Annotated in this window: 56 protein-coding genes, 1 tRNA gene and 2 pseudogenes; 32 read left to right on the top strand and 27 right to left on the bottom strand. The window is 39.5% G+C overall.

The genetic code is table 11. The features are described from left to right. Nucleotides 1–11: 11 nt before the first annotated feature. Nucleotides 12–995, bottom strand: a complete 984-nt coding sequence (locus ABVT42_RS17400) for a LysR family transcriptional regulator (RefSeq protein ID WP_353895878.1) — start codon at nucleotides 993–995, stop codon at nucleotides 12–14. Nucleotides 996–1,097: 102 nt separating this feature from the next. On the opposite strand from ABVT42_RS17400, the gene ABVT42_RS17395 reads away from it, so the two are divergent. The 4 genes from ABVT42_RS17395 to ABVT42_RS17380 all read left to right on the top strand — a co-directional run bounded on the left by ABVT42_RS17395 (nucleotide 1,098) and on the right by ABVT42_RS17380 (nucleotide 4,578). Beyond that, the gene (locus ABVT42_RS17395; RefSeq protein ID WP_353895877.1) at nucleotides 1,098–2,330 is read left to right on the top strand and encodes a multidrug effflux MFS transporter; all 1,233 of its coding nucleotides are present in this window, start codon (nucleotides 1,098–1,100) and stop codon (nucleotides 2,328–2,330) included. Nucleotides 2,331–2,544: 214 nt separating this feature from the next. Then, nucleotides 2,545–3,408 (top strand): thiol:disulfide interchange protein DsbA/DsbL, encoded by an 864-nt coding sequence (locus ABVT42_RS17390; RefSeq protein ID WP_353895876.1) that lies wholly within the window; start codon nucleotides 2,545–2,547, stop codon nucleotides 3,406–3,408. A 121-nt stretch (nucleotides 3,409–3,529) separates the two neighbouring features. Then, on the top strand, nucleotides 3,530–4,222 hold the full coding sequence (locus ABVT42_RS17385; protein WP_353895875.1) for a DNA-3-methyladenine glycosylase I: 693 nt from the start codon (nucleotides 3,530–3,532) through the stop codon (nucleotides 4,220–4,222). Nucleotides 4,223–4,242: 20 nt separating this feature from the next. Then, nucleotides 4,243–4,578, top strand: a complete 336-nt coding sequence (locus ABVT42_RS17380; protein WP_353895874.1) for a PilZ domain-containing protein — start codon at nucleotides 4,243–4,245, stop codon at nucleotides 4,576–4,578. A gap of 70 nt (nucleotides 4,579–4,648) precedes the next feature. Here the strand turns inward: ABVT42_RS17380 and ABVT42_RS17375 are convergent, their stop codons facing one another. The 3 genes from ABVT42_RS17375 to ABVT42_RS17365 all read right to left on the bottom strand — a co-directional run bounded on the left by ABVT42_RS17375 (nucleotide 4,649) and on the right by ABVT42_RS17365 (nucleotide 6,132). Continuing rightward, nucleotides 4,649–5,221, bottom strand: a complete 573-nt coding sequence (locus tag ABVT42_RS17375) for a GNAT family N-acetyltransferase (RefSeq protein WP_353895873.1) — start codon at nucleotides 5,219–5,221, stop codon at nucleotides 4,649–4,651. An 88-nt stretch (nucleotides 5,222–5,309) separates the two neighbouring features. Next, nucleotides 5,310–5,825, bottom strand: coding sequence for an SRPBCC family protein (locus ABVT42_RS17370; RefSeq protein WP_353895872.1), 516 nt, complete (start codon nucleotides 5,823–5,825; stop codon nucleotides 5,310–5,312). A gap of 169 nt (nucleotides 5,826–5,994) precedes the next feature. Further along, entirely contained in the window at nucleotides 5,995–6,132 is a 138-nt protein-coding gene (locus ABVT42_RS17365; protein WP_353895871.1) for a hypothetical protein, read from the bottom strand. 300 nt (nucleotides 6,133–6,432) lie between these two features. On the opposite strand from ABVT42_RS17365, the gene ABVT42_RS17360 reads away from it, so the two are divergent. Then, nucleotides 6,433–7,794 carry a Na+/H+ antiporter NhaC family protein gene (locus ABVT42_RS17360; protein WP_353895870.1) on the top strand — a complete coding sequence of 454 codons (1,362 nt, stop codon included), beginning with the start codon at nucleotides 6,433–6,435 and terminating at the stop codon, nucleotides 7,792–7,794. A gap of 33 nt (nucleotides 7,795–7,827) precedes the next feature. Here ABVT42_RS17360 and bluB read toward each other — a convergent pair whose 3' ends face one another. Beyond that, nucleotides 7,828–8,475: a 5,6-dimethylbenzimidazole synthase gene (gene bluB / locus ABVT42_RS17355; RefSeq protein ID WP_353895869.1), complete on the bottom strand. Its 648-nt coding sequence runs from the start codon at nucleotides 8,473–8,475 to the stop codon at nucleotides 7,828–7,830. Nucleotides 8,476–8,756: 281 nt separating this feature from the next. On the opposite strand from bluB, the gene purE reads away from it, so the two are divergent. The 8 genes from purE (at nucleotide 8,757) to ABVT42_RS17315 (ending at nucleotide 15,230) form a co-directional block, all read left to right on the top strand. Then, nucleotides 8,757–9,263, top strand: a complete 507-nt coding sequence (purE, locus tag ABVT42_RS17350) for a 5-(carboxyamino)imidazole ribonucleotide mutase (protein ID WP_353895868.1) — start codon at nucleotides 8,757–8,759, stop codon at nucleotides 9,261–9,263. Nucleotides 9,264–9,321: 58 nt separating this feature from the next. Continuing rightward, nucleotides 9,322–9,888, top strand: a complete 567-nt coding sequence (gene tsaC / locus ABVT42_RS17345) for an L-threonylcarbamoyladenylate synthase type 1 TsaC (RefSeq protein WP_353895867.1) — start codon at nucleotides 9,322–9,324, stop codon at nucleotides 9,886–9,888. A gap of 115 nt (nucleotides 9,889–10,003) precedes the next feature. Beyond that, the gene (gene hemF / locus ABVT42_RS17340; protein WP_417281488.1) at nucleotides 10,004–10,933 is read left to right on the top strand and encodes an oxygen-dependent coproporphyrinogen oxidase; all 930 of its coding nucleotides are present in this window, start codon (nucleotides 10,004–10,006) and stop codon (nucleotides 10,931–10,933) included. A gap of 34 nt (nucleotides 10,934–10,967) precedes the next feature. After that, on the top strand, nucleotides 10,968–11,981 hold the full coding sequence (hemB, locus tag ABVT42_RS17335) for a porphobilinogen synthase (RefSeq protein ID WP_353895866.1): 1,014 nt from the start codon (nucleotides 10,968–10,970) through the stop codon (nucleotides 11,979–11,981). 122 nt (nucleotides 11,982–12,103) lie between these two features. Then, the gene (sseA, locus tag ABVT42_RS17330; RefSeq protein ID WP_353895865.1) at nucleotides 12,104–12,955 is read left to right on the top strand and encodes a 3-mercaptopyruvate sulfurtransferase; all 852 of its coding nucleotides are present in this window, start codon (nucleotides 12,104–12,106) and stop codon (nucleotides 12,953–12,955) included. Between the two features lie 157 nt (nucleotides 12,956–13,112). After that, nucleotides 13,113–13,706: a carboxymuconolactone decarboxylase family protein gene (locus ABVT42_RS17325; RefSeq protein WP_353895864.1), complete on the top strand. Its 594-nt coding sequence runs from the start codon at nucleotides 13,113–13,115 to the stop codon at nucleotides 13,704–13,706. A 115-nt stretch (nucleotides 13,707–13,821) separates the two neighbouring features. After that, on the top strand, nucleotides 13,822–14,904 hold the full coding sequence (locus ABVT42_RS17320) for a TRAP transporter substrate-binding protein (protein WP_353895863.1): 1,083 nt from the start codon (nucleotides 13,822–13,824) through the stop codon (nucleotides 14,902–14,904). Between the two features lie 77 nt (nucleotides 14,905–14,981). Then, a complete protein-coding gene (locus ABVT42_RS17315) occupies nucleotides 14,982–15,230 on the top strand; it encodes a hypothetical protein (protein ID WP_353895862.1) in 249 nt (82 codons plus the stop codon). 64 nt (nucleotides 15,231–15,294) lie between these two features. Here ABVT42_RS17315 and plsB read toward each other — a convergent pair whose 3' ends face one another. The 3 genes from plsB to ABVT42_RS17300 form a co-directional block, all read right to left on the bottom strand. Next, on the bottom strand, nucleotides 15,295–17,772 hold the full coding sequence (plsB, locus tag ABVT42_RS17310; RefSeq protein ID WP_353895861.1) for a glycerol-3-phosphate 1-O-acyltransferase PlsB: 2,478 nt from the start codon (nucleotides 17,770–17,772) through the stop codon (nucleotides 15,295–15,297). Nucleotides 17,773–18,080: 308 nt separating this feature from the next. Beyond that, the gene (locus ABVT42_RS17305) at nucleotides 18,081–19,400 is read right to left on the bottom strand and encodes a pyridoxal-dependent decarboxylase, exosortase A system-associated (protein ID WP_353895860.1); all 1,320 of its coding nucleotides are present in this window, start codon (nucleotides 19,398–19,400) and stop codon (nucleotides 18,081–18,083) included. A 1-nt stretch (nucleotide 19,401) separates the two neighbouring features. After that, on the bottom strand, nucleotides 19,402–21,048 hold the full coding sequence (locus ABVT42_RS17300; protein ID WP_353895859.1) for an acyl-CoA ligase (AMP-forming), exosortase A system-associated: 1,647 nt from the start codon (nucleotides 21,046–21,048) through the stop codon (nucleotides 19,402–19,404). 216 nt (nucleotides 21,049–21,264) lie between these two features. Here ABVT42_RS17300 and ABVT42_RS17295 point away from each other — a divergent pair, with 216 nt between their 5' ends. The 6 genes from ABVT42_RS17295 (at nucleotide 21,265) to ABVT42_RS17270 (ending at nucleotide 27,853) form a co-directional block, all read left to right on the top strand. Further along, nucleotides 21,265–21,930: a Dph6-related ATP pyrophosphatase gene (locus ABVT42_RS17295; RefSeq protein WP_353895858.1), complete on the top strand. Its 666-nt coding sequence runs from the start codon at nucleotides 21,265–21,267 to the stop codon at nucleotides 21,928–21,930. Nucleotides 21,931–22,241: 311 nt separating this feature from the next. After that, complete coding sequence (gene tpx / locus ABVT42_RS17290; RefSeq protein WP_353895857.1) at nucleotides 22,242–22,745, top strand: thiol peroxidase; 504 nt, start codon at nucleotides 22,242–22,244, stop codon at nucleotides 22,743–22,745. 338 nt (nucleotides 22,746–23,083) lie between these two features. Beyond that, nucleotides 23,084–25,729, top strand: a complete 2,646-nt coding sequence (locus ABVT42_RS17285) for a CHASE domain-containing protein (RefSeq protein ID WP_353895856.1) — start codon at nucleotides 23,084–23,086, stop codon at nucleotides 25,727–25,729. 127 nt (nucleotides 25,730–25,856) lie between these two features. After that, the gene (locus ABVT42_RS17280) at nucleotides 25,857–26,324 is read left to right on the top strand and encodes an OsmC family protein (RefSeq protein ID WP_353895855.1); all 468 of its coding nucleotides are present in this window, start codon (nucleotides 25,857–25,859) and stop codon (nucleotides 26,322–26,324) included. A 65-nt stretch (nucleotides 26,325–26,389) separates the two neighbouring features. Beyond that, nucleotides 26,390–27,187 (top strand): trypsin-like serine protease, encoded by a 798-nt coding sequence (locus tag ABVT42_RS17275; protein ID WP_353895854.1) that lies wholly within the window; start codon nucleotides 26,390–26,392, stop codon nucleotides 27,185–27,187. A 399-nt stretch (nucleotides 27,188–27,586) separates the two neighbouring features. Beyond that, nucleotides 27,587–27,853, top strand: a complete 267-nt coding sequence (locus ABVT42_RS17270) for a hypothetical protein (RefSeq protein WP_353895853.1) — start codon at nucleotides 27,587–27,589, stop codon at nucleotides 27,851–27,853. Nucleotides 27,854–27,969: 116 nt separating this feature from the next. Here the strand turns inward: ABVT42_RS17270 and ABVT42_RS17265 are convergent, their stop codons facing one another. The 5 genes from ABVT42_RS17265 to ABVT42_RS17245 all read right to left on the bottom strand — a co-directional run bounded on the left by ABVT42_RS17265 (nucleotide 27,970) and on the right by ABVT42_RS17245 (nucleotide 30,367). After that, nucleotides 27,970–28,485, bottom strand: coding sequence for an antirestriction protein ArdA (locus ABVT42_RS17265; protein ID WP_353895852.1), 516 nt, complete (start codon nucleotides 28,483–28,485; stop codon nucleotides 27,970–27,972). A 366-nt stretch (nucleotides 28,486–28,851) separates the two neighbouring features. Next, nucleotides 28,852–28,995, bottom strand: a complete 144-nt coding sequence (locus ABVT42_RS17260) for a hypothetical protein (RefSeq protein WP_353895851.1) — start codon at nucleotides 28,993–28,995, stop codon at nucleotides 28,852–28,854. Continuing rightward, complete coding sequence (locus ABVT42_RS17255; RefSeq protein WP_353895850.1) at nucleotides 28,985–29,197, bottom strand: hypothetical protein; 213 nt, start codon at nucleotides 29,195–29,197, stop codon at nucleotides 28,985–28,987. Before ABVT42_RS17255 ends, ABVT42_RS17260 begins: the two co-directional genes overlap by 11 nt. Beyond that, on the bottom strand, nucleotides 29,197–29,718 hold the full coding sequence (locus ABVT42_RS17250; RefSeq protein WP_353895849.1) for a hypothetical protein: 522 nt from the start codon (nucleotides 29,716–29,718) through the stop codon (nucleotides 29,197–29,199). The genes ABVT42_RS17255 and ABVT42_RS17250 overlap by 1 nt, the downstream gene beginning before the upstream one ends. Before the next feature lie 169 nt (nucleotides 29,719–29,887). Further along, nucleotides 29,888–30,367, bottom strand: coding sequence for a hypothetical protein (locus ABVT42_RS17245; RefSeq protein WP_367024151.1), 480 nt, complete (start codon nucleotides 30,365–30,367; stop codon nucleotides 29,888–29,890). A 35-nt stretch (nucleotides 30,368–30,402) separates the two neighbouring features. On the opposite strand from ABVT42_RS17245, the gene ABVT42_RS17240 reads away from it, so the two are divergent. The 3 genes from ABVT42_RS17240 to ABVT42_RS17230 are packed head-to-tail and all read left to right on the top strand — an operon-like array spanning nucleotide 30,403 to nucleotide 32,677. Next, nucleotides 30,403–30,969 carry a hypothetical protein gene (locus ABVT42_RS17240; protein WP_353895847.1) on the top strand — a complete coding sequence of 189 codons (567 nt, stop codon included), beginning with the start codon at nucleotides 30,403–30,405 and terminating at the stop codon, nucleotides 30,967–30,969. After that, nucleotides 30,938–31,783: a hypothetical protein gene (locus ABVT42_RS17235; protein WP_353895846.1), complete on the top strand. Its 846-nt coding sequence runs from the start codon at nucleotides 30,938–30,940 to the stop codon at nucleotides 31,781–31,783. The genes ABVT42_RS17240 and ABVT42_RS17235 overlap by 32 nt, the downstream gene beginning before the upstream one ends. Next, complete coding sequence (locus ABVT42_RS17230; protein WP_353895845.1) at nucleotides 31,784–32,677, top strand: type IV secretory system conjugative DNA transfer family protein; 894 nt, start codon at nucleotides 31,784–31,786, stop codon at nucleotides 32,675–32,677. 23 nt (nucleotides 32,678–32,700) lie between these two features. Here the strand turns inward: ABVT42_RS17230 and ABVT42_RS17225 are convergent, their stop codons facing one another. Then, entirely contained in the window at nucleotides 32,701–33,018 is a 318-nt protein-coding gene (locus ABVT42_RS17225; protein WP_353895844.1) for a hypothetical protein, read from the bottom strand. 75 nt (nucleotides 33,019–33,093) lie between these two features. On the opposite strand from ABVT42_RS17225, the gene ABVT42_RS17220 reads away from it, so the two are divergent. Next, nucleotides 33,094–33,513, top strand: a complete 420-nt coding sequence (locus tag ABVT42_RS17220) for a hypothetical protein (RefSeq protein ID WP_353895843.1) — start codon at nucleotides 33,094–33,096, stop codon at nucleotides 33,511–33,513. A 106-nt stretch (nucleotides 33,514–33,619) separates the two neighbouring features. Here the strand turns inward: ABVT42_RS17220 and ABVT42_RS17215 are convergent. The 3 genes from ABVT42_RS17215 to ABVT42_RS17205 form a co-directional block, all read right to left on the bottom strand. After that, nucleotides 33,620–33,706 (bottom strand) — tRNA-Leu (locus tag ABVT42_RS17215). A gap of 220 nt (nucleotides 33,707–33,926) precedes the next feature. Beyond that, on the bottom strand, nucleotides 33,927–34,493 hold the full coding sequence (locus ABVT42_RS17210; RefSeq protein WP_353895842.1) for a LysR substrate-binding domain-containing protein: 567 nt from the start codon (nucleotides 34,491–34,493) through the stop codon (nucleotides 33,927–33,929). Next, nucleotides 34,456–34,824 carry a LysR family transcriptional regulator gene (locus tag ABVT42_RS17205; RefSeq protein ID WP_353895841.1) on the bottom strand — a complete coding sequence of 123 codons (369 nt, stop codon included), beginning with the start codon at nucleotides 34,822–34,824 and terminating at the stop codon, nucleotides 34,456–34,458. Before ABVT42_RS17205 ends, ABVT42_RS17210 begins: the two co-directional genes overlap by 38 nt. A 550-nt stretch (nucleotides 34,825–35,374) precedes the next feature. Between ABVT42_RS17205 and ABVT42_RS17200 the strand changes: the two genes are divergently transcribed. Together ABVT42_RS17200 and ABVT42_RS17195 are read left to right on the top strand one after the other, a co-directional pair. Next, a complete protein-coding gene (locus ABVT42_RS17200) occupies nucleotides 35,375–36,505 on the top strand; it encodes a PQQ-dependent sugar dehydrogenase (protein WP_353895840.1) in 1,131 nt (376 codons plus the stop codon). Between the two features lie 204 nt (nucleotides 36,506–36,709). Continuing rightward, the gene (locus ABVT42_RS17195) at nucleotides 36,710–38,677 is read left to right on the top strand and encodes a S9 family peptidase (RefSeq protein ID WP_353895839.1); all 1,968 of its coding nucleotides are present in this window, start codon (nucleotides 36,710–36,712) and stop codon (nucleotides 38,675–38,677) included. A 111-nt stretch (nucleotides 38,678–38,788) separates the two neighbouring features. Here ABVT42_RS17195 and yhbY read toward each other — a convergent pair whose 3' ends face one another. Continuing rightward, nucleotides 38,789–39,085: a ribosome assembly RNA-binding protein YhbY gene (gene yhbY, locus ABVT42_RS17190; RefSeq protein ID WP_353895838.1), complete on the bottom strand. Its 297-nt coding sequence runs from the start codon at nucleotides 39,083–39,085 to the stop codon at nucleotides 38,789–38,791. Between the two features lie 176 nt (nucleotides 39,086–39,261). Here yhbY and rlmE point away from each other — a divergent pair, with 176 nt between their 5' ends. From rlmE to ABVT42_RS17165, 5 genes are all read left to right on the top strand, one after another. Further along, nucleotides 39,262–39,882 carry a 23S rRNA (uridine(2552)-2'-O)-methyltransferase RlmE gene (rlmE, locus tag ABVT42_RS17185; protein WP_353895837.1) on the top strand — a complete coding sequence of 207 codons (621 nt, stop codon included), beginning with the start codon at nucleotides 39,262–39,264 and terminating at the stop codon, nucleotides 39,880–39,882. A gap of 238 nt (nucleotides 39,883–40,120) precedes the next feature. Then, the gene (gene ftsH / locus ABVT42_RS17180; RefSeq protein ID WP_353895836.1) at nucleotides 40,121–42,034 is read left to right on the top strand and encodes an ATP-dependent zinc metalloprotease FtsH; all 1,914 of its coding nucleotides are present in this window, start codon (nucleotides 40,121–40,123) and stop codon (nucleotides 42,032–42,034) included. Nucleotides 42,035–42,105: 71 nt separating this feature from the next. After that, nucleotides 42,106–42,741 carry a pyridoxamine 5'-phosphate oxidase gene (pdxH, locus tag ABVT42_RS17175; RefSeq protein WP_353895835.1) on the top strand — a complete coding sequence of 212 codons (636 nt, stop codon included), beginning with the start codon at nucleotides 42,106–42,108 and terminating at the stop codon, nucleotides 42,739–42,741. Nucleotides 42,742–43,057: 316 nt separating this feature from the next. Beyond that, complete coding sequence (locus ABVT42_RS17170) at nucleotides 43,058–43,729, top strand: TIGR00153 family protein (RefSeq protein WP_353895834.1); 672 nt, start codon at nucleotides 43,058–43,060, stop codon at nucleotides 43,727–43,729. A gap of 41 nt (nucleotides 43,730–43,770) precedes the next feature. Next, nucleotides 43,771–45,042, top strand: coding sequence for an inorganic phosphate transporter (locus ABVT42_RS17165; RefSeq protein ID WP_353895833.1), 1,272 nt, complete (start codon nucleotides 43,771–43,773; stop codon nucleotides 45,040–45,042). Between the two features lie 71 nt (nucleotides 45,043–45,113). Here ABVT42_RS17165 and ABVT42_RS17160 read toward each other — a convergent pair. The 9 genes and pseudogenes from ABVT42_RS17160 to ABVT42_RS17120 all read right to left on the bottom strand — a co-directional run. Next, nucleotides 45,114–45,821: pseudogene (locus ABVT42_RS17160) on the bottom strand (M12 family metallopeptidase); the annotation flags it as partial. Nucleotides 45,822–45,836: 15 nt separating this feature from the next. Then, a pseudogene (locus tag ABVT42_RS17155) lies at nucleotides 45,837–46,291 on the bottom strand (IS630 family transposase). 67 nt (nucleotides 46,292–46,358) lie between these two features. Next, the gene (locus ABVT42_RS17150; protein WP_353895832.1) at nucleotides 46,359–46,676 is read right to left on the bottom strand and encodes an IS630 transposase-related protein; all 318 of its coding nucleotides are present in this window, start codon (nucleotides 46,674–46,676) and stop codon (nucleotides 46,359–46,361) included. Nucleotides 46,677–46,700: 24 nt separating this feature from the next. Then, nucleotides 46,701–47,057 carry a ligand-binding sensor domain-containing protein gene (locus ABVT42_RS17145; RefSeq protein ID WP_353895902.1) on the bottom strand — a complete coding sequence of 119 codons (357 nt, stop codon included), beginning with the start codon at nucleotides 47,055–47,057 and terminating at the stop codon, nucleotides 46,701–46,703. 408 nt (nucleotides 47,058–47,465) lie between these two features. After that, nucleotides 47,466–48,791, bottom strand: a complete 1,326-nt coding sequence (gene hslU, locus ABVT42_RS17140) for an ATP-dependent protease ATPase subunit HslU (protein WP_353895831.1) — start codon at nucleotides 48,789–48,791, stop codon at nucleotides 47,466–47,468. 19 nt (nucleotides 48,792–48,810) lie between these two features. After that, nucleotides 48,811–49,353, bottom strand: coding sequence for an ATP-dependent protease subunit HslV (hslV, locus tag ABVT42_RS17135; RefSeq protein WP_353895830.1), 543 nt, complete (start codon nucleotides 49,351–49,353; stop codon nucleotides 48,811–48,813). Between the two features lie 113 nt (nucleotides 49,354–49,466). Further along, the gene (locus tag ABVT42_RS17130) at nucleotides 49,467–50,069 is read right to left on the bottom strand and encodes an SPOR domain-containing protein (protein WP_353895829.1); all 603 of its coding nucleotides are present in this window, start codon (nucleotides 50,067–50,069) and stop codon (nucleotides 49,467–49,469) included. Between the two features lie 71 nt (nucleotides 50,070–50,140). Then, nucleotides 50,141–51,826, bottom strand: coding sequence for an arginine--tRNA ligase (gene argS / locus ABVT42_RS17125; RefSeq protein ID WP_353895828.1), 1,686 nt, complete (start codon nucleotides 51,824–51,826; stop codon nucleotides 50,141–50,143). Between the two features lie 131 nt (nucleotides 51,827–51,957). Continuing rightward, the gene (locus ABVT42_RS17120; RefSeq protein ID WP_353895827.1) at nucleotides 51,958–52,197 is read right to left on the bottom strand and encodes a GrxA family glutaredoxin; all 240 of its coding nucleotides are present in this window, start codon (nucleotides 52,195–52,197) and stop codon (nucleotides 51,958–51,960) included. A gap of 298 nt (nucleotides 52,198–52,495) precedes the next feature. On the opposite strand from ABVT42_RS17120, the gene ABVT42_RS17115 reads away from it, so the two are divergent. Next, a complete protein-coding gene (locus tag ABVT42_RS17115) occupies nucleotides 52,496–57,058 on the top strand; it encodes an EAL domain-containing protein (protein ID WP_353895826.1) in 4,563 nt (1,520 codons plus the stop codon). Between the two features lie 254 nt (nucleotides 57,059–57,312). Further along, nucleotides 57,313–57,671, top strand: a 359-nt coding sequence (locus ABVT42_RS17110) for a hypothetical protein (protein WP_367024144.1), incomplete at its 3' end; no start/stop codon positions are given.

Below are 57,671 nucleotides of genomic sequence, written 5' to 3'. Positions count from 1 at the left end.
CCCGTTCGCTGTTACATAGCGGGCTGTATTTCATCTAGCGTTGGATCAAGCAAATTGTTTCGAATCCATTGATGAAGTGGCTCGTTATGTTGACGCTCATGCCAATATAAATAAATCGTCAATTTTTGTGATTTAAAAGGTAGAGGCAATATTTTGATAGGAAAATGATCAGATAAGTACATTGCAAAACTCAGCGGTACAGAGAATAGTAAATTGGGATCGGATAAAAAAGGGGGAATCTGCAAAAATGTTGGTATTGAAACACTGATATCCCGCTGATAACCCAGCTGATCTAAAGCAATATCAATTTTTCCTCGCATTGGCTCGGCAAACGAAAAGATACCATGCTGTTGAGCCAAGTAGTTGTCCAAATTCATTGTACTCGCACACAGCGGATTTTGGGGGCCTGCAATAACAACAAATCCTTCTTGTGAAATTGGTTTACGGTAAACCCCGGCCCGCTCATCATCGAGTGCGGTTAATGCAAGATCAATTTGGGCTGCAATTAAGTCATCAATAATGTGGCGGCTGCTATGCCGAAAGTTAAGTTTTAAGCGTGGTGCACGTTGCCTGATATGATTAATTCGTTTACTGATAAAAATAATGTCCATATCGGTTCCTGATATGGTTACGTTTTGAGCGATTTCTGTGAGTACCAACTCTTCGCTTTTGGAGAGGTTTTCTAACTGTGGCAGAAGTTGGTTGAGTTGTTGCAGAATAATTTGTGCTTTAGGGGTTAATTGATAGCGATTACCGGCTCTCACCATTAAAGGATCATTAAAATCTGACTTTAGGCGAGAAAAAATGCGGCTCATTGCTGGTTGGGACAAAAGCATCCTATCGGCTGCACGAGAAATATTCTTTTCGGTGAGCAGCACTTTTAAGGCAGGTAATAAAGCCAGATCGTAAGGCAGAGTCATTTGTTGGCACTTCTCATTACTAAGGATGTATGCATAGATGTAATAGTTGGTATTTGATTTATGTTGTTTACGCATAGTTTAGCTCGTTTTATACTAATTGCCTATTGGTTATTTCTCTACATCGAACCGGTTATGCAGGGCACTGTACGATGTTCGATGTGTTCGCAGGTATCTAAAATGCGTATTCTTGCTTTATTTGCTGCCATTTTTGCCATTACCCCATTGGCGATTGATATGTATTTACCCGCTTTACCACTATTGGCGGTGAGCTTCGAATCACCTATCGAAATCGTACAAAACTCCTTAAGTGTGTTTTTGGCTGGTTTTGGATTTGGTATGTTTATTTTTGGACCTCTGGCTGATCATTTTGGACGCCGTCCGCTGCTAATCGGTGGTCTTTTAGGTTCATCCCTTTGCTCATTTGCCTTGGCCTGGGTAAGTAATATTGAGCTGTTTTTAGTTTTACGCTTTTTACAGGCATTTTTAGGTGGTGCTGCAACGGTAGTTATTCCCGGGGCGATCCGCGAAATCTATGAAAAAGATACAGCGAAAGGATTATCCTATGTGTCGATGATTATGATGATTGCCCCGATGATTGCTCCAGCAATTGGCGGTTATATTCTGACATTTGCCCAATGGCCGCTTATTTTTGAGGTTTTGGGGGTTTATAGTGCAGTCATGCTGGTTTTAGCTATATTGTTTTTCCCACAGCCTAAAAAAGCAAACATTGAAATTGAAGAGCAAAATGAGGCCAATCATTCTACTGCAACACAAAAGCCGCTCAGTTTTATCAGACGATATCATCGTGTCTTGTCGGCTCGTCACTGTCACGGATTTTTAGTGATTAGCATGACACTTGCAGTCATGTTTTTCACCTATATTACTTCCGTCTCTTTTTTGTATTTGGAGATTTTTGAATTTTCGGAACAACAATTTAGTTTACTATTTGCACTAAATGTTGGGGGGCTGATGTTAGGCAATTGGATTAACACTCGCCTGGTACCTGTTTGGGGCTCGCCTCGAATCCTTAAATTGGCGGGCTGGTTACTTTTAGTCGCCAGTATTTTATTTTTGCTATTAATGGTAAATGAAGCTAATCCTTACGCAATTATTGCCGTGTTTATGACAATCATTGCGGTTGTCGCCATTATGTCAACTAATACTGATGCCATCATATTGCAGCAGTTTAAAGAACATGCCGGCACTGCAACCGCTGTGATTGGTACATTTCGGTATGGTTGCGGAGCCCTCGCTGGACCTATTTTAGCATTTGCTTTTGATGGTACGGGTAATCCAATCGCTTATTTATTGTTGACCGGTACGTTAATTGTTTTTATTACCGTTCAATTCAATGTCGGTATAAAGTCCAGCCTAACCAATGACGAATCTTCCAAGTTAAATCAATGCTAATACGCCGTATGGATTATTTTCTTTAGCGGCTAAGCGCTTAGCAAATGGTGAATGCTTATTGTGTTGATCGATATGTTGACCGATTTTGCGTAAATATCTTCAAATATAGTAATTATTAACAATGTTGACCGGTGGTCACTTTGCCTTTTGCTGCAATATTGATATGATGCCTTGCAAATAATAGATAGGGTCAAGAACCATTTTGGGAGTGATTGTGAAATATTTAGTGAGCCTTTTGTTGGCAATAACCCTGTTGTCTGCTTGTCAACAGGAAGATAATAAATCTAAAGAAACCACGCCTGCGGCTGTCGCATCTCCAGCAACTGATGCTTCAAGTTCGGCTGAGAAAAACAAGTCAGAGGATGCTGCTCAGGCAAAGTCACAGGCAGCAAAACAAGCTGAAACCGAGGAAACTGCCAATCATGCAGAACATGACGCTCACCAAGGACATGATGCTCATGAAGGTCAAGACAGCCATGCGGGACACGATCACGGTAGCGCAAAATCTGGTGACTTGTTAAAAGTCGAAGGACCTTTCCGAGAAGTAGAGCCGCAATTTACTTGCGAACAACCCGTAGTGATGGAGTTTTATGCTTACCAATGTCCACATTGTTATGACCTGGAACCTTTTGCTCAGGCTTGGCGTGAAAAAAATAAAGGAAAAGTTCAATTTATTTCGGTGCCGACCCATTTAGGACGACAAGAGTTTGGTTCTTTGCTATTAGTGCATCATGCGGCGATTAAATTGGGCATATTAGATAAAGTCCAACATGCCCTATTTGAGCGTGTACATAAAGAAAAGAAATTATTTGGTAATGCCGAAGAAGCCGCTAAATTTTTAGCAGATCATGGCGCGGATGAAGCCAAAGCCCTCGAAGCACTAAATGATCAAAAAGGAATCAGCGAAGCCATTAGTAAAGACTTTGAATATTTAACCAAATATAAAATTGCTCATGTTCCGCAGATCATGGTTAATCATCGATATTTAACCGATATTTCTTCGGCTGGTGGCAGAGAAAAGGTTTTTGAGCTGGTCGATGAGCTGTTGCAAAAAGAGCACAGTTGTCGCGCCAAATAATCGAATAAGGGTTATACACTTAATCATTTTCTTATTAGACTCAGTCAGTTTTATTTATCATTGACAGGTTAACTGACTGAGTTTTCCATTTTACCTCAAAGCAAAATAACGTTGAAAAATTATGGAAAAATTTTCACAAATATATGAACGGGCAGCGTTACGTAAAGGTGGTAAAAAAGCATTAGAAAGTCTAATGCCAAAAACGCTGACACCTGATCAAATCAGTCAGCTTTCTGATACGGTTTGCATGGCCGAAATGACTAAAAAAATCTTTCAGTCGGGATTTGTTTGGCGAGTCATTGAAAATAAATGGCCCGGGTTTGAAGAAGTTTTTTGGGGATTTTCACCTGAAAAACTGGCATTAGCCAGTGATGAACAAATAGAAAGAATGGCCACTGATAAACGTATTGTTCGCCACCTTACCAAGGTTAAAGCCGTACGTGAAAATGCATATTTTATTAAAATCGAATCAAAAAAACATGGTGGATTTGCTAAGCTTATTGCCGATTGGCCGGAAGCAGAAATTACTCAGCTTTGGCTTTATTTAAAAAAGAATGGTTGTCGACTTGGCGGTAATATTGGCCCTTATTTTTTACGTGCGATTGGTAAGTCTACTTTTGTGATATCACGTGATGTTTCTGCCTATTTAATCGCACATAAAATTGTCGATAAACATCCAACGTCGCAGCGAGATATTAAGTTGACGCAGCAGGCGTTTAACCTCTGGCAGCAGGAAAGCGGGCGTAGTTTGGCTGATATTAGTAAAATAATATCCATGTCGGTTGGTGATAATGATATTCAGGCGGCAACTTAAGAGTAACTCTTTGTCACAAAGTGAAAAATCTAAATTTTTGGACTATGCTCAAAGTTGGTTATTTGAACAATGGTCTATCAATGAGTTCAGGCGAAGAAAAACGTAAACATAAGCGTATTCCAATTCGAACCAATGTTTTTGTTTCTGGGGAAGACATCACTCGTTTTAAAACACAAACTGTCGATTTTTCCGATGGAGGATTGTTTGTCGAAGGTAAAGTTCTGGCAGAATTGTCAATCGGAACAATCATTAATGTCCAGTCAGCTGAAGGTTTTGAAAATCCGCCCTTGTTAACCGCGAGAGTGGCATGGACTAACCGTTATGGCGCGGGTATTCAATATTTAATTGATGAGTGATATTGATAAAGCTTCAATAGCAAATATTATTGGCTTTTGGTTAGCGGTTGGTTAATAGCGGTTTCTCTGGTTAATTTGAATGGGTTAGCGTGTCAAAACTCATCGGATAACTAATAATACCGTGTCGTTGGTCTGTTTGACCATGCCAGTGAAATCCCAATTTTTGATAAAATCCTAGCGCATACTTTGATGAGTTGACTGTGATATTCCTGGGTTTATCTAACGTTGTTAAATTCAATTGAGCAAGATAGTGTTGCCAAAGTCTGGTGGCAATTTGCCGATGATGTAAGTCTTCATCAACAAACAAATGATACAAATGCATATTGTCTTTTATACCGATTACGCCATAAAGCGTGTCAGTAGAATGGGTTGATTCAGCTTGAACTTCTGATTGAGTTGGCAGGTCAAACGTGGGCGCTGGCCAAGGTCGCGCCAAAAAATAACAAAATCCATCTTCAATATTTTCATAGATTTGTTGCGGACAAACAGAATTAAGCATCGTTACTTGTGCTTTAGCTGTTAAGTCTGGACAAATAAATTTTTTAACCAATGGCGTGATCAACCTTGAAATGAATAGGCCATCATTTTTTTGAGCAGTACAAATCAAAATGTCAGATTGATTTTGCTGGCTTGGCTTGTTCATAAACAATAGAGAATTAACAATTAAGGCAAGTCAAAATGATTGATTTGCTAGAGGATTAGCCTCTAGCTCGTCACAAATTGGCATAAAGTTATTTTTCAGCGAGCGCTTTTAATTTGTTGAGTCCCGACGCAAAACTTTCTCCAACAAAAGTATCCATTAACTGAGCAAAGTAATTACCGATAACGATTGGTTGCATTTCACCTTGCATGTACCATACAACTCGAGTTTTATCACCTTCAGGATAGTAGCGCATGCCAGCTTGATAGACCGTCGGGTCACCATCAAAGACTAAATCATAAACAACACCTGTTTCGGGGGATGATTGAGTAAAAGTGAGTTTTCCTGAGCCACTTTCACCAACCCATGATTGAGAAGCGCCAACACCTTGGCTAATAGCACCAACGGTTGTTTTGATGCTAGGGTCCATGTCTATCCAGGGTGTCCAGCTGGGCCATTGGTTTAAATCATTAACCAGTTGATGAATTTTTTGCGGCGGCGCATTGATTTTAACTTCTCGACTGACGTTAACCTGATTATCGAGAATGAGACCTACAATGACAAAAATCAGCATAAAAACGCCAAATATTTTTAAGAATGTACGCATAGCTTCCCCCGCATTATTATTTTCTATTGGGTCTAAAAAGTTGAAAAAAAGCAATATAACATTGAATCATGAAAAAGATAACACGAAAAAGGTTGAACCGGATTTAGTCATCTATGCCATGAGCGATGAGAACCGATAAGAGCATAAACCAAACCTGAGAACTAGTGTGCTAGGGGAGTGTATTGGTATCACTTTTCTGATTATCTGCCAGCCATTTTTTTACCTGTCGACAAATCAATTGGTATAGATGTCGCCAAAATTGATGGAAAGTGGCACCTAAAATAATACCGATAATTAGTTCAAACATGTTTTTCTCCTGCGAATTGGTTAATCTTTGTTATATTCGATGAATTCAAATGCTACAATTCACCGCTTAAGCCATCTATTCATATTAGCTGCTGATAATGATAAAAATTCTCGACTTATGATTGATGGCTAGTCGATGATTAGCTAAAAGCAAGTATTAGGCCAAAAAATAATTATCTGATTTTAAACAAAATTTTATTTTGGTATGGCACGAATACCATGTAGATGAAGTCGAATTATTCAATAAATGGTCAAAATTACCAGACGCGTCATAATAATCAATATTAAGGAGAACCGTATTTTGCATTGGCTAACGCTGCTGCCTCCCTTACTGGCAATCATTGTTGCGATTTGGAAAAAAGAGGTCATTTTATCATTGCTTGCGGCATTGCTGACGGCTGAATTTTTGTTAAGTAATTTCAACCCTGCACTTGGATTTTTAGCTGTGTTTGATCGGATAACCCAAGTCTTTGCCAGTGGTGGTAATACTCGAATCTTAGTATTTAGTTTGTTGATTGGCGCATTACTTTATTTAATTAAACAGTCGGGTGGTGTGGCTGCGTTTGTCAATTGGGTCTCGCATAAAGGGCTAGCCAATTCAAAACGAAAAATAGCTGCAATGCCTGCACTTTTAGGTGTGCTCATATTTATCGAAACCAATTTAAGTATTCTAACGGCTGGTTTTATTGCTCGAGATCTATTCGATAAAGTAAAAATGAGCCGTGCTCGACTGGCTTATATTATTGATTCCACTTGCGCGCCCATTTGTGTGATTATTTTATTTAATGCCTGGGGCGCATACCTGTTAGGTTTACTAGAAAATTTTCAGCTGACTAATCCCGTTGAAAAGTTGATTTATTCGATTCCTTATAATATCTATTCGTGGCTGACTTTAATATTGGTTTTTTATACGGTTTGGAGTGGCAGAGTGATTGGGCCAATGAAAGCTTCCGAAACGTCACAGCAAGTTGTACAAGCCAGCAAACAAGACACTGTTAAGGCGACTCATGCGGGATTTATGTTAATACCGTTATTGGTGATGATTGGCAGTATTTTATTTTTTATGTGGTACACCGGAGATGGGGAGATTTTAAAAGGTTCGGGATCGAAGTCTGTTTTATGGGCTGTTGGTCTGGCTTGTCTGGTTATTTTTACAATGATTCGATTTTCATCGCATTCGCAGAAATCATCAACGCTGATTAAATGGAGTTTTACCGGCATGGGACAACTATTACCGTTAGTTACAACGGTTTTACTGGCATTGGCATTGGGCAATGCAATGAAAGATTTGGGAACTGGTGAATTTGTCTCATCAATGGTTAGTCAGAATTTACCACTTTGGAGTATTCCTGCGATTATCTTTATCAGTGCTTCGGTTATTTCATTGACGACAGGTACTTCGTGGGGAACATTCGGCATACTGGTACCAATTGGTGTTCCCATTGCGTTAGGAACCGGCTTGCCATTAGAAATTGTGCTGGCGGCGATTATTGGTGGTGGCGTGTTTGGCGATCATTGCTCGCCGATTTCGGATACGACGATTGTTTCATCATTGGCAGCCGGTTGCGATCATCTCGAACATGTTAAAACCCAGTTACCTTACGCTTTAATTGCAGGAGGTTTGAGTATTATTGGCTTTATTATACTTGGCTTTACTCACTAATTATTCAGTACAACGATTGCTGCTTCGTTAAAGTCAGGAATAGCTTTCAAAAAATATACTGTCTTTAATCGGTTTACGAGTTTCCCAGTTTAATTGCTCAAGCTCGGGCTGTTCTAAAAACTCGTTAACATAGCCCAGACATAGATAGGCGATAAATTCGGCATCATCTGGTGCATCAAAAATAGATTTCATTTCTGCTGGTTCTAAAATGCTGACCCAGCCAAGACCAATATTCATAGCCCGAGCATACAACCACATATTCTGAATCGCACAAACAACACTGTAACGCCCAGTTTCTAGCATCGAAGATTGTCCTAATACGGGTAATTTTGAGGGGCGGTAAAAAACAGCGATATTAACTGGCGCTTCTTGAATACCTTCCAGTTTTAGCTGGGCATAGACCCGTTGCTTTTCAGTGGAAAACTGATTTTTAGCAGTTGAATTAACGCGATTAAAACTATCGATAACCTGTTGCTTACGTTCTTGATCATTGACGATGACAAACTCCCACGGTTGCGAGTAGCCGACTGATGGCGCCCAACTGGCAGCGGTAAGAATTTTTCCAATATCAGTTTGGGCAATGGGCGTGTTTAAAAAGCGATTGCCTCTTACATCACGCCTGGCAAGCATAATTTGCTGGAGAATATCTTGTTCTAATGGAGTAAATTGTCGATTTTTCATTGATAGGACGGGATACAATAGCGCTTAAGTTAAGGCTGAGCAGTTTATCCAAGTTGACGACGAATCGCGACTATTTATCTCGCAATATGGGCAAAAATAAGGGCAGAGATTTTAAGTTGAATCAAATAGCCTTAATATTTTTGTGTGATAGATTTTGTCAATAATAGGTCAGAATCGACGCTTTAAGACCCAAAAGAAGTTCACTTTTAGAATCACCTTTTGCTAGAATAGCTCACTCATTTTTGATTGAAAATTAAACAATTTATCTAAAGGTATTGCACATGAGTAATGCGTTTGTCGCTATTTTAATGGGTTCTGATTCAGACTGGCCAGTTATGGAAAATACGCTCAATGTTCTTAAAGATCTAGGTATTAAAGCAGAAGTGAAAGTAACATCTGCTCATCGTACCCCAGCTGCAACTCACGCCTATGTGAAAGATGCCGAAACCCGTGGCTGTGAAGTTTTCATTTGTGCTGCCGGTCTGGCTGCTCACCTGGCAGGTGCTGTTGCAGGTTTAACCACCAAGCCCGTGATTGGTGTACCTATGGACGGTGGCCCTTTGAATGGTCAGGATGCATTGTTATCTACAGTTATGATGCCTGCCGGTGTTCCTGTTGCAACAGTTGCAATTGGTAAAGCGGGTGCAAAAAATGCTGGTTATTTGGCCGCTCAAATGCTGGGAATTGCTCATGCTGATGTTGCACAACGCGTTGCTGAAGATCGTCAAGCGAATGCTGAAGCTGTAATTGCAAAAGATGCGGCGTTACAGCAAAAATTAAACGGTTAACCGATATAAACTGCAATTAATATTATTGCGTAATAGCAAACCGTTGCGGGATCTAACAATGCAAAACCGTCAGTGGCGGCTGGCATATGCGGCACAGACTGTTTTAGCCGGTGGGGTAATTGCTTACCCCACTGAGTCTGTTTTTGGGCTTGGCTGTGATCCCGATTGTTCTTCGGCACTCGAACAAATACTGCAAATCAAAAATCGTCCTGCGAAAAAGGGATTGATTATTTTAGTTAGTGATTTATCTCAGGCGCTTCCTTATCTGAAGCCGCTTAAACCTTCACAAATTGCCTTGATTGAACAAACCTTTGCACAGCAAATGCGGGCAACAACCTGGCTCATACCCTGTTTACCTGAAGTAACACCTTTATTGCGCGGTCAATATGATTGTTTAGCAGTGCGTATCACGCAACATCCTGTTGCCAGAATGATTTGTCAGCACATGCAAAAACCGCTGGTTTCAACTAGCTGCAATATTGCGGGTAAATCCGAGATGACGCAGGTAACACGTGTGCGTAACCAAATGTACACACAAGTTGAGCAAGTGGTGAGTGGTCGGTGTGGTGGACAGTCACCTTCGACAATAATCGATATGACAAGTCGTCGAGTTATTCGCCAATAAGTAGTAAAATACCCCACTAGTCGATAAACCTTTTTGTTTTTGCAAACAATCTGCGTAGCGCGATTTTTATGCAAAAATACAAATAAAATCAAAAAATTCAGGATGATCACCAGCCATGAATGATATTCAACATAGAACTGCCGAAATAAAGGCGTATCTCATCAATCTACAAGACCAAATTTGTGACGGACTCGCTAAGGCAGATGGTAAGGCCGAATTTATCAATGATGAATGGCAACGCGATGAAGGTGGCGGTGGTCGTAGTCGTGTCATCAGTGATGGGGGAATTTTTGAAAAAGGTGGGGTCAACTTTTCGCATGTAATGGGGGCAGGCTTACCTGCTTCTGCAACCGCTGCCAGACCTGAATTAGCCGGTCGTAGTTTTCAGGCAATGGGTGTTTCGCTGGTGATGCACCCAAATAATCCTTATATTCCAACTTCACACATGAATGTTAGATTTTTTATCGCCGAAAAGCCTGGTGAAAAACCGGTCTGGTGGTTTGGTGGCGGTTTTGACCTTACGCCTTATTATGGATTTGATGAAGACTGCATTCACTGGCATCGCGTTGCTAAAAATGCCTGTGATTGTTTGGGTGATGAAGCTTATCCAAAATATAAGCAATGGTGTGATGATTATTTTTATATCAAACATCGTCAGGAGCCTCGCGGAATTGGCGGCTTGTTTTTTGATGATTTAAATGAACCAGGATTTGATCTTTCATTTGAGTTTATGCGCAGTGTTGGTGATGCTTATTTAGCAGCTTATTTACCAATCATTGAGAAACGACGTTCAATGAGTTTTGGTGAACATGAAAAGTCTTTCCAAAAAATTCGGCGGGGGCGCTATGTCGAGTTTAACCTAGTTTATGATCGAGGAACTCTTTTCGGTTTGCAAACTGGTGGTCGTACTGAGTCTATTTTAATGTCCTTACCTGCCGAAGTAAGCTGGCAATATAACTGGCAACCGCAAGCCGGAACTGAAGAAGCGAAATTAACTGACTATTATTTACAATCTCGTGACTGGCTTGGCTGTGAGCAAGGTTAATCATTTCAACATATAGAAAAACAAAGGAAATATTATGGCTGAATACATAACTCAAGCAGGCTTTCCCATTAAACGCCCGCGTCGTATGCGGACTGATGATTTTGCGCGGCGTTTGATGGCTGAAAATCAAATAACTGTTGATGATTTAATTTATCCGGTATTTGTTTTAGATGGTAATAATAAGATAGAGGCGATTCCCTCTATGCCTGGCATTACACGTAAAACTATCGACCAATTGCTACTCGAACTTGAAGAAGTGACGCAACTTAATATTCCAGCTATTGCTCTTTTTCCTGTCGTCGAGGCAGCTAAAAAATCACTGGGTGCAGAAGAAGCCTTTAATCCTGAGGGGTTAGTGCAGCGTGCAGTAAAGGCAATTAAAGAGAAATTTCCTCAACTCGGGGTCATTACCGATGTCGCGCTCGATCCTTATACAGTGCATGGACAAGATGGGATTATTGATGATAAAGGCTATGTATTAAATGACCAGACAATTGCGGTTTTAATTCAGCAGGCGTTAAGTCATGCAAAAGCTGGCGCAGACATTGTCGCGCCTTCTGATATGATGGATGGTCGCATTGGTGCAATTAGAAATGCACTTGAGCAAGGCCAATATATTAACACCAAGATTTTGGCTTATTCAGCTAAATATGCATCAGCCTTTTATGGACCCTTTCGTGATGCCGTCAGTTCTGCGGCGAATCTCGGCAAAGCAGACAAGAAAACTTATCAGATGGATCCTGCCAACGGTGATGAAGCATTTCATGAGGTGGCACTGGATCTTCAGGAAGGCGCTGATATGGTCATGGTTAAACCGGGGATGCCTTATCTTGATGTTATTTATCGGGTTAAACAAAACTTTAAAGTCCCCGTCATGGCGTATCATGTGAGTGGTGAATATGCGATGTTAAAAGCTGCCTCAGCCAATGGTTGGATTGACGAGAAAAAATGTGTGTTAGAAGCAATGGTTAGCTTTAAGCGGGCAGGCACAGATGCCATTTTAACCTATTATGCAAAAGAGGTTGCACATTGGCTGAATAAATATTGAGCGTCAGTCAGAATGGTGTCGGTCAGAACAATGTCAGTTAGAACAGTAGTCAACATTTCTATTTGAACAATATTTTATTAAATAATTGTAAATAAATTCACCACGAAACAGGAAAAATGAAAATGGGTAAATTATCCTCAAACTTCGTATCGGTTGACTGGTTGAGTCAGCAAATCAGTGAGAAACAAACTCAGAACTTGGTGATATTAGATGCAACTTTAAAGAAACTGCCAAATGGTAAGCCTGTCGAGCAATCCAACGTTTATCTGCCTGGTGCGCAAGAATTTAATTTTGATACGCGTATTTGTGATTTAAATACCGATTTACCACATATGCTGCCCTCGCCTGAATTATTTGAAACGGCAGCCCGTGAATTAGGGATTAACGGTGACACTTTAGTTGTTGTCTACGATGCAATGGGGATTTTTTCCTCTCCCAGAGCCTGGTGGATGTTTAAAATTATGGGACATGAAAATGTTGTTGTACTCGATGGTGGATTACCCGCTTGGCAAGCCAAAGATCTACCAACACAGTCCCAGTTTTCCCCGCCACAGTCGAATGGAAATTTTAGCGCTCATTTTCGCCCTGAAATGGTATTTAATGCAGAACAGGTTTTACAGGCGATTGATAACGCTACGATTCAAATTGTTGATGCTCGCTCGATGGGCCGATTTAAAGGAGAGGAGCCAGAACCGCGTCAAGGTCTGGTGGGAGGACATATTCCAGGCTCTAGTTGTATCCCTTTTACTGAATTACTGGCTAATGGTCTTTTTAAATCGAAAGTCGAACTCGAGCAGGCATTTAACAAAGTCCGAGGTGCAGCAACTAAACAGTGGGTCTTTAGCTGTGGCTCGGGAGTGACTGCCAGCGTTTTGGCAATTGCTGCAGCTGAGTGTGGACTGGAAAATCTTGCGGTATATGATGGGTCTTGGAGTGAGTGGGGAGCTCGCGCTGATTTACCGGTAGAAAAGTGATAGTGCCTGAGTACTTGCAATACTGACAAAATTGAAGATTAAAAATTAAACGCGATAGATAAAATAATTAACTTGATATATGTTGCATTTGCAATAAAATATTGCCCGGTTACCTATTTTACTAAACAATTTACTTTATTCAATTGGAGTCTCTCTTATGGCACATATGCAGCCGTTAGCTAAATCTGCAACACCTGAACTGGCAGAAGACTTTGCCATTTTTGAAAAAATACTGGGGTTTGTTCCTAATAGCTTGCTCACCATGCAGCGAAAACCTGAAATGGTTAAAGCTTTTGGCGTACTAACTAAAGCCGTGATGTCCCTTGAGGGTGAGGTAGACTTGGGTTTTATGCGATTGATAGCGCATTTTTGCAGTCGGGCTGCTGGCTGTCAGTATTGCGAAGCGCACTCACTGGTTGCTGCCAATATTCACGGTGTTTCTCAAGAAAAATTAGATGCTATATGGGAATACAAAACTAGTCCACTCTATTCAGAAGCTGAGCGAGTTGCGTTAGACTACGCGCTGGCTGCGGGGTCGGTGCCGAATGGCGTGACAGAAGAGTTGATGACGCAAATGCGTCAATACTGGACAGACATGCAAATTGTTGAAATTTTAGGAGCTGTTTGTTTATATGGATTTTTAAATCGCTGGAATGATTCGATGGCGACGGATTTGGAAACATCACCTGTTGAAATGGCTAAACGGGTATTGGCAAAAGGTGGTTGGGATGGCGGTAAGCATTTAAAATAATCCTGACTTTTATCTTCAGACAGCTGGTGATGTAAGTCTGAAAATGATGTTCCTGTATGTGATCCAGAATGTTATAGCGATAAAGCGTATAAAATATCTGTTTGGAGATAAAAAAATGAAAAGAAGGCAGTTTGTTGCCGTTGCGGGTAGTGCGGGTTTATTGGCGGCGTGCGGCCAAAAACAAGATTGTGATAACCGTATCGAGGGTAATACGAGTCAACCTGAAAAGGTTATCGAGTGGAATATGGTTACCACTTGGCCACCAGGCTTTCAAGGTCTTGGTACTGGAGCCGAGCATTTAGCTGAACTGATTGGCAAATTAAGTAATGGCCGATTAAAAGTTAAAGTATACGGTGCTGGTGAGTTGGTTCCTCCACTACAAGTGTTTGACGCGGTTTCATCAGGCAGTGTCGAAATGGGACACGGTGCATCGTATTATTGGAAAGGTAAATTGCCTGCTGCATCATTTTTTAGCTCAGTACCTTTTGGCTTAAATTCACAGGAAATGAATGGTTGGCTACTCAAAGGTGGTGGTTTGCAATTATGGCAGGAGCTTTATGCGCCTTTTAACCTGATCCCTATGCCAGCGGGCAATTCCGATATGCAAATGGCTGGCTGGTTTAATAAAGAAATTAACAGCATTGAAGATTTAAAAGGACTAAAAATGCGGATCCCTGGGTTGGGGGGAGAGGTGCTTAAGCGAGCTGGAGGAAATCCTGAATTAATTGCTGGCGGTGAAATTTTTTCGGCGCTTGAAATGGGACGCATTGATGCTGCTGAATTTGTTGGTCCTTATAATGATCTTGCTTTTGGTTTTTATAAAGCAGCAAAATACTATTATTACCCGGGCTGGCAAGAACCAGGCACGACGCTAGAAGCATTAATTAATCAGCAAGCTTACGCGGCACTCCCTGAAGATTTGCAACAAATTGTCAAGTCAGCCTGTTTGATTGCTAATGAAGATATTCTGGCTGAGTTTACTGAAAAAAATTCTGATGCACTAAAAACTTTGGTAGAAAAACATGGTGTGCAAGTCAAACGTTTACCGCAAGCTGTACTGGATCATTTAGAGCAAATCTCAGAAAAACTGGTTGAGGAACAAGCGCAGGCGAATGAGCTTTCACGTCGAATTTATGATTCTTATTTAAACTTTAAAAATAAATCAAAAGTCTGGAAAACGATGAAACAAGGATTTTAGCCAAATCATGAATATTGCATCGACAAACTAATAGTACGATAAAAGCTAAGCAATCATTTAACTATCAGGAGACGGTTATGCAGATTTACCTTATGCTGTTTTTCTTTTTACTGACTGTATTGGGTTATTGGCATGTTTATAAAACGGAAAAACAAGATCAATTTTTCAAAAAGAAAAGTCAGTTAATCAAGCTCTGTCGAGGCAATATTGCCAAAGCAAAACGATTGGTAAGTGAAGAGTTTCAGCGCAAACCAGGGATCAGTATGGGGGCTGCGCTTGATAATGCTATCTTATTGTTATCACTTAGCACTCAAACTAAAAACTAGTCATTGTCTTCTATCTTTGAGGCAATGGCAAAGTGAAAATCAATCGATAAAAATTGATTCGATTTTAATGATTGCTCTCCCAAAATTGATCAGCCCAATTAGCTGTTTTTTGAAGCATTTGTCTTGCATGAATATTAATATTGTTGAGTATTAAATGGTGTAACTGATTTAAATCGCCGCTGACACTAAAACTGTTGTTATCTTCTACTTGAATTAAATCATTGTCTTTTAATACGCTTACCATATTACGAAACAATGATTTATCAAATGCTTCGGGGGCATTTAAACTGTATAACCCCGCAATTCTTTGTGCTAATTGTTGGCTGCGACTTTCCAAAACCTGACGCTGAATATTGCCTTTGCCAGCATGGGTCGATAGCAAAGTCAAAATAATACCATAGCGTAGAAGCGTTGGACTGGCTATTTCAGCGAGATTCAGTAATTTAGTAAACTCAGTTTGGTTATTATTAGCCTTAATGATCTGTTCGTCTTGACGCAGTAGTAATCCGCAATCGATCATAGCTTCAATATGTTGTTCAATATGCGCTTTAAAGCCCAAATCATTCCAGTGTAAAAATAGTTCTTTTTTCAAAAAAGGATATAACAACTGCAAGTTTTCAACTAAATGCTTTTGGTGAATGGTTTGTTGATTTAAAAAATGACTGGCAATAAGTGCTGGTGTGATAAACAAGTGCAAGATATTATTGCGATAATAAGTCAATAAAATTGCCGTTTTTTCATCGGTTGAAACGATTTCACCCATGGGATTTTTAACCGGATAAATAATACCGGCTTTTTGCGCGCGATTAATTAATTGTGCAGGCGATTCTTTGGGAAGTAATGTTTGTTTGCTATAACGTGCTTTGTTACCCAAAAATAATAGCAGCTCTAACTGGTTTTCCAGCTCTTTTTTATCAATAGCAATACGCTCGGTTGATAATAATATTAATGCCACTAGGTTTACAGAACAAAGCGTTGCTGATGCATTGATTCTTTCTAAAAGCTCATTAGCAAGACAGGTTACTTCTGGCGTGAGCCAACCAGGTTTTGCATTTACTTCGCCTTTATGTTTGTGCCAATCAGGTCGTTTTTCATCGAGGTACTCATTGAGTATCACTGGCGTGGCAAAATTCAAATAAACTTTACCAAAGGATTTTTTGATGGTTTTGCGAATACTGAGTAATTGACCAAAGGATTCTTTCTGTTTTTCTCCGCCGCGTAGTTCTCGTAAATAACTTTTGCCTTCAAAGATTCGCTCATAACCAATATACACAGGAATAATAGCGACAGGTTTACGTAGTCCTCTTAAACAGGCTTGCACACTCATTGCAAGTAACCCTGTTTTAGGATGGAGCAATCGACCGGTTCGGCTGCGCCCACCTTCAGGAAAAAATTTTATAGGCGTGTTGCGATCCATTAATTGAAAAATATATTCATTAAATACTGCTGTATAAAGTTTATTTCCACCAAAACTACGGCGTAGAAAAAATGCACCGCAACGCCTTAAAATTGGACCTATTGGCCAAAAATTCAGGTTAATGCCTGCGGCAATATGCGGTGGAACCAAACCTTCATGGTAAAGTGTGTAAGATAATAATAAATAATCGATATGACTGCGATGGCAGGGAAGATAAATCACTTCATGGGTGGCGGCTAACTGCCTGACCATTTCGGCATTGTGAACTTCAACACCATCATAAATTTTATTCCAGAAATGCGTTAATAGTGACTCCGAAATACGAATCATTTTGTAAGAATAATCCGAGGCAATTTCTTTAGCATATTTTTCTGCACGCAACTTTACTTTTGTTGCGGGCGTATTTTTAGCTCTGGCTTCTCGTTCAATGGCATTCTTGACTATATCACTGTTAACAATACTTGAAATAACATGGCGGCGCTCTGTGAGCAGTGGTCCCATTGCCGCCCTTCTATATCGTTGAAAATGTACCCGCAAGGTTCGCGTTAATTTGGTAGCGGTTGATTGATTGCTGTTGGTATTGTTGGTAAGTGTTTGCAGATTAACTGGTTTGGCAATTCGTACAAATGAATTTCGACCTTGGAATAAAAATAGAAAAAACTTACGTAACACGGTCGCGCTTTCGGTATCAGTGAACAGTAATCGTAATAGCGATTTTTCTTTCCCTGGGTTTCTACCCCAGTAAATTGATACGGGAATTAATTGATGATTCACATCATGCTGATGTTGTTGCTCATGAATCAGTTTTTCTAAAAGTTGTTGATATTTTTTAACCGGTTTGCCACCTAAACCAAACATCGCTTTACTTTGCAGAAAAAATACGGTGCCATTTTCTATTTTTTCGGTATTTCGAGGCATAATTTGCGGGGTGGGCAAGTTGAGTTTTTTGGCTGCCTGCTGCAGCATTAAAAAACTGCTAGTAGAGCGACGCTGTAATACATAATAAATGGGTGACTGAGTGTCAATGGCTAACTCATCGATAGGATTGTCAGGTATGATTTTACTACTGACTAAAAACTTTAGTGGTAATGAGACAAGTTTTTGGTACAACTGATTAAGAAACATAAGTCACTCAATTGATTTATTTTGTGATTAGTTAAATCGGTATCGATCAACGGTAATCGTTTAGTAGTGAAATCATCTCAATTTATTTGAGTCATTGTTTAAGGGTTTCGCTAAATGAATATCGAATTGATTAAACATGAAAATATTTTGATTTGAAACTAAAAAACTTCAATTCCTAAGCTTTATTGTAATAATTTATTTGGTGCAAAGCTAAAAAAATATTAAACGTAATAAAGATGCTGTCAGTATCTTGTCATTATCGGTAACTAATATGACCGAACAATAGCCTTTTTGTTGCGAATTGGCCGTTAAATTAACAATTCCACTGGTTGCGGATGACTCAGAAAATCTCGAGGGCTTGCGGTAAAACCATAAGCGCCAGACTGATAAACAACAACCAAGTCACCTATTTCAACAGCTGGTAATTCATATTTATCCGCTAGCAGATCGAGTGGCGTACATAGTGGACCAACAATTTGAACAGGGTACAGTTGCTCGGCTGATACTTTTTCTTGAGAGACTGATTGATCCAACCGTGTATTATTTTGTGCTATATCACTACTCTGTTTTTTTGAAATCATTTTATTGCCAATAGCTACCGGGTAATTTTTGCGTATAACCTGTCCAAAATTGCCTGATGCCGAAAGGTGGTGATGTAGACCGCCGTTAACAATCGCAAATCTTGTGCCGCGACTTTCTTTTATGTCCACAACTTCACACACATAAATTCCCGCCTCTCCCACAATATAACGCCCGAGTTCCATCGCGACTTCAACGTTGGGATGAGCAGCTTGCAAGTTGTCAATTAACTCGGCGAGGGCTTGACCTATGGGCGCAATGTCTAATGGCATTTCACCCGGAAAATAAGGGATCCCTAAGCCGCCGCCAATATTGAGCGTGAGTAATTCAAGGTTAGTTGAACGTTGTAATCTACTGGCTAACTCAAATATTTGCCGATGAGTTTGCATGATGGCATGTTGATTCAGATTTTGTGAGCCTGAAAAAATATGCAAACCCTGATAATCAAGTCCCAGCGCTTCTATTTGCAAAAGGGCTTTAGGGACTTGTTCTGCATCGATTCCAAATTGCTGCGGGCCGCCGCCCATTTTCATACCCGATGATTTTAATTCAAAATCGGGATTCACTCTGACGGCGACTTTGGCAGAAATGCCTGTGGCATCACTGATGCGGGCAATGTTCGATAGTTCGTTGAACGACTCAACATTAATGGTAACTGAAGAGGCAATCGCCATGGTGAGTTCTTGAGATTGTTTACCTGGCCCTGCAAAACTGATTTGATGACCTGCAATGCCGCTATTGAGTGCGACTAAGAGCTCATTACCGCTGGCAACATCAATACCGTCTACCTGACTGTTTAAAAAACTGACAACCGCCGGCATTGGATTTGCCTTCATGGCGTAATGTAACTTAAGCGATTGCGGCATATATTGGCGAAGTTGCGCTATTTTATGTGAAATAACACTTCGATCATAAGCATAAAATGGTGTTTGTCCAGCGCGAAGTTTGACTCGCTCCAGTGAAACACCATTGACCATTAGCCAATTATTGTGAACCTTAAACTGATCCATTGGGGCGTGTTGGGGTTTGGCTTTTGTGGTTAAGTTCAACTTAATTTTCTCCGCTCGATTGAAAAACGTCGGCATACTCTGTCATCAGTTGCTGACGATTTATTTTACCGTTGGGGTTTCGCGGCAATTGTGTTTGCTCAAAGATAGCTTGCGGATGCATAAAGTTAGGCAGCTCTTTTTGACAGTATTTTAACAAGTCTTGTTGTACCAATTGCTGAGAACTTTCGCTAACCACCACAACGACCACCGCTTGCCCAAGACGAGGGTGGGCGATGCCAATTGCAGCGACTTCTGCAATGCCTGGAAATTGATAAATGCATTCTTCAATTTCTGAAGGGCTAATGCGATAGCCTGATGATTTGATCATATCATCACGGCGTCCGACAAAGTATAAATAGCCTTCTTCATCTTTGACTACCGTGTCACCTGACCAGACGGCTATCTCTGGAACTAACCCCAGACTGAGTGTTTGTGGCAGCGGTTTAAAGCGAATGGCAGTTTTTTCGGGGGAATCCCAATAACCCATAGCGACATGTGGACCACGATGTACCAGCTCACCTTCCTCGCCTGGTTGACATGGTTGGCCGTGTTGATTGATAACCAGAATCTCGGCATCGGGAATCGCTTTGCCAATAGAACCGGGGCGATTTTCAATTTGTGTGGGCTCAAGATAGGTGCTGCGAAATGCCTCGGTTAAACCATACATTAAAAAGGGGCTGGTTTTGGGCAGTTTTTGCATTAACTTCTTTAACGTTGTTTGCGGCATCGCGCCCCCTGAATTGGTAAAGTAGCGCAAATGTTGGTGTACAGAGTCTGGCCAGTCAAGCTCGACAAGTTGTAACCAAAGTGGCGGTACTGCTGCTAATCCCGTTATTTTGTAGCGAGCAACCGCGCGAATGACATCTCTGGGTAGGAGATATTCCATCAAGGTTACGCAGCCTCCGACCAAAAATGCAGTAGTTAACTGTGACAGTCCATAATCAAAACTAAACGGCAGAACTGCCAGTAGATTATCACTTGCAGTATTATGCAGATATTGAGAGACACTACGCGCGCCTGCTAGCAGATTTTGATGTGAAATAACAACGCCTTTCGGGTTGCCGGTACTGCCCGATGTATAAAGAATCGCAGCCATATCACGGCTGATGCGACTGGGCAGCTTGGCTTGAATGGTTGCTAATTGTGCCATGTACGCATTTAAGTTTGTTGTTGAATCTAAGTCTTCTTTTGACTCTGCTGTTTTGTTGATAGTTTGCCAGTTAAGACAGTTTGCCGGTGTTTTATCGGGGGGGCAGTCAGTTAAGATAACACTGGTGACAGTGCTCGGCAGTGTTTGAGCGTGGGTTAATTGTTGGTAGCGGCTCAGTGAAGTAATGAGAATATTCACTTGGCAGTCAGTTAACACATAGTGTACCTGTTTACTTTTTAATAAAGGGTTAACTGGAACAAATGCTCCTCCTGCTAATGAGATTGCAAAGTAACTGATGACTGATTCAAATTGTTTGGGCAAATAAACAGCAACGCGGGCATTAGGGGTTAATCCACTATTTTGCAGTTGAGCTGCCAATAAATGCGCCTGCTGGTTAACATCAAGATAAGATAATGCTTGTTCTTTATGCTGAAGCGCTACCGCCGATGGCGTTTTTAAAGCAGACTGTGTTAGTAAATGGTGGAATAATTGCGGCATAATCACGATGACATTTTTTAGCTGCCGAGGGCAGCCTGAATATTAAATAGGGTATTTTAACTGACTTAACAGCTTTCGTCAGTTTTGGATTAGTAAAATCACTGCCACATTTACATACAGTTATTGACGTTTAATGGTTAAATCAGGGGTGTTTCACTTTTTCTGCCGTTATTTTGCCAAAAAAGATGAGATTAATTTGAATAAGGTAAATTTAATTTGAATAAAGTTAAAGTCGTTGTTAGTTGGTCGTCTGGAAAAGATTCAGCACTGACATTACTGAAATTATTGAATGATGAAAATTATGAGGTTGTCGGGCTATTTACTACTTATTATACCGATTATGTGCCTTTTCAAGGAACACCGTTGCCGATTTTAATGGCACAAGCTCAAAAGATTAATTTGCCATTAATTACTCAGTCGCTACCCAAAATATTTCCTGATAATCCAACTTATCAACAACGAGTAATTGAAGCCTTGAAAAAGGCGCCTATCGCATTTGATGCAGTGGCCTTTGGCGATATGTTTTATAACGGTATTGTTGAATATCGTCAAAGTTATATTGAGCCTGCCGGATGGCAATGTGTTTTTCCATTACTGGGTATCAGCCCACAAAAACTGGCATCGGAAATAATCGAACAGCAAATAAAGGCATTTGTTTGTACGGTCGACAGCTCGCAATGCAATACCCGTTATCTTGGTCAGGAATATACTCACCAATTCGTACAATCTCTACCAGAGAATGTTGATCCTTGTGGAGAAAATGGTGAGTTTCATACGCTGGTTTATGACGCCCCATTTTTTAATGCTAAACTTGGTATTATTAAAACTCAGCAAGAAAACGATGGTCGTTTTTTCTTTCAACGCTATAGACTCGAAAGCTGAAATACAGTTGGCTAACTGGGCTATTTCTATCTTTGGGATACTTAGCAACAGGTGGGAGGCAATATCATTTATTTGCTATAGCTATTTAGAGATATTTTGCTAAAGAAAAGACGGATAACTATTAAAAGCCAAATATCTGCTATAGAATTTTGCGCATCGAATAATTGATGGGTTTTATGGGGCTTGGTGCTTTGGGGTTGCTGTCATTAACCCTATTTTAAAAGTGATTAACTAACCATCGAGTAACATGCCAATATTAACCTGTCTGAAACCAAACCCTTTCAATTCAATACTGAATAAGGAATTTATCTATGGCATCTTTAACATTTAAAAACAATCCAATTGAAACAGTTGGAAATTTTCCTGAAGTTGGTCAAAAGGCTCCTGATTTTAAATTGGTTAAGAGTGATTTGTCTGAAATATCACTTTCAGAGTTGGCAGGCAAAAAAGTCATCTTCAATATTTTTCCCAGTATCGATACGCCGGTTTGTGCAGCTCAGTTGAAAAAGTTTAACGAAGCCGTTGCTAATATTGATAATACCGTTTTATTGTTTGCTTCGCTCGACCTTCCTTTTGCATTTGCTCGCTTTTGCGGCGCTGAGGGCATTGAAAATGCAGTCACTACCTCTGATTTCAGATATCGTTCTTTAGCTGAAAGCTATGGGATTCAAATGAAAGGTGGACCACTGGATGGCTTATATGCCAGGGCTGTATTAGTATTGAATGAAAATCAAGAAGTCATTTATAGTGAGCTGGTTAATGAAGTCACTAACGAGCCTGATTATGATGCTGCATTAGCAACAGTTAGTGAGTAATTAAAGTATTGAGATAACATTTTTGCAAAGCTTTAATGGCGAGTCTGATCGCTATTAAAGCTTTGCTATTATTCTGTGGTTTTATCAGCCTATACCGTCTCCTCTTTATAGACCGCACACTTAAATCTTATTTAATTTAAATCTCAAAATGAAATTTAATCGATAGATGGTTATCGGTAATCGTTCCCTTGTGGCTTTCGATTACACTTTTTTTCTTCATTGAATTCTATCTGAAAAGACGTTTAAAACTGACTACACTTAATGTGGGCTAAAAATTTTTGTTGACTAATCTGTTGATTATTAAATCATTCTTATACATCTAAAACATTAAAATAAATATGAATAGCCATGCAGTCATCACAACTCGATTTTCAACTACTGCAATTATTCTGGTATTGAGTCTAGGCTACGCCATTATTGGTCGATTAGCGTTGCTGCTGGCTATACCGCCGGGTTATGCGACCGCTATTTTCCCTCCGGCAGGCATTGCTCTGGCAGCACTGCTTTTGTGGGGGAATCGGGTCTGGGCCGGGATTTTTCTGGGTTCGCTCACCTTGAATTTATGGATTGGACTAGAGCAGGCACCATTATCGCTGCCGAGCTTTGCAGTATCGGTGTGTGCTGCCACAGGGGCGGTGATGCAAGCACTAGTTGGTAGCTGGTTGATTCGGCGATTTGTTGGCGAAGTTTATCCATTGGCAAAAGAACAAGCTATTTTTTTAACGCTGGTTATAGGTGGGCCGATTGCTTGTTTAATCAATGCCAGTTTTGGGACCACTGGGTTATGGTTATCTGGGATTATTCCAACAGCACACTTTGCTTTTAGCTGGTTTATCTGGTGGGTTGGTGATGCCATTGGGGTATTGATCACCTTACCAATTATATTTATTTTCTTTTCGCAACCACGACAACTATGGTGGAAACGCCGATACTCGCTTGGTGTACCTATGGTTATTATGGTTACCGTCATTTTGTTTTTATTTATATTACTTAGTCGAATTGAACAAGCCCAGGCCCGTCTTGAATTTCGTGAAGTTGCGCAAGCGGCATCTGAAAAGCTAAGCGTCCAATTCAGCCGCTATCTCGAAGTGGTCGAGTCAATTGAACGATTTTTTGTAAGCTCTGTCGAGGTAACCCAAGATGAATTTCGTTCATTTGTTGCTAATAGTTTGGTAACGAAAGCGGGATTTCAAGGGTTAGGCTGGAATCCAATTGTCACTCTAGAAAATCGTGATCAATTCGTCGCTGATGTAAGAGCAAGTGGATTAGCTGATTTTAATATTATGCAACGCGATAGTGGTGGTAACTTAGTGGTGGCAGATGCTCGCGAAGCGTATGTTGTTGTGCGCTATCTTGAACCCTTTTTAGGTAATCAAAAGGCATTTGGATTCGATGTGGCTTCAAACCCAAAGCGTAAAGTGGCATTAGAAAAGGCAAGAGATACAGGAAAACCTGTCGCTACTGAAAAAATCATTTTGGTGCAGGAAAATGAAGAGCAAGCTGGGTTTTTATTATTTTATCCAGTGTATAAAGGTATTCAATTGTCGGTTGAGGATCGTCGTAAAAACATTGTTGGCTTTGCCGTAGGTGTCTTTAAAGTCAGTAATATTGTTGAACAAGTGATTTCAAGTGAGTTGCGAGAAAATTTTATTTTACGAATTTATGATCGACACACAAAGCCCGCGCAACAGTTTTATGGGCCGCCAGATGCCGAGCAAGATTCGCCACTAAAGTGGGAAAATAATATTAAAATCGGTGGTCGTGAATGGTATTTAAAATTTGAACCTTCTGCTAAATATCTAACAACCCACCAAACCTGGCGATCGTGGTCAATATTAGCCGTAGGACTTTTTATCAGTAGCGTGTTTGGCGGATTTTTATTGGCGATGACTGGGCGCTCTTATCAAACAGAAAAAATTGTTGAACGCCGAACGGCCGAATTGCGCGGTATTTTATCGACAGTTCTTGAAACAATTATTACCACTGATGAAGAGGGAAATATCGAATCAATCAATGCCGCTGGTGAAGTTTTATTTGGCTATCGCTTTGAGCATGTCATTGGTAAGTCAATTATATTAATTATTCCTGATTTCTTTTCACAAGATAGTGAAAACATACATGCCTCTCCATTGGGTCGTATTACTGAAAGTCGAAGAGACCTAACAGCAATTAGTTATTCGCAAAAAGAAATACCAATTGAGCTAGCGGTTAGCCGCCTAGTGCTGGAAGACAAAACACTTTATACCTTGGTCATTCACGATTTGACAGAAAGAACTAAAATTAATCGAATGAAAGATGAGTTTATTTCGACTGTCAGTCACGAATTACGTACTCCTTTGACATCTATTAAAGGAACCTTGGGGCTGGTCACTGGTGGTATTTTGGGTGAAGTGTCGGAGAAAATTGAAAATGTCTTAAAAATTGCTTATCAAAATAGTGAACGATTGGAATCCTTAATTAATGAATTGTTAGATATTAACAAAATTCATTCGACAGATTTATCACTTAGTTTAGAGTTAATCGACCTGAATGACTTGGTCAATAAGTCTATCTCGGCTAACCAAGGATTTGCGGATAAATATGAAGTATTATTTCAATGGCAATATTTACCTGATAATCGGATTATTGTGAAAGGTGATGAAATGCGCTTAAATCAGGTATTATCTAATCTGTTTTCAAATGCGATTAAATATTCTCCTCAAAAAGCGTCAGTTATTGTTGCACTAGAAAAAATAAACGATAAAGTCAGAGTCTCCATTACCGACCAAGGTCCAGGTATCCCATTAGAATTTCAAAGCCGAGTTTTTGATAAATTTACTCAAGCAGACTCTTCTGATACTCGGCGTGTTGGTGGAACGGGTCTTGGGTTAGCAATTACCAAAACAATTGTTGAAAAACATAATGGTAAGATTGGATTTGTTAGTAAGCCAGGAAAGGGAGCGACCTTTTATTTTGAATTAAATATTTGTAAAGACTTTGATTGATTCACCATCAATTAGAAAATAATTGTTGATAAAGACTAAAAAGTAACATGACTAATTGCTCCTTATTACTTGGCATGATAAATTTTGGCATCTCTTAATAAAAGCTAAGTAATTGAAAGGCGTTAGAATGTCAGAATATTTTGCCAAAGTAGCTTGGGCAAGAAGCCCTGATGAAAATTATATCGATAATCAATATAGTCGAGGTCATCAATGGTTTTTTGATGGTGGGGCGGTTATTCAGGCATCATCTTCTCCGCATGTTGTTCCTTTACCTTTTTCTATACCCCAAAATATTGATCCTGAAGAGGCTTTTATTGCATCATTATCAAGCTGTCATATGTTATTCTTTTTATCAATAGCAGCGAAAAAAAAGTTTGTCGTTGATAAATATGAAGATAATGCAGTCGGTATTATGGAAAAAAACAAGGAGGGTAAAATTGTAATGACCAAAGTTATACTTAAACCATATGTTAAATTTTCAGGTGAAAATCAGCCAACGTTGGCTTTGCTTGAAAAAATCCATCATCAAGCACACGAACAATGCTTTATAGCTAATTCAGTAAAAACAAAAGTGATTACTGAAATAGTACTATAAAAAGATATTTATGTTTTTACTATGAATAATTATTACCAACACAATTATGATATGAGCTGTAATCAATGAAAAAATTAATATGTCTTTTGTTTAGTATGTTTGTGCTTGCCACTCAAGCTGTGGTCAAACGACATGATATTTCTGCTGAATCTTATGCATTGAAATCTCCTCCTGATTTTCTCATAGATATGCCACATGAGGGCTCGGCAGTTCTTATCTCTCCGCAATGGTTATTAAGCGCGGGTCATGTGATTTATTACGATGGTTATGAAGGGAAACAAATATCGATACAAGGCGTTGATAATCAAATTGAAAAAGTCATTTTTCACCCCGACTTTAAAAAGCAACCCGAAAAAGCATTTACCGGAGATGCTAAACCATTAATGAATTTTTTGTATGGCCGTATTGATCTAGTATTAATTAAATTGAGCAAGCCTGTAAAACATTTAAAACCGATCGCTCGTTATTATGCTCATCAAGAGCAAGGAAAAATTACAACCACTTATGGTAAAGGCGCAACAGGAACAGGTATTATCGGTGAACAGATTGAAACGAAAATGCACCGCCCGCTTAACTTTTTTAATAATCAAATTGAAACCGTCACTAAACATCACTTAACCATGCGATTTGAAGAACCTGAAAAAGGATTACCGCTAGAAGGGATTCATGGATCTGGAGACAGTGGTGGGCCAACTATTATTGAAGAGCATGGCAAGCAATATCTGATTGGTATTCAAAGTTTTAGAGATTATCAAGGTGATTTAAAAAACTTTAAAGGTGGCGTTTATAACAGTGTTTCAGTGCTCTGCCGAGTTTCAGCTTTTAACTCGTGGATTGATGAGGTCATCGCGGGTGATGGATAGTTTTATGGCGCAGCACTTACACAAGCTTAATTTTTTCGCCGTAGATTAAAAATAGACAGGTGAGAGTTTTCATCTAGGCAAATTAGTTGAAATAGTATGGACTATTGAAGGGCGTATATTCAATTAGAATACTGAGTTGGAAAATAAACATCTTTAAAACAATGCGCTGCACATTGAATTATGGTGCCCGGTTCGGGAGATGTCTCGAACCAGAGAGGCGGCATTTTAGGGGATAGTTACAATTTTTGCGTAACAAAAAACAGCCAATAGAACGATAGCCAGTTCACATTATTTTGGCTCCTAGCAGAAATATGTTACTCAGTGAGTATATTGGACTACTTGAAAAAGTCGCTATACACTGCAAGAAATCGTTTAAGAAAAAAGCATAAGGCGGTAAATATGCGTGAATTTAATACCGATATAAATGAACAACATTTCAATTTGATATGGCATTCTCTTGCCTCTCGGGAAAAAGAGCTACTAAAAATAATCTCAGATAATGAAGACGACGATGATAGTGAAGTCGGGCCGATTGCAAGTAATGATTTGATGTATCTAAGACTGTATCAGAAATCCTTGAGAGAAAAAGCAGAAAAGGCGGCCTTTGATAAAGGGGTATTTAGTCTTAGTGATGAAATTATCGACTTGGCTGATATGGAAAAATAATAACTGTCTGGGGCGTTTCGCTTATCGCCGCCGAAACGCCTTACTTCGGCAGCAAATTTTTTGCAGCCATAAAAGAAAGCCACCGGAAAATCTCGGCGGCTTATCTTGTTTTTGTTTTAATAATTACTAAAAACATGAACCTCATCATGACCCGTTTCGATGGTAAAAATATCGCCACTCATATCCCAATCCCGTCCCATTTTTTTATAGTCGATATAAAACTCTAACGACTTTGGAACACTCATAGAGCTTTCAGTAAATTCCTGCGCATAATCTGCCAGTGATGAATAACAACCGTGATAACATTCTTCAATTAATCGCCTTGCTTCATCAAAATCACCGCCAGTATGATTAAGAAGTTCCGCGCCGATATCCTCATGCTCTTCAATAAAACACGCCACTTCATGCGCCGTTTCTAATCCCTCATATTCTTCTAACCGATAGGCTCCAAATCCTTCGTAATCATGGATTGCGTACTCCTCGGCATCCTCTACCGGACTATCTTTTAACATCTGTTGAACCTGTTCTTGAATGTCTTCTAATGCGCCACACGCATCAATCCAAACACCGTGTAAATATCCGTTGTTATACGCCGCTAAACAGGTCACATAAATTCTAATTTCTTCACTCATTTTTTCGCTCCTCGCTCTTAAAATTGACATCCCCCGGAGGGTTGAAAACCCGATTGATGAGCGAGGCACGAGCGATGGGCATGTTCTGAAATGAGCCTGTAAAAACTTACCGTCATGGCGCGGGCAGGAACAAAAGTAACAACACGGGACGGTCAGTTTTTATGGGTGAGGTATAGGTTATGCGTTAAAATGAGGCGCAGCCTCCGGGGGTAATAACAAATAAAAATGCTTTTGAAAAAACAGCCTTCAAGAAAAGGGCGTTACGGGGATTTCTCCGTTAGAATGGGGTATCGGAAAATATTGGGCTTTTGAAATATTTGTAGCAGGGGAAAAACCTTTCCCCACAGAAGAATAACTATCAGCGTGTTATTTTTTCTTTCTAGTCTTTTTAATATCAGCCAGCGCTCTGGATGCCGCTTGATTGGCAACCCCTAATGCTCGCTCTGGAGGCGTTTCATTTGGTAAAACAGTAAACTGCTTTTCTTTATCTGTAAGTGGTCTATTGTTCATCGTCAAAATCCTCTTCCAAATCAATAATCATATTTCCGTCTTTATCAGTCGCGCCTGATGCCAAGCCTTCTGGCTCTTCTGTCTTATTCTGTTCCATTTCTTGAGCAAGCTTTTTCAGCATTGCCTCTGCTCTCTCTTCTTTTGAAAGCTTTTTAAGTTTTTCATCAAAAGCCGCATCAAAATCTTTAATCTTGTCGGTCATTAAATAATCCTCCGAATGCAGCTATCACTTTTAGGGTCATACTTAAAACCTTTTTGCTCGTAATAATCTCGAATATCACTATTGATGGGGTGCATGATTTTAATGTGTGTAGCCCCTAATAGCGTAGCATAGGCATATAAGGCAAGATAGGTTAAATCCAAGTGCGGTTCGCTGGCAACAGGTGATTTTTCGATATAGTCCAGTCGCAACCCTGTTGCTCTATATGTCGGTCTTCCCATCGCAAAACCGATTAATTCATCACCTTTCCACGTTGCACACTCAAATCGCTTGGGGTAATTGAGTTTCCAGCTATGCCATGATATAGGCCAATCCCAATTAACTTTCCTATTTGGATGATGTTGCCAACGCTGGAAAGCTGCATAGGATGAATTGTTGACTAAAGACAATCTGACATTCGGCAATCTCAAGGTTTGATTTGCCATACGGATGGATTGCTCCCGAAGTGCGTTATATCGGCGCTCTAACTCATCGCGCATCCTTAACCTGTAACCATTGCTCATAAAATATTCCTTTATCGCGGGTGGAACGATTAAAATACTCGCAATGTTACTATTCCAGTTTTTTATCATGTGAGCCATGTCTTATTTAGAGATGTGAGTTTAAAATTTAGACCACTAAACGGTCTTAAATCTCATGGGATAATTAATCAGCAAATTTAGATATTTAGCTTTAGGCTTCCACTCCATGTAAAAAATAGTTGTTTCTTCGCTGTTCACCTTCACTACTAACCGTGTTAAAAAATCCTCTACATAAATCATCGGAGATATCGATGAGTTCCTTTAAGGAGTCAAGTGTATTTTTTTGAATATTCGTTAATTCCGACTTATCGATTGTCAATTGTTCATCACTTACATTTTTTAAATAGGTAAAATACTTCCCTAAAAAGCCTGCAACAACATCGGATATTTGTACGGCCTTGCAATCATTAGATTTAACAAATTCACAATTCTGAATAGGGATACCGTTTTCGGTCCAATCAAACTCTTTAATTTCATCTTGAATGCTTTTTTCCTCATCAAAGATGTGCCGAGAATTCTTAAACAGATAGAGATTTCTCAGATAAAAAGCCATAAAACTGGAAATTAATTCTTTACCATGAAATCCTGATATGAACGGAAGTTCTTTAATTTTGAGAGATTCTTTAACCAAACTCTCAATGACATTCGCCCGAAGCATTATTACTTATGATCGCTTCGGCCTGTATGAGCGCGATTGCTTTTCATAAAGGCATGAGATCTTTTTCAGACCCCCATTTGAATTACGGCATTTATGCAAAAAATATTGAAGATGCAGAAGATGCGTTGCTTGATTTTCAGGAAGAAATTTTTAAAAAAATAGAAGATGTTTTTGACGATGCAGCGGATGTTTACAGAAGCACCCAGAAGCGATCAAACAAGGTCATCCTTCAATACAATGAAACAGTAGAAGCTTGCCGTGCAGCTTATCGTGATCTGAATAAAGTTGCTTCTGATGCCAAGGCTAAATTGAAGACTGATGCAACGCGCATCATAGAGTCTTATCAAGAGACGGGAGGAAAAATGGATAACAGTTTTGACCTCGATGCTTTTTGTCGTTTTCCTGAAATTGATCAAATCAAATTGCCTGACTTTCATAATATTCCAGATACTGAACCAATTTTACAAGACTTCAACGCTCAAAAAGCAAATTGTTTATCAGCTTTAGAAGATGTTTTTAACGTCGAAAAACAGGAGAACTCCAATGAAAAGACGAATGAAAAAGCAATTGCCTAAAATAGCAACTATGGGATGCGCGCTTGTTTTTTGTGTCGCAGGCACCGGATATTTATTGTGGGAATCTATGGGCAAGATAACCGCAGACTCATATGGTTGCTTTAGTCATGTTTATGCGCCACAAACAATTGTGTTGGTCGATGCCAGTGAGCCGCGTTGGAATGAAACGCAGGCCAGAGCATTGCACACTTATTTCGAAAATCTTTATCAGCAATTGGGATTTAATGAGCGGTTATCTGTCTTCACAACGGAAGGCGATCAGATTTCAAGTGTTCCTGCACCGAGATTTCATATTTGTGGTCAAGCCAGAAATGCAAATGAACTTTCAGACATTGGAGCGCCGGATGCGAGTGAAGGTTATTTAAGAAAACAAAAGCAGCGGCTCTTTAAGAATGTTTTTAAGCCACAGCTTGACGCTTTATTGGCTTTCTTACCGGATGAATCTCGCCGCCAAACAAGCCAGTCTCCGATACTTGAATTTATTCGTTCGGTTTCGCGTTTAACTAAGCCGGAACAAGGTGACTCCCTCGTTGTTATATCCGATGCGATTCAAAATAGCGAAAGCCTTAAATTTTGTCGTGTTAAAGATGATATGCCGACTTTCAACAAAATTAAACAGCGCCGCATTTATCAAGAGCGCTTAAAACCTGAAACGCTATCAGGGGTGAATGTCAGTTTCTTAATGTTGATGCGCGGTGGCTATGGTCAGCAAGGGCTTGAGTATTGTTATAGCGAGGAAGAATTGCGCGGCGTATGGAGAGATTACTTTATTGATAATGGCGTTAGCACGCCAGAATTTATTCGCATTCGATAGGTGCTTACGTACCGAATAATCAACGGAGATGAAGACTATTTGGAATACCTGTCTGACCCAGATAAAAAAGTCGGGATTTATTACGTGTTGCGCGGTGGTAGCGGTAAAATCATGGCAAGCCTTTCCCGTATGGTGGTTGGCATTGCCATGCTGCATTGTATGCGCAATGTTAGAGGCGCACGTTCGACTTTTTATCTTGAGGAAGCTGCGACACTCGGACGTGCCGAGTTCATCAAACAAGCGGTGAGTGAATGCCGAAAGTACTTCCACACTATTTTAATTTATCAAAGCCCTAGCCAACTCATCCATTTGTTTGGCAAGGCTGGTGCGGAAGAAATTCTCGATAGCTGCGGTCAACAAATCTACCTTGGCGGAGGCATTCGGAATATTAATTCCGCAACATCTATTGCTGATGCCATTGGTAAAACTTCGATTCTTGTGGATGATCCGATGGCGCAGGCCGACAGGGAATTTATGGCTGAAAAAGCATGGCGCGATGCCATGCTGCGTGGCGAGGATGTATTGGAAGCTTCGGAAAGTTATCACCACCAACATACCCAAAGTCATCAAGGGCGATATACCGGACGATATTTGATTGACCCCGCAGAAATCATGCGTCTTAAAAATGAAGTGATAATTTTATCACCTGGCGCAGGGTTACCACCCATTCTTGCACAAAAGCTGCCGAACTATTGGCAAAATCCTGCTATGGCAGGACGGTATGCACCAGATCCTCTCTTCCCGCCGTTAGACAGCATAAAAATAAAACGAAAATATTTCTGGGGGAGTAAAACTCGAAAATTTATTCGGATGCAAGTACCGGAAAAATTCGCTCATTGGCCTAATCATGTCAACGGCGAAATTGCCTATGTGCAAGGCTATAGAACATGGTGAGTGTTATGAAGTTGAAAACGAGATCACCAAAATCTATTAGCAATTCCTTTTTCGTCTTGCAGGCGTCTGCAATAGCCATTGTAAATATAATAGAGGAAACCTTCATAGAAAATTTCACTAAAACCGCAGTTTTCTTCTTTGCGCTTCATTTGCGCATGTTCAAGACAAAACTCTGTGATGCTGGTGACTGTCGCAGCGGAGGACTTGACATGGTTGTCCAAATTTTTCCAGTACCAAAGCGGCATCGAAATGAGTGGTGTTACGCCATTAATTTCTGGTAAGGCGCGGGTTTCAAATTCAACATGAGACCATTTTTTCCGGTATTTTTGATGATAATTCATAGCATCACTATGCCCGAAACACTGCAAAATTTGCAAGAAAATTAAACCAACTGCCCAAATGGGTAAGGACGATATATGGCATCTGAAAATGATGATTTCATGCCCACAGGCATGGGCAAATCCAAAAATGAAGTTTCACAGGAATTTAGTGAAACGGCACAGGACAGCATACAGGAAGTAAGTCAGGATAAAAGTAATGAGGTCGTTGAGGTAGAAGTCCCCGATATGATTAAAGAGGATAACCCTCACCCTCAACTACGGCCTGGTTATGATACTAGCGATGTGGATGCTGAGCATTTTGAAATAAAAGAACAAAGAGATAGAGAAAAATACTCACAACAACAAGATGCTTTTGATCAAATCGATGAGCAACTAGGACGCGATACAGAAAAAGAAAAAACATACGACAAGGATTTAGATTCTTTCGAAAAAATTGACAAAGAAAGCTCTTTATCCGAAAGGTTTAACTCACGTTCACAAGGATGGGAACTATGATTCATTGATAGAGATGAAAAAAAGAAACGAATATAGGGGTATGCGAAATAGGATAAAACTTATTGCAACAAGTGGATATTTTCAGATAAGTGTTCTTGTTATCAAATGGTGCCCAGGAGAGGACTTGAACCTCCACGGCCCGAAGGCCACCAGCACCTGAAGCTGGCGTGTCTACCAATTCCACCACCTGGGCAAATCTTTAGCTATGCGCTGCGGCGAACTATACTAAACAGAATTCAGCTAAGTCAATAATTAGTTCAATATTGATCAAAAAGTTCTTCAGATGCTGCTATTTTGAACACTTTTTAGTTGGGAAAGTACGGCGTTTGCCCTGAAATGAAGACACTCAGGGCAGTAAGCGAGCAATCGCCAACTTAGTCTTGCTGGATGCAAAGAAGAGATGGGGAGTATCATTAAAGTGGTGTGTGGTTTTCCAAAAAGTTTTGCTTAAAAAAATCAAGAAAATCCAGACAGATTTTGGCGGGGCGTCTGTTTTCAATATGAATAGCGCATAAATCAAAATATAGTGCTGGTTGAAATCCCTTAAATTTAATTGGACCTGCGCCCTCTGAGCGGGCAGTGTATTCATCAACAACAGATATTCCACCACCAAATGCTACCAAGTTTCTGGCAACAAAATAAGTTTGCGCAACTAAAGAGACATCAATCCCAATACTTTCATCGCCAGTGTAACTGGAAAGAATATGACTGAGTGGTCCGCTGTCTTCGATACTAATGTAGGGTAATTCATTGAGTTGTGAAAGATGCAAGCGCTCGATAGTATCGCTAAATTCGCCTTTGGCATAGGCACATACAAATTCACTTTTGGCTAATGGAATTTTGGTCATATAAGCTGAATCGAATGGGCTCATTACAATACCGATGTCTTTATTATGTTCGACTAATGCATCGATCACATTATCATATTGCAAAACTTGGACTTCAAATTGAACGTCTTGGTGAATTTTTTTTAAATTCAATAATAGCCTTAGGCAATAATTCTATGCCAATTGCCGGAACCGTCGCAATTTTAATACATCCCATTTCAGGGCGACTTAAATTGCGCGAAGTTCTTTTTAAAGAGGAAATCTGTTTATAAATATTTCTAGTTTCGCTAAAGAGTACTTTGGCTTCTTCTGTTGGCACAAGACGGCCCTTAATACGCTCAAAAAGTAGAAAGCCTAATTGTGATTCGGCATGTTTAAGTATTTTGCTGGCCGTTGGTTGAGTTATGTTTAGCATTTTTGCTGCACTGCTGACTGAGCCTGTGGTATAAACTGCATTAAAAATTTCAATATGACATAAACGCATGATGTTCTACTTTATATTCCTGACCAATTAATCTAAAACAATTAAACTGGATATTAAGTATTAATTGTTATTATCGTTGTTGAGTAGAATGCTATCACAATAAACGATGGATACCATCGCTTTTATCACCATTTTTATGACCAAAAAAAATTTTTTGTAAGACTCGATTAAAGTTGGAGGTTTGAGTAACTAGTTAGTTTTTTAAGTGAAATGAAGGTAACTATTTAAAATTATAGATAAATTGAATAATTTAAGCTAACCATGCCTTTGCGCTATTATTTTTGATTTTGGGTATGTTAAAGTTAAACAAAATGACTGCTTTTGTTGAATGCTAATTAAAGTGGTTTTCAATGTTTAGTGTATTCAAAAAAGCGAAGTGTAAGTTTTTGAAAGCCAAGTATAGAACGCTAGTATAGAACAGTAGTGTAGAACAGTAGTATAGAACAGTAGTGTAGAACTGTAGCAAGTCGTGAAATTTAACTGCGATTGTAACAATGTATGATAGCCTGACAATATAATTTTTAGTACTTAACCATTTGGGTGTTTGCTGATGAAATTTTTTAAAATAATGACGCTGCTTATCATTGCTATTAATGGGGGTATCGCTTTTGAAGGTCGTACATTATCTATCGGTGAGACGATAGAGCGTAATGGCTATAAGCTAATGCTGATTGCTAAAGATATTGAAATACCTTGGGGATTGACTCAGTTACCTAATGGCGATTTTATTGCGACTAGTCGTCCAGGAAAATTATTTTATATTACCAGCGATAAGTTGCTTAAACACCAAATTTCAGGGTTACCTCCTGTGCATGATTTTGGTCAGGGTGGTTTGCTTGATATTCAGCTTCATCCAAATTTTAAAGATAACGGTTGGATTTATTTTTCGTATTCGCATCCCGATGAGAAAAGAACGTTGAGTAATACTGCCATTATGCGAGCAAAGCTCAAAGATAAAAAACAACTCATCGATGTTCAGCAAATTTATGTTGCCCAACCTTATACCAGTAAAAGACAACATTTTGGCAGTCGAATGGTATTTGACAGTGATGGCTACTTATATTTTTCGATTGGTGATCGTGGAGATAGAAAGACAAATCCACAAAGTATTCAATTAGATGCCGGTAAGATTTATCGTATACATGATGATGGAAAAATTCCTACAGACAATCCTTTTGTGAAAATACCAGATGCCAAGCCCGCTATTTATTCATACGGGCATCGTAACCCACAAGGAATGGCATTGCACCCTCAAACCAGTCAAGTTTGGGTGCACGAACATGGTCCTAAAGGTGGTGATGAAATCAATATAATTGAAGGTGGGAAAAACTATGGCTGGCCTATTGTCAGTTATGGTGTAAATTATGATGGTAGTCAATTTACTGAGTTAACAGAAAAAAAAGGAATGGAACAGCCTGTTTGGTATTGGGATCCTTCAATTGCGCCATCAGGCATGACATTTGTCGTTGGTGATTATTATCCAAAATGGAAAGGGCACTTAATTGTAGGCTCGTTAAAATTTGGTAAAGTCATTTTGTGTCAATTAAAAGGTAACAAGGTTGTTGCGCAAAAGACCATACTGTCTGATTTAATTCGCGTACGAAATGTTACTCAATTAAATGATGGTTATATTTATCTGGCGACCGATGAGGGAAATATTTACCGAGTTTTGCCAGAATAGAACTTGCTGGCAGTTGAATGATAACGAATAGTTTGAATTCAATTTAAACGTGATAAAGGCAGACTTGAACAACATGGAGATGGCTTAATCAACTAAAAAAAACATCGTGTCGATTGGAATCTTGCAATAGACAATAATGTCGACTGTTGGTTAAGGTTAAATTGAACAATAGTCAATGTGATAAGGGTTAACGCGAGAGAATGTATGAATAATACTAACGATAAAATAAAAGTAAGATTATGTGCTCTATTATTGCTTGGGGGGGTAAGTGCCTGTAACAACGAAAAAGAGGCGGTTACTCAACAGACATCAGAAACATCGGCACAATCGGTCAGCAAACAGGACAATTTGAAAAAAATAGCGACATCGCATCAGCAATATTCGGCTGAAGAGTTTTTTAAAACTGTCTCCTTATCTGGTTCCTCGATTAACCATGATGGCTCTGCGATTTTAGTGAGTAGTGATGTCAGTGGTGTCTTTAATGTTTATCGTTATCCAATGAACGGCGGTGAGTCAACACAACTTACCCACTCGACTTCTGATGCAACCTTTGGGGTTAGCTGGTTTCCGCAAGATGATCGCATTTTGTATGTTGCAGATAATGGTGGTAATGAACTAACGCACATTTATGTACGCGAGCTTGATGGCAAAACAACAGATATCACGCCAGGTAAAAATTTGCGCGCAGCATTTGCAGGTTGGCATAAAGATAAAAAGGCGTTTTATGTAACGACTAACGAGCGCAATCCTAAAATTACCGATTTATATCGGTATTCGGTAGAAGGCTATCAACGAGAGTTGCTTTATCAAAATGATAATAACTTTAATATTGGCGTGGTAAGCCCTGATGGTCGCTGGTTGAGTTTGACTGAAACTATTACCAATGCTAACTCAAATTTATATTTGGTGGACTTGCAGGCTGAAAATCAGCCAGCAAAGTTGTTAACTCCTCATGATGGCGATATCAGTTACGCCAGTTTTACATTCACTCCCGATAGTCGCTATTTGATTTATTCGACAAATGAACATGGTGAATATGCTCAAGCGTGGCAATATGAATTGGCAACCGATAAGCAGTCACTTTTTTATCAAGCGAATTGGGATGTGTCATTTGTTCAATTTTCAGATGATGGTAAATATCGAGTAGTGGGTGTTAACCAGGATGCACAAACCCAGTTAGATATGGCTGAAGTTGCCAGTGGTAAACAGATTGCTATGCCTGAATTACCCGCAGGTGACTTACGCGGCGTAAATTTTTCGGCTAACAGTAAAAAGATGGCCTTTTATATAAATTCAGATACGTCTCCTTCAAACCTGTTTAGTTATGTTATTGGTGAAAACAAAGCGAAGCGCTTGACTCGCTCCTTACCTAGCAGTATTGATGAAGCGCATCTTGTTATGAGCGAAGTTAAACGTTTTAAAAGTTTTGATGGTTTAACCGTACCTGGACTTCTATATCGCCCCAAAACTGCTTCAGCCAGCCAAAAGGTACCCGCATTAATTTGGGTGCATGGTGGACCTGGAGGCCAGTCGCGTAAAGGGTATCGGGCAGCAATTCAGCATTTGGTTAATCAAGGTTATGCGATTTTTGCCGTCAACAATCGCGGATCTTCGGGATACGGTAAAACGTTTTATCATCTGGATGACAAAAAGCATGGTCAGGATGATTTGCAAGATATTGTCTACGGAAAAAAATACTTGCAAACCCTCAACTGGATTGATCAGGACCGAATTGGTGTGATGGGCGGGAGTTATGGCGGCTATATGACTATGGCTGCAATGGCGTTTACTCAAGAATTTAAAGTTGGCATTAATATTTTCGGTGTGACTAACTGGGTGAGAACACTAGAGAGTATTCCGCCGTGGTGGGAGAGCTTTAAGAAATATTTTTATAATGAAATGGGAGATCCAGCAACTGATCAGGATAGATTAAGAGCAATATCGCCACTTTTTCATGCTGAAAACATCACTAACCCGGTTTTAATTGTACAAGGAGCAAATGACCCGCGGGTTTTACAAATTGAAAGTGATGAAATGGTTGCGGCTATTCGTAAAAACAATGTGCCTGTTGAGTATGTGCTGTTTGATGATGAAGGACACGGATTTCGTAAAAAATCTAATCGTATCACTGCATCTAATGCTTACCTGAAATTTCTGCAAAAACACCTGTAAATCAATTAACCGTTGAACCAATAAGTCCGTTTAAGTCTTATTGGTTCTTTGTTTGGTTGTTATGCTTTGGAATGATTCAAGGGAAAAATTCAATTCTCGAATGATCGCAGGTTATTTAGGCAAGGCTATTTTAGCTTCTTTATTCCGCTTGAACAGGGTAACAATATGGCCAACGCGCTGGATATAGCTTGCGCCAGTTTTTTTGACGATTAAATCTATCATTTCTTGTCGATCTTCGCGCTCTTCAGCCCGGATTTTGACTTTTATCAGCTCGTGAATTTCTAAAGAGTTATTTATTTCATCTATAACCCCCTGCGAAACGCCCTTATCGCCAATAATAACAACTGGTTTCATTGCATGAGCTAACGCTCTAAGATGTCTGATTTGTTTATTACTTAAGTCTGTCATAGTTAAATTCTTGCAAATAGATTGCGCTAAGTTTAACACTTTAATGAAAAATTTGAGACAATATTCCAGTCTGTTCGTACATAAGAGTGAGTCTTAGGGTGAATTGACGGGAATTTATTCATTTTAATGGATAAAATTTAGACGATGTCATCATATTGCAGGTTTAATTATCAATAATGGCAAAAAGTAAAAGCAGTAAAGGCTGGCTAAAAGAGCATTTTGACGATGTTTATGTGAAACGCGCTCAAGATGAGGGGGTTCGTTCACGGGCTGTATATAAATTGCAGGAACTGGACGAAAAAGACAAGCTTCTTAAGCCGGGAATGACACTAGTTGATTTAGGTGCTGCACCAGGCGGCTGGTCGGAATATGCCGCGAAAAAAGTCGGTAGTCAGGGTAAAATAATTGCCACTGATATTTTGCCAATGGACTACTTGCATGGCGTTGAGTTTATTCAAGGTGACTTTAGGGAAGAAGAAGTGTTGGATAAAATATTGGCTGCAATGAATAATCAAAAAGCAGACCTTGTTATTTCAGATATGGCCCCCAATATAAGTGGCGTAGGTGCGATTGATCAGCCTGCCTCTATGTATTTAGTTGAGCTGGCATTAGATCTGGTTTCTCAAATTCTGCAAAAAGGTGGCAATTTTGTTGTTAAAGTCTTTCAGGGAGAAGGATTTGATCAATATAAACAGGCAGTAGTCAGCCAATTTAGGGTTGTTAAGGTGCGTAAACCAAAAGCATCACGCCCAAGATCTCGGGAAGTTTATCTGTTCGGTCAAGATTATCTCGGATAAATATTAAACATTTCGCGAAATATCGCGATACAATTGAGTATAGGCTAAAAGATTTCAATGTCAGTTAAATCAGCCGATAATTGGGATTAAGTGATACAAACGAGTAATACGACGATTCGGCAGTAAAAATGACGTAATGCAAATGGTTCGTATAGCAAATTTGTAGTGAAACAAATAAAAGTGTAGTAACCCGTTTTAACGCGTAATATTAAAATTAGAGGATATTCCTTTGAATGATATGACTAAAAATATCTTACTGTGGTTGGTAATTGGGATTGTATTAGTTTCAGTGTTTAAAAACTTTGAAGCTGCCCAAATGCAATCGGGTGAGGTTGAGTTTTCTCAATTAATTAATGATATCGATAGAGGGCGTATCATATCTGTTACGGTATCGGGTTATAACATTAAAGCGAAAACTTCAACTGGTGAAAGTGTCACGTCAAAAATTCCTGCCGGTTCTCACGAATTACTTGCAAAAAAAGCGCTTGAGAAAAAAATAATCTATACCGGTGAAGAACCAGATGGTGACAGTACCTTATTCACTATTTTTATTTCGTGGTTCCCGATGTTGTTATTAATTGGGGTGTGGATATTTTTCATGCGCCAAATGCAAGGTGGTGGCAAAGGCGGCGCGATGAGCTTTGGTAAAAGCAAAGCTAAACTATTGAGCGAAGATCAAATTAAAACTACTTTTGCTGATGTGGCTGGGTGTGAAGAAGCTAAAGAAGAAGTTTCTGAACTAGTCGACTTTTTACGAGAGCCCAGTAAATTTCAGAAACTAGGTGGTAAGATTCCCCGTGGTGTATTAATGGTTGGACCGCCTGGAACAGGTAAAACACTACTGGCGAAAGCGATTTCTGGCGAAGCAAAAGTACCATTTTTTACTATCTCAGGTTCTGATTTTGTTGAAATGTTTGTTGGTGTTGGGGCGTCACGTGTACGTGATATGTTTGCTGAAGCGAAAAAACAAGCGCCATGTATCATCTTTATTGACGAGATTGACGCAGTAGGCCGTCACCGTGGCGCGGGGCTTGGTGGTGGACACGATGAACGTGAACAGACCTTAAACCAGTTACTGGTTGAAATGGATGGTTTTGATGGGGGGGAAGGTGTCATTGTAATTGCTGCAACTAACCGACCCGATGTGCTGGATCCAGCACTTTTAAGACCAGGTCGATTTGACCGTCAGGTTACTGTTGGCCTGCCTGATATCAAAGGCCGTGAACAAATTTTAAAAGTCCATATGCGCAAAGTTCCTTTGGCTGATGATGTTGATCCAAATGCGATTGCACGTGGTACACCTGGCTTTTCTGGTGCGGATTTAGCCAACTTGGTGAACGAAGCGGCTTTATTTGCAGCAAAAGCAAATTGTCGAACGGTTAATCAAGAATTTTTCGAAAAAGCGAAAGATAAAATATTAATGGGAACCGAACGCCGTTCAATGGTGATGGACGAAGAAGAAAAGCTCAATACGGCATGGCATGAAGCGGGCCATGCAATTGTAGGTCGACTTGTTCCCAGTCATGATCCGGTCTACAAGGTTTCTATTATTCCGCGTGGCCGTGCTCTTGGGGTAACTATGTATTTACCCGAAAAAGACCGACTGAGCCATAGTAAAGAATATTTGGAAAGCAATCTGTCGTCTCTTTACGGTGGCCGTATTGCGGAAGAAATGTTAAATGGTCCTGATAAAGTCACAACGGGGGCATCTAACGATATTCAGCGCGCTACTGATATTGCGCGTAACATGATAACTCAATGGGGTTTTTCGGAAAAACTTGGACCTTTGACATATGCCGAAGATGAAGGTGAGGTATTCTTAGGCCGATCGGTGACTCAAACCAAGCATGTATCAGATGATACCGCCAAGTTAATTGACCAAGAGATAAAGGACTTAATTCATAAAAACTATCAGCGTGCCGAACGTCTGTTAAAAGAAAACCGGGACAAACTTGAAATGATGGCAAATGCACTGATGAAGTATGAAACCATCGATTCTAAGCAGATAGATGACATTATGAATGGTAAAGAGCCCAGACCGCCTGAAGGCTGGAATAACGAAGATGATAACAGTAGTCAATCCAAACCAGGAAAAGTCGAAAAATCTGATGAAAAAACTGGAACTATTGGAGGACCTGCTGCACAGCAGTAAATTAAACTAATTAAAATAATTAATAAGCAGGGCATCAAAGATGCCCTTCTTTGGTTTTGGATAAAGAAAAAATGAAATTAGATGCAGAAAGACGAGAATATTTAAAGGGAGATTTGCGGCGTAAAACGCTCAACGATGATCCGATTGAGCAGTTAAAGCGTTGGCTTGATGAAGCAGGGGAAATGGAACAGATTGACCCGACTGCAATGACTCTGGCAACCGTTGATAGTGAAGGGCAGCCTAGCCAACGAGTCGTATTATTAAAGAAACTTGATCAGGATGGTCTGGTCTTTTTTACTAACTTGAATAGCAACAAAGCTCAAGATATTGCTGTTAATAATAAAGTAAGTGCTAACTTTGCATGGTTGCCACTTGAACGGCAGGTAAAAATAAAAGGCGTAGCTAGCCGGATTTCACACAGCGAAACCCTCAGTTACTTTTTAAGTCGACCAAAAAATAGCCAGTTGGCTGCCTGGGCATCTAATCAAAGTCAGCCAATCAGTTCTCGCCAGTTTTTAATGGCAGCGTTTGATAAAATGAAGCAAAAATTTGCAGAAGGTGAAATTCCCTTACCTGATTTTTGGGGAGGATATCGAATTAAGCCCATTGCATTTGAATTCTGGCAAGGTGGTAGCTCGAGATTGCATGATCGCTTTGAATATACGCCTTCAGAGTTTGGCTGGGACATTAAGCGGCTTGCACCATAAGCGATAGTCTATCCTTTATTCTCTTTCAAATAATGTTAATGGGTGACAGTTAGCACACGTTCACCCCATTTTATTGCCAATAAATACTCAAATAGTCTCCCATATTGTGGCACCAATCAGTCAGCTTAGTTATAAGGTGACTGATTAGCAGGCATTGATATTTTAAAAATTACCCAACTTTGACTATCTTCAGTCTATTTACTGAGGATTAACGGCGGTTAATATTTTAAATGTGACGGAAATATGACAAAATCCCGTTGCTTTCAAACTTGAGGTGAGAACAACTTCATCCTTGACCAAATTAGAGAGATAAACTATGAATCCGATTATAGATCTGTTTGCCAGTTCGCCAATGAAACCCATGCAGACTCATATGCTAAAAGTGCAGGAATGCGTTGGAAAATTGCCCGATTTTTTTGAAGCGGTATTTGCGCAAGACTGGGAACAGGTAGATACATTGCAGCAGTTGATTCGAACCCTTGAAAATGAAGCCGATGAACTGAAAAAGGAATTGCGCTTACATTTACCTAAAGGGCTTTTTATGCCCGTCAGTCGAACTGATTTACTCGCATTGCTATCGTCACAAGATAAGATTGCTAATAAAGCCAAGGATATTGCCGGACTAATTACCGGCCGTAAGATGGCCATTCCTGATGCTATTCGCCAGGAGATGAAAGATTATTTAAGTCGAAGTATTGATGCATCATTGCAAGCCAGTAAAGCCATTCAGCAGCTTGATGAACTGCTGGAAACCGGTTTTAAAGGACGAGAAGTTAAAATTGCTGAAGAAATGGTCTTGCAACTGGATGAAATTGAAAATGATGTTGATTTGTTGCAAATTGACATTCGCCGCAAGTTATTTGCCCTGGAAGAAAATCTCCCCGCCGTAAATGTAATCTTTTTATATCAAGTTATTGACTGGATTGGTGATATTGCCGATCGAGCACAACAAGTTGGTGGTCGCCTAGAGCTGTTGCTCGCTCGTTAGTTTTAAGTTTTACCATTATCCATTAAAAAGAGAGAAATCTAATGGAATTTAATTTATTCACTGAATACAACATGATTTTGATTTCCTTGGCGGGAATTTTTGGCCTGTTAATGGCATTTGGGATCGGCGCTAATGATGTTGCTAATGCGATGGGAACATCGGTTGGCTCAAAGGCGCTAACCATTAAGCAAGCGATTATTATTGCAATGATTTTCGAATTTGCTGGCGCATTTTTAGCTGGTGGCGAAGTAACCTCGACAATACGCAAGGGGATTATCGATGCTTCGGCATTAACTGGAACACCTGAATATTTAGTCTTTGGTATGATGGCCTCACTATTGGCGGCAGGTATCTGGTTGGTTGTTGCAACTTATTTTGGCTGGCCCGTATCAACAACTCACTCAATTGTCGGAGCAATTGTTGGTTTTGCTGCTGTGGGTATCGGTATGGAAATCGTTAAGTGGGGGAAGGTTGGTTCAATTGTTGCTAGTTGGGTCGTTTCTCCGCTCTTGTCTGGGACACTAGCTTTTATGTTATTCACCAGTGTACAACGTTTTATTTTAAATACCGATGACCCTTTGAAAAACGCTAAAAAATATGTTCCTGTGTATATGTTTTTGGCGGGTTTTATGATCGCTTTAGTGACTTTATTTAAAGGTTTAAAGCATGTAGGTATAAAGTTTGAAACTGAGATTAGTTTAATTATTGCGATTGGCTTTGGCGTCGTTGTCATGTTGGTTGGAAAATACTTTATTAATCGCCAAAAAATGCCAGAATCTGATGATAAAGATTTCCATTATGCCAATGTTGAAAAAGTGTTTGCTGTATTAATGATTGTGACCGCTTGTGGGATGGCATTTGCACATGGCTCTAATGATGTTGCTAATGCTATTGGTCCATTGGCCGCAGTTGTTAGCGTGGTCGAAAGTAATGGTGTTATCAGTTCTAAATCCGCTTTACCGATTTGGATTTTATTGGTTGGTGGTATCGGTATTGTGAGTGGACTGGCAATTTATGGGCGTCGAGTGATGGCAACCATCGGTAAAAAAATAACTGAGTTAACGCCTAGTCGTGGATTTGCGGCTGAACTGGCTGCTGCTTCAACAGTTGTCATTGCTTCTGGAACTGGACTACCAATTTCTACAACTCACACGCTAGTGGGTGCTGTACTAGGTGTTGGAATGGCAAGAGGAATTGCGGCATTAAACATGGCTGTTTTGAAAAGTATTGTGGTCTCGTGGGTGGTTACTCTGCCTGCTGGGGCAATTTTATCGATGACCTTCTTCTTTATGTTTAAGGCTATTTTTAGTTAAACCGAAAGTAAAAAAAGCGAATGTGGCTTTTGTTCACATTCGCTTGATTTGACTCTATAAGTTCTTTTGATTTATTTAATAATGTTTAACGTGTAGTTACCTGCGCCACGATACGAACTCACTTCAAAATAATAATAACCGCCAGTTACATTTACCGAAATACTTTCGTTAGAACCATATGAAGTTGACGAAGCTGCGATAACCCAGTTATTTTGAGCACTGTCCCATTTCAATAATTTTAAATCAAAATCTGTATTTGATGGACCGTTTAAACTGGCTTTAATCTGGCCGCCATTAAAATTAAAGAAATTACCATCAGGTTGAATGTGGCTGTCACCATTACCTGACAGGTAACCTGAATAAGTTTTACCATTTCTTGCTGGTGGAGTCGTAGTACCTGAACCGTAAATTGCTGCTGTAGCGCGAATATCACCCTGAGAAAGGGAATACCCACTAGCAAGCACATAAGGATTAACGTTTGGATCTTTAGGCCACATTGTAGCTTCACCATTTTTACTAAATGCAGTTACGCCGTAATGCATAATTGAATAATAGTCATAAGCCCCATGATCCTGACCTTCATTTATTGGTGTTTGATAAAAATTATACTCCATGCCAGGCGTAACATTGTTTAAATAAATCGACAAATAGCTGTCTCTATCTTGACGTTGCTGCTCATGGAAAAATCCCAGCGCATGGCCGAGTTCATGAACCGCAGCGCGATAACTACAGTATTCCGACAGGTTGACTATTTGCATGCCGCCTTGGCGACCAATCCAAGAGCTATAGCCAGATCAAAATAAATTGGCATAATTAAGGTGCTCAACAAATAGCTCCTCGATAGAGCAACGGTATTTCCTTCGAATAGATTTAGCTTGAGCCCACTTCTTTTCAATAGGATTTAAATCAGGACTATAGGGCGGAAGAAACTCAATTTCACAACCTTTCTCTTTAATGGCTTTAAGCATGTCATTCTTTTATGGAAAGTGGCATTATCCATCACAATAACTGATTTCTGGGGGACTTTAGGTAGAAGATCTTGAGTCAGCCAAGCAAAAAACACATCTGAATTAACCGTGCAATCAAATAAGCTTAAAGTCAAAAAGCTTGTACCAATGATTGCCCCAATCGCATTCAGTCTACCTTTGGAATGCCAATCATGTTGACCATAACAACGTTTGCCTTTAGGGGCGTAGCCATGAGTGCGAGGCATTGATTGAGCGAAACCACTTTCATCTAAATATACGATGGTACGTTCATCTTTTTCATACTGGGTTATTCGAGCTAGAAATGACTTTCTTTTCTCTTCATCGGCTTTAGGATGAAACAGTGTTTTTTTTAAAGCTAATTTTCAGTCTTTTCAAAGCATAGTGAATCGCAGGCTGAGTAACACCTAGACGTAATGCTCGCTCCCACTGGTAATCATCGGGAAATAACTCAAGATCATTAAGTAGTATTTCCGTATCAACTTTGGTGGCTGGTTTCTTGCGAGTAGTACAAGGTTCTATTTTGTTAACCCAGCGAAATAAGGTACGAATACCAATACTAAAATGTTCACTGGTTTGTTCAAAAGTGAGCCCGTGCTTTTCTTTATAGGCCAATATTCGTTGGCGAAAATCTAAACTGTATCCCATATAAAATATTATGCCATATTATGTTTATTTGGCAATATCATTTGCGCCTTCTTTTAGTGACCAAACAAAAATATCATCAAAAAATGATTTATCAAACTTTCCTTTTGCATGACGAATAAATTTTTGATGTTTAAAGTCATACTGGTCGAGTCCTGATGAAGTAATAACCCAAAGTCGATCTTTGCTATCAATCAGCAATTTACTGATGTAGTTATGTGAAACTGAAGCGTTGTCATGAGCGTCGTTACGAAATATTTTAAAATGATTGCCATCGAATTGATTAAGCCCATTTTGTGTACCTACCCATATAAAGCCTTGTGCATCTTTAACAATGGCATTTACGGCCAACTGTGATAAACCTTGTTTGGTACCATAAGTAATAAAGTGGTTAAGTGCGAACGAAGTAGGGGGAAGTAAATAGAATAGAGCAGTAAAAGAAAAAGTAACAGCTTAGTTTTAGTGGTATTGGCTAACATTGCTTTCACATTGGAAAAGTACAGTTTTTTTTAATGGATTAATGTTTGCATACACCCTAAGCATTGGAATTGCTAACAACTATCATGAGTTATGGATTAATTATAAGACGGATTTTATCGATTGTAAAAGTGACTATTACGGTTGATTAGTGATTTAGTTTGGATAAGGGCGTATTGTCGTATGGTTAAAGACTAAGCTGAGTTGGCATCTGGTGTAAATTACTCAGGACTGAATAAAAATCCGATACTGAAACAATATCGGATTTTTATAAAACTGGCTAATTAACAACTCATTTTAATCTCAAATCTAAAATTAAAGAATGAAACGTGTTAAATCTTCATCTTGAGAAAGCTCTCCCAATTGTTCATTGACATAGTTTTCATCAATGAGTAACGGTTCTGCCGAGTCTGAAGCGGTAAAAGATATTTCTTCCAATAGTTTTTCCATGACGGTATATAATCTTCTAGCACCGATATTTTCGGTTGTTTCATTAACTTGCCAAGCGACTTCTGCAATCATTTGAATGGCATCATCAGTAAAAGAAATTTCTCGCTCTTCAGTTTTCATCAGCGCAGTGTATTGTTTCGTTAATGCTGCATCGGGCTCGGTTAATATGCGTTTAAAGTCATCAGCCGTTAGTGATTCCAATTCAACCCGGATAGGTAGTCGACCTTGAAGTTCAGGGATTAAATCTGATGGTTTGGCTAAATGAAATGCGCCCGAAGCAATAAATAATATATGGTCAGTTTTAATCATGCCATATTTGGTGGACACGGTGCAGCCTTCAACTAATGGCAATAGGTCTCTTTGTACTCCTTCACGGGAAACTTCACCACCTGATGTGCGATCACTTTTTGCAACTTTATCTATCTCATCGAGAAAGACTATACCGTTATTTTCAACTGATTCAACTGCTTGATTCTTTAAGTCATCTTGATTAATCAGTTTTTCGGATTCTTCTTCGACTAATAGTTTTTGTGCATTTTTAATTTTAATTTTGCGCTTTTTTTTGCGTGATGGCGCAGAATTTTGAAACATATCTTGCAGCTGACTAGTCATTTCTTCCATGCCTGGTGGAGCCATTATCTCGATGCCTACACTCGGACCGGCCATATCAATTTCAATTTCCTGCTCATCGATACTTCCTTCGCGTAGCTTTTTTCTAAATAACTGTCGGGCTGCAGAATCATCTGATTGATTTGATTCTTCGTTAAATCCTCGAGGTGGCGGGAGCAGTGCATCGAGGATTCTTTCTTCAGCCGCTTCTTCAGCGCGTATTTTGACACGATCATATTCTTGCTCGCGCAGCATTTTATAAGCGGCATCAACTAAATCGCGAATGATTGAGTCGACATCTCTTCCAACGTAACCAACTTCGGTAAATTTAGTTGCTTCTATTTTAATAAATGGCGCATTTGCCAGTTTGGCTAAACGTCGCGCTATTTCTGTTTTACCAACGCCGGTTGGTCCAATCATTAAAATATTTTTTGGGGTTATCTCGTTTTTTAGGCTTTCTTCAACCTGCATTCGCCGCCAGCGATTTCTAAGCGCAATTGCAACTGATTTTTTGGCGGAATTTTGGCCGATAATGTGCTTATCGAGTTCGTGTACAATTTCGCGAGGAGTCATTTGAGACATAAGTTAATTTTCCAAAAATTTAATTGCAATCGAGTTCTTCAATGGTGTGATTTTGGTTGGTGTAAACGCAAATATCACCTGCGATTTTCAGTCCGGTTTCAACAATTTCTCGGGCACTTAAATCGGTTTTATCTAGCAAAGCTCTTGCTGCTGATTGCGCAAATGGTCCGCCTGAACCAATTGCCATTAAACTGTCTTCGGGTTCTATAACATCACCATTTCCGGTGATGATGAGTGAGTGCTGTTTGTCGGCAACCACAAGTAGCGCTTCGAGACGACGTAGCATTTTATCAGTTCGCCAGTCTTTTGCCATTTCAACTGCTGCTCGCATCAGCTTACCTTGATGTTTTTCCAGCTTGGCTTCAAATCGTTCAAATAGGGTAAATGCATCGGCTGTGCCGCCTGCAAAACCGGCGATAACCTTTCCTTGATATAAGGTGCGAACTTTGCGTGCATTGCCTTTCATTATGGTGTTACCAAGTGAAACTTGCCCATCGCCTCCAATGACAACTTTGCCATTACGTCGTACGGAGAGTATTGTCGTACCTCGATATTGTTCCAATGATCTGTACTCCGGATAAAATGAATTGGTTAAACTACCGCTGTAATGTGGGTCCTAATGAATTATTTTCAAGTTCTAAATCGAGAAATTTAGCGATTTGCTGTAAAGCCAGATTATTCTGCTTTTAAGTGAGCGCGTATCATGCAATCTTGAATATTGTTATCTTCCAGACGATGGCGAATTTTTTCCGCTGTACGTTTACTGGAGAAAGGGCCAAGCTGCACGCGATACCAGGTTTCTCCCTTACTCTTTACAGGCATCAGCTCTGATTTGTTGCCAGTCATGGCAATTTGGGCTTTAAGTTCTTCGGCGCGTTCTATTTCGCGGAAAGAGCCACATGGCATTGTGTAGAAATACTTTTTATATATTTCAGGTAGTTTGAGATCTTCTTTGGGGATTTTAACCTGTTTCGTCGTAAGATCCCGATGCACATCATAAAATGGCACCTGCTCGTCACTCTTTTTGTTCGTCGTGGTATTGGTTTTAGTTGCAGCAGATGAGCTTTGCGGTGCACTGACCGGTTTTGATGAAGTGTTTGGTGGAGGAGATGTTTTTGGGTAAAACCACTTTAGATAGATTAGTCCACCTGCTAAAGTTAGTGTCAAACCAATCGTCAGCAGCCAACGTATGGGTGATACACTGGCTTTTGCTTGACTGCGGCTGGCCCCTTGCTTTTTTGTGCGAGCCGGTTTCTTTTTAGCGTAGTCTCTAGGCATATGATGGTAATAACAAATTATCGTCTAGGTTTTGGCTTTGCCAAAACCTCATACTAATTAACGGCAGAAAACTACATTTTTTCTGGTGCACTGACGCCAAGCAATGTTAAGCCATTGACTAGTACCTGTTTTACCGCACTAATTAAACACAGGCGAGCGTCACGCTCTGCGGCATCATCAACAATAAATTTACCTGCGTTGTAGTAACTATGAAAATCATTGGCTAATTCTCGCAAATAGTGTGCAATAGTGTGTGCTTCTAATGAACGAGCGGCAAACTTTACCAGTTCAGGATATTTGGATAATCGATCGGTTAATGCTTTTTCATAATCACTGGTTAATTGAGTCAGGTGCTCTAAACCGTTTTGCTGATCAAATTGCAGTCCGGCCTCTTCCAATTTGCGGAATACCGAACAGATTCGTGCATGTGCATATTGAATGTAGTACACCGGGTTGTCATTTGTTTGTGAGGCAGCCAACTCCAGATCGAAAGTCATTTGTGATTCGGCTCGTCTTGCAACTAGGAAGTATCGAGTTGCATCTCGACCTACTTCATCAATAATATCGCGTAAAGTTAAATAGCTACCGGCTCTTTTTGAAATTTTTACTTCGACATTACCGCGCATTACGGTCACCATTTGGTGCAACACAATTTCTGGCCAGTCTTTTGGAATCCCTATATCGAGTGCCTGTAGCCCTGCCTTTACTCGTTGAACGGTGCTGTGGTGATCGGCGCCAAATTCATTAATAACACGGCCAAAGCCCCGCTTCCATTTGTTGACATGGTAAGCGACATCAGGCAGAAAGTATGTGTATCCACCATCAGATTTGCGCATAACTCGGTCTTTGTCATCACCGTAATCGGTGGTTCGTAGCCATAGGGCATCATCTTTTTCATAGGTATGGCCTGATTCGATTAAGTTGGTCACTGTTTTATCGATGTCGCCATTTTCGTACAATGATGATTCAAGAAAGAACACATCAAAATTTACATCAAATGCTTTTAAATCAAGATCTTGCTCACGTCGCAAATAAGCAACGGCAAACTCTCTGATTGCTTGCAAGTCATCGGCATCACCTTTGGCTGCTACATGCTTGTCGGCAGCATCAACTGTTTGTTTTGCCAGGTAATCGGCAGCAACATCTTTGATATAGTCACCTTTATACCAATCTTTGTGCCACTGTTCAGAGTCGGGTGATACATTCTTACAGCGTGCTTGAACCGATAAGGCCAAATTGTTTATCTGTTGTCCGGCATCGTTGTAATAGAACTCTTTTGTTACTTTCCAGCCGTTTGCGGTGAGGACTCTCGCCAAACAGTCACCAACTACAGCGCCTCGCCCGTGCCCAAAATGTAAAGGGCCAGTAGGATTTGCAGAAACAAATTCAACTTGCACAGGTTTTCCCTGTCCATCGTTGTTAGTGCCGTACCGAGCTTGTTGCTGTAATATGCTGTTAATTACCTCCATTGAAGCATCTTGACTAAGAAAAAAGTTGATAAATCCGGGGCCCGCTATTTCCAGCTTTTCAATTTCACCACGCGCTCCAATTAAGCTTGAAATAAGCTCTGCCAGTTCAAGGGGGGATTTTTTTGCGGGTTTTGCCAACATTAATGCAGCATTGGTCGCATAGTCACCATGGGATTTATCTTTGGTATGAGTGACCTGGGGAGTTAGGTTAACAGACTCAGGAATGATTGCCTGTTCTTTGAGTTTGGCTATGACCTCTATGAGCCAAGCTTCAACTACTGCTTTCATTAACAATTAGCCTTTAATATATATTAAATTCAACAAGTTAGAGAATAAAGTTAACTTTAATTCTTTTTTCTGTGTATAAGTTCACTATTATCCTAAAAAAGCAGTAGTTTGGCTATGAAAATTGTGGAATATTAGTTTAGAGTTGCAATGTAAGCCTCTAAATCATCAAATCCACCAATATGAGTTTCGCCGTGGAAAACTTGGGGTACGGTATGTACGGGTTTACCGATGGTTTTGGCCAAATCTTCTTTGCTGATATTTTCTTCCCAAATATCAATGTATTTGTAATCAAAATTTTTGATTTCACATAGTTGTTTGGCACGAGTACAGTAGCCACACCCTGGACGGCCGAAAATTGTAAATCTTTTCATGTTAACTCCAATCTACACAATTCATTTAAAAATAGTTGCTGTGTGATTTTGTTAAAATCACTTTATCACTCAGTTGTACTTATTTTGAGTAATATTGCTTAATTAGTCTAATTCAATCAATCTATGTTTTTCATAGTTTAAAACTTGCTATATAAACCTGACTAGTGAACAAAATCAATAGATATTTGAGATTTTAAGTCTTTATTAACTGACTTGTCAGTAAAGATTGGTTATATTGCACTATGATTTACCACTCGCCTAAATGATCGACGGTTTTAATCACTGACGAACCTGGTTTATGGATAGATTTAATCTCTTAAAATTCGTATTTCTTTTCTTACTAATGACTCTTTCGAGTAGTAATTTTGTCTCTGCTGAGCCCTTGTTTCAGTTTCATACGCTCACTAAAAAAGATGGTTTGGTGTCGATAGTCGTTTTTGACATGATTGAAGATAATCATGGTTTCATCTGGCTGGGTACAGAAGATGGATTACAAAAATATGACGGAAATGAATTGATTACTTATCGATACGATCGACTAGATGAAAATTCGTTGTCGAATAATGGGGTCAGTGCTTTATTAATCGATAAGAATGGCGATCTTTGGGTTGGAACCGAAAATGGTTTGAATGTTTATGATCGTCATCTAGATAATTTCCGTAAAATTGAAGTTTCGGATAAAGGAATTAACTCGAGTAATATTCGCTCGTTATATCAAACTGAGGATGGCCTTATCTGGGTGGGGACGGCTAAGGGATTAAACTCGATTGACCTGAATACACAGACTATCAAATCTTATGCTCACCACAAAGTCAGAACAATTTTTGAAGATGATCATAAGCAGCTTTGGGTTGGAACAATTCGCGGAGGATTATATTTATTCGACCGAAGCAATACTAAATTTATTCCAGTCAATATGCTTGAAGATGCTCGTGAAGGTTCGAGTAATAACTACAAAAATATTAGTATTGTTGATATTTATCAGGATTCCTATGGCAGAATTTTTGTTGCAACTTGGGGAGAAGGTGTCTTTTTACTGGAAAGAGATATTCGACGACTCATTCCCTTTGAAATAAATTTGCCGAGTAAATCGGTGCGAACAATACATCAGGATAAATTGGGGCAACTGTGGTTTGGTACACGCAATGGAATTTTAGTTGTTGAACCAACACAAATGTCTGAAAGATTAATTCTGGCTGATTATCGAAATGACATGTCGCTGATTGAAGATAATATTTCTTCAATCTATCAGGGAAAAGACAAGACAATTTGGGTCGGCACTTATGGTGGTGGGGTTAGTCGTTATTTTCCTGATAGCAAGCGTTTTGAAACTTATGGAATACACCCGGTTGCTAATGAAGGGCTTGAGGATTCAAGTATTGCATCGCTTTATGAAAATAAAGATGGAAATATCTGGTTGGGTAGTGAGTCAGGCAAGTTGTCATTATTTAACACGCGAAGTAAGACTTTTGAATATTTTCCTTTAATGAGTGATGGTAAAAGTATTGATGCAACTATCAGAACTATTTTTCAAGATAGTGATGAAAGTGTTTTACTGGGTACTTTTCAAGGATTGTTGAAATATGATCTCAAATCTAAGCAACTGTCTAAATATGATGATGCTGTCAATCAAGTATTAAATGGTGATCATCCAGTTGTTTTTATTACCGCTGATTTAAATGAAAATATCTGGATTGGTATTGAAGGGAAAGGCGTTTTTGTTTTCCGCCAAACAGAAGGCCAGTTCCAACAGATAGGTGAATTATCGAAAAATATGATTAGCCCACGGGTGATTGTCTTTAGCGACAAAAACTCCGGTTACATAGCAAATAAAGATGAAAGCATTCATAAAATTACTTTTCGTTTAAATCAATCCGATCAATTCAATATTCAATCTGAAGAAATTCCAGGTACTGATAGTTTTCAAACGATTGATTTAGCGGTTGATTGGAGTGGTAAACTATGGGTTGGCACTTGGTCAAAAGGGCTAAAAATTATTGATCATGAGTCTCGCATTGCCACAATAGATGAGTCTAACGGTTTACCAAACAATAGTATTTACTCGGTGATTGCCGACTTCACAACAAAAAATATCTGGATCTCAAGTAATCATGGATTGTCTGCGATTGATGTCAGCGGTAATGATATCACCAGCTTTAATGTTTCTGATGGACTTCAAGGTAATGAGTTTAATTTGCCAGGAATTCAATCTAAAAATGGTTTTTTATATTTTGGCGGGACAAATGGACTCAATCGTTTTTATCCGAGTGTCGAGAAAAAAGCACCCTACATTCGAGATGCCGTCTTTGTTGATTTTTATATTGCCAATACGAAAGTTAAAGTATCTGAAAAAGGAATTTTACCAAGTACATTATCAACACTTGCTGAAGTGCATTTAAAATATGATCAAACACCTTTTTCGATAAAATTTACCAGTCCACAGTTTGTTAGAAATAATGACTTGCTATTTCGCTATCGTTTGAAAGGTTTGAGTGAACAGTGGATTACATCTGATTCATCAAACAAATTGGCAACCTACACAAATATTGATCCTGGTTTTTATGAGTTTGAGTTGCAGGTAGGAAATATTCAACAAAAATGGAATGAGAAAATTAATAAGTTGAATATTGTCATTGAGCCGCCATGGTGGCAAACCAAGGTTGCTTATCTGATTTATACCTTAATTATGCTGTTTATAGTCGGCAGTAGTATTTTCTATTATTATCAAAAACGCAAAAGGGAAAAGCAGATACAGCAGTCGATTCAGGAAAATGAGGAAAGACTCAAACTGAGCTTATGGGGGTCGGGGTATGAGTTTTGGGATTGGAATCTCGAAACGGGTGATATTTCGCGTTCTAATGAGTTTAAAAAAATCCAAATCGATTGTACCAAACTTTCCAGAAACTTATATCAATTAGCCAGTTATATTCATCCTGCTGATTTGGAAAATGTACGTAAGCAGTTACAAGCGCATATTGCCGGAAAAAGTAAACATTTTGAATTATGCTATCGAATCGTTGATGTCGATAAAGGCTGGCGCTGGATTCAAGATCGCGGCAAAGTGGTTGCTGTTGATAAGTCGGGCAATGCGTTGCGGATGTCTGGTACACAGCGTGACATTACTTCTATTAAACGCAAGGATGAACAATTTGAAATGCTTGGTCAAGCGTTCAAAAGTACTTCCGATGGGGTTTGGATTAGAGATAGCGATTGGCGCTTAATTGAGTGTAATCCTGCGTTTGAAAAAATCAGTGGCTTTCCTTTGCGTGAAAAGAAAGGGGAAGTACTTTGGTTTCCTGAAACACAGGAACAATCACGAAATATTATTCAGCGCATTCGTACCAGTGCAGAAGAGCATGGTAGCTGGCAAGGAGAAGTGTGGGCTGAGAGAAAAAATGATGAACCTTTCCCGCAAAAGTTAAGTATTGACACATTGCATGATGAAAATGGCAATGTACGCTATTATGTTGGTGTATTTTCCGATATTACTTTCCGCAAGCGAGCAGAAGAAGAGTTTCGTAAACTGGCTAATTATGATTCGCTTACTGGTTTACCTAACAGAGCATGTTTGAATGATCGCTTGAATTTAATTATTGAAAAAACTAAACGTGACAATGGGCGTTTTGCCTTGCTACTAGTAGACATTGATAATTTCAAACGAATTAATGATTCGCTAGGCCATAAAGTTGGCGACATTTTGTTGAAGCAAGTTGGTGCTCGGTTAGTCAGTTGCAATAAAGATGGTGATACCGTTGCGCGTGTCGGTGGCGATGAATTTATTATTGTCATTGAAGAAGTTAAATCTTCGGCATTGGTTGCAACATTTGTTGAACTGCTACTTAACGAATTGAATCAACCTATTTTTGTTAAAGGCCAACAATTAAAACTAAGTTATTCAATTGGTATCACGCTGGCACCTGATGATGCCATTATTGGCGATCGTCTGATCAGAAATGCTGACACCGCAATGAATGAAGCGAAAAAGCTGGTTAATAATTCTTATAGCTTTTACTCAATTGAATTTAATGAGCGTGCGCGTAAACGTTTAGAACTGGAAAATGCGTTGCGTAAAGCTATTGATGATGAAACTATCGAACTTTATTATCAGCCAAAAGTTGATTTAAATAGTGGATTGGTTGACGGCATCGAAGCATTGGCGCGATGGACGCATAAAGAACTGGGGGTCATTAGTCCTGCTGAATTTATTCCTTTAGCAGAAGAAACTGGGCTAATTGTTCCCTTAGGTCATAGTATTTTGCGTCAAGCTGCACAACAAACTAAAAAGTGGGTTGATGCCGGTGTTATGCGTGGTCGCACAAGTGTTAACTTATCGGCTAATCAATTTTGGAATAGAAATTTGGCAGATGAAATCACGCAGATATTAAAAGAAGAAGGACTTGAAAATAAATATATTGAATTAGAAATAACAGAAAGTGCTTGTATGCAAGATACTGAAGAAACAAAAGCACAGATTAAAATTTTAAAAGACTTAGGTTTCAGTTTGGCTTTAGATGATTTTGGAACCGGTTATTCTTCATTGGCTCAATTAAAATCGTTACCATTTGATACTTTAAAAGTTGATAAAAGTTTTGTTGATAATATTGAAACTAATGCACAAGACTCAAGAGTTGTTAAAGCAATCATTGATATTGCAAAGTCAATGGAAATGAAAGTTATTATTGAAGGTGTTGAGTCAAAATCTCAGTGTGAGTATTTATGGAAAAATAGAGCCTACTATGTACAAGGCTTTTATTTTAGCCGACCCGTCCGCAGTTCACTTGTGCCTGAAGTCCTAAAACGAAAATGGCATCGTCAAGAATACCTCGGTAATATCGCAGGAAATGTAACCCCACTAGGATAGTGGGTATTTTCCTGTTACCATCATATTTAATCTACTTATTAGTATATTCCTTTTACGAATAAATAATGGTTTTTTAAACTTTCCCTTTTTCTAATATTTGACACTAAATCTTAATTGTTATACGAATCTACCTAGTGAACTTAAGAACAATATAAATGTGTCAAAAAAATATTTAATTGATTTCTTAGCTCATCGATACTAAATAGAAACCAAGGATTTAAAAAATCATACAAACAATGAAAAGGTAAGAGAGCATGTTGACATCAAAAAATCTTTTTTATGTATCATCTTTAGCGGTTGCTATGACTTTGTCTCAATCAAGCATTGGCGCGATTGATAATGGCAAGTTTGAGCAGAAGTACGTAAAAACAGGCAACATTGAAAGTCAAACTATTTTGGGGAATAGTGAATTAACTCAGTATCCGTTGTTTAGTACCAGAAGAATCGATCCGGCATATCAACTGGAAACGCGCCGTATTGATCCTGCGCAGCAATTAGAAACCCGTCGTATTGACCCATCGGTTAAAGTGAGCACACGACGTATTGATCCGAGTTATCAACTGGAAACACGCCGCATTGACCCTGCGCAACAGTTAGAAACTCGTCGTATCGA

Origin of the sequence: Aliikangiella maris (genome assembly GCF_040719265.1) — a bacterium.
Lineage (GTDB): Bacteria > Pseudomonadota > Gammaproteobacteria > Enterobacterales > Kangiellaceae > Aliikangiella > Aliikangiella maris.
Note: the sequence above shows the minus strand (reverse complement) of the source record. Positions and strands in the feature narration are given on the sequence as shown.

Bases quoted from the DNA above. Each gene is read 5' to 3' on its own strand.
- ABVT42_RS17400 (WP_353895878.1), bottom strand. From the start codon at position 995: ATGCGTAAACAACATAAATCAAATACCAACTATTACATCTATGCATAC.
- ABVT42_RS17395 (WP_353895877.1), top strand. From the start codon at position 1,098: ATGCGTATTCTTGCTTTATTTGCTGCCATTTTTGCCATTACCCCATTG.
- ABVT42_RS17385 (WP_353895875.1), top strand. From the start codon at position 3,530: ATGGAAAAATTTTCACAAATATATGAACGGGCAGCGTTACGTAAAGGT.
- ABVT42_RS17375 (WP_353895873.1), bottom strand. From the start codon at position 5,221: ATGAACAAGCCAAGCCAGCAAAATCAATCTGACATTTTGATTTGTACT.
- ABVT42_RS17370 (WP_353895872.1), bottom strand. From the start codon at position 5,825: ATGCGTACATTCTTAAAAATATTTGGCGTTTTTATGCTGATTTTTGTC.
- ABVT42_RS17365 (WP_353895871.1), bottom strand. From the start codon at position 6,132: ATGTTTGAACTAATTATCGGTATTATTTTAGGTGCCACTTTCCATCAA.
- bluB (WP_353895869.1), bottom strand. From the start codon at position 8,475: ATGAAAAATCGACAATTTACTCCATTAGAACAAGATATTCTCCAGCAA.
- purE (WP_353895868.1), top strand. From the start codon at position 8,757: ATGAGTAATGCGTTTGTCGCTATTTTAATGGGTTCTGATTCAGACTGG.
- tsaC (WP_353895867.1), top strand. From the start codon at position 9,322: ATGCAAAACCGTCAGTGGCGGCTGGCATATGCGGCACAGACTGTTTTA.
- hemF (WP_417281488.1), top strand. From the start codon at position 10,004: ATGAATGATATTCAACATAGAACTGCCGAAATAAAGGCGTATCTCATC.
- hemB (WP_353895866.1), top strand. From the start codon at position 10,968: ATGGCTGAATACATAACTCAAGCAGGCTTTCCCATTAAACGCCCGCGT.
- sseA (WP_353895865.1), top strand. From the start codon at position 12,104: ATGGGTAAATTATCCTCAAACTTCGTATCGGTTGACTGGTTGAGTCAG.
- ABVT42_RS17325 (WP_353895864.1), top strand. From the start codon at position 13,113: ATGGCACATATGCAGCCGTTAGCTAAATCTGCAACACCTGAACTGGCA.
- ABVT42_RS17320 (WP_353895863.1), top strand. From the start codon at position 13,822: ATGAAAAGAAGGCAGTTTGTTGCCGTTGCGGGTAGTGCGGGTTTATTG.
- ABVT42_RS17315 (WP_353895862.1), top strand. From the start codon at position 14,982: ATGCAGATTTACCTTATGCTGTTTTTCTTTTTACTGACTGTATTGGGT.
- plsB (WP_353895861.1), bottom strand. From the start codon at position 17,772: ATGTTTCTTAATCAGTTGTACCAAAAACTTGTCTCATTACCACTAAAG.
- ABVT42_RS17300 (WP_353895859.1), bottom strand. From the start codon at position 21,048: ATGCCGCAATTATTCCACCATTTACTAACACAGTCTGCTTTAAAAACG.
- tpx (WP_353895857.1), top strand. From the start codon at position 22,242: ATGGCATCTTTAACATTTAAAAACAATCCAATTGAAACAGTTGGAAAT.
- ABVT42_RS17285 (WP_353895856.1), top strand. From the start codon at position 23,084: ATGAATAGCCATGCAGTCATCACAACTCGATTTTCAACTACTGCAATT.
- ABVT42_RS17280 (WP_353895855.1), top strand. From the start codon at position 25,857: ATGTCAGAATATTTTGCCAAAGTAGCTTGGGCAAGAAGCCCTGATGAA.
- ABVT42_RS17275 (WP_353895854.1), top strand. From the start codon at position 26,390: ATGAAAAAATTAATATGTCTTTTGTTTAGTATGTTTGTGCTTGCCACT.
- ABVT42_RS17270 (WP_353895853.1), top strand. From the start codon at position 27,587: ATGCGTGAATTTAATACCGATATAAATGAACAACATTTCAATTTGATA.
- ABVT42_RS17265 (WP_353895852.1), bottom strand. From the start codon at position 28,485: ATGAGTGAAGAAATTAGAATTTATGTGACCTGTTTAGCGGCGTATAAC.
- ABVT42_RS17260 (WP_353895851.1), bottom strand. From the start codon at position 28,995: ATGAACAATAGACCACTTACAGATAAAGAAAAGCAGTTTACTGTTTTA.
- ABVT42_RS17255 (WP_353895850.1), bottom strand. From the start codon at position 29,197: ATGACCGACAAGATTAAAGATTTTGATGCGGCTTTTGATGAAAAACTT.
- ABVT42_RS17250 (WP_353895849.1), bottom strand. From the start codon at position 29,718: ATGAGCAATGGTTACAGGTTAAGGATGCGCGATGAGTTAGAGCGCCGA.
- ABVT42_RS17240 (WP_353895847.1), top strand. From the start codon at position 30,403: ATGATCGCTTCGGCCTGTATGAGCGCGATTGCTTTTCATAAAGGCATG.
- ABVT42_RS17235 (WP_353895846.1), top strand. From the start codon at position 30,938: ATGAAAAGACGAATGAAAAAGCAATTGCCTAAAATAGCAACTATGGGA.
- ABVT42_RS17225 (WP_353895844.1), bottom strand. From the start codon at position 33,018: ATGAATTATCATCAAAAATACCGGAAAAAATGGTCTCATGTTGAATTT.
- ABVT42_RS17220 (WP_353895843.1), top strand. From the start codon at position 33,094: ATGGCATCTGAAAATGATGATTTCATGCCCACAGGCATGGGCAAATCC.
- ABVT42_RS17205 (WP_353895841.1), bottom strand. From the start codon at position 34,824: ATGCGTTTATGTCATATTGAAATTTTTAATGCAGTTTATACCACAGGC.
- ABVT42_RS17200 (WP_353895840.1), top strand. From the start codon at position 35,375: ATGAAATTTTTTAAAATAATGACGCTGCTTATCATTGCTATTAATGGG.
- ABVT42_RS17195 (WP_353895839.1), top strand. From the start codon at position 36,710: ATGAATAATACTAACGATAAAATAAAAGTAAGATTATGTGCTCTATTA.
- yhbY (WP_353895838.1), bottom strand. From the start codon at position 39,085: ATGACAGACTTAAGTAATAAACAAATCAGACATCTTAGAGCGTTAGCT.
- rlmE (WP_353895837.1), top strand. From the start codon at position 39,262: ATGGCAAAAAGTAAAAGCAGTAAAGGCTGGCTAAAAGAGCATTTTGAC.
- ftsH (WP_353895836.1), top strand. From the start codon at position 40,121: ATGACTAAAAATATCTTACTGTGGTTGGTAATTGGGATTGTATTAGTT.
- pdxH (WP_353895835.1), top strand. From the start codon at position 42,106: ATGAAATTAGATGCAGAAAGACGAGAATATTTAAAGGGAGATTTGCGG.
- ABVT42_RS17170 (WP_353895834.1), top strand. From the start codon at position 43,058: ATGAATCCGATTATAGATCTGTTTGCCAGTTCGCCAATGAAACCCATG.
- ABVT42_RS17165 (WP_353895833.1), top strand. From the start codon at position 43,771: ATGGAATTTAATTTATTCACTGAATACAACATGATTTTGATTTCCTTG.
- ABVT42_RS17150 (WP_353895832.1), bottom strand. From the start codon at position 46,676: ATGGGATACAGTTTAGATTTTCGCCAACGAATATTGGCCTATAAAGAA.
- hslU (WP_353895831.1), bottom strand. From the start codon at position 48,791: ATGTCTCAAATGACTCCTCGCGAAATTGTACACGAACTCGATAAGCAC.
- ABVT42_RS17130 (WP_353895829.1), bottom strand. From the start codon at position 50,069: ATGCCTAGAGACTACGCTAAAAAGAAACCGGCTCGCACAAAAAAGCAA.
- argS (WP_353895828.1), bottom strand. From the start codon at position 51,826: ATGAAAGCAGTAGTTGAAGCTTGGCTCATAGAGGTCATAGCCAAACTC.
- ABVT42_RS17120 (WP_353895827.1), bottom strand. From the start codon at position 52,197: ATGAAAAGATTTACAATTTTCGGCCGTCCAGGGTGTGGCTACTGTACT.
- ABVT42_RS17115 (WP_353895826.1), top strand. From the start codon at position 52,496: ATGGATAGATTTAATCTCTTAAAATTCGTATTTCTTTTCTTACTAATG.